The organism is Botrimarina hoheduenensis (assembly GCF_007859815.1).
In the GTDB taxonomy this organism is placed as follows: Bacteria; Planctomycetota; Planctomycetia; order Pirellulales; family Lacipirellulaceae; genus Botrimarina; species Botrimarina hoheduenensis.
On the sequence record NZ_SJPH01000009.1, the window covers coordinates 57,314 to 114,984 of the forward strand.

Sequence of the window (57,671 nt, forward strand, 5' to 3'; positions counted from 1 at the left end):
TGCAGAAATTACTCGCCAAGCACGACCCTGAGCGGGCGAAGCAGTACCCGAACTATGTCGTTCGTGTTACTGCCGACGAAGGGCAGATCGGACGCGGCCATCTGAGCCGCTTCCAGGAACTGGAGACCGAAGAACCGGTCATCCTTACGTCCTCACAGCTGCTGACCACCGGCGTTGACGCCAAGATGGTCAAGATTGTCGCGCTAGCGCGGGTCGTCGGCTCGATGAGCGAGTTCAAGCAGATTATCGGCCGCGGCACGCGGATCGACGAAGACTACGGCAAGCTGTGGTTTTCGATCCTCGATTACACGGGGACGGCGACTAGCCATTTTGCCGACCCCGACTTCGATGGCGAACCCGAGTTGGTCGAGGAGATCACGATCGACGGGGAGGGGGAAGAAGTTCTTGTCGACCCGGTCGATCCGGGGGATGGCGGCGACCCTGATGGGACTGAAGAAGACCCACCTCCCGGCGGCACGACGATCATCGACGACTCGTCCGGTGGTGGAGAACCACGCAAGTTTTATATCGATAGGGATGCGGGAGTAGGGATCGCCCACGAGGTCACCCAGGACCTGACCGCCGATGGCAAGCTGCTCACAGTCACCGAGTTCATTGACTACACCGCCGGCCGCGTCCGGTCGCTCTGCCGCGACCCCGACGATCTGCTCGACCGATGGCTCGACGGGCACCGTCGGCAAGAGATCATTGCCGAGCTACAGAGCCGCGGCATCGACTTTACCGATCTGGAAGAAGCGGCAGGTCATCGCGATGCCGATCCGTTCGACCTGCTCTGCCACATCGCCTTCAATGCACCCTTGCGTACACGGAGAGAACGCGCCGAGCGAGTACGCAAAGAGAAGAGCGACTTCTTCGCTCAGTATGGGGAAGAAGCGAAGGGGGTGCTGCTAGAAATCCTGCTTAAGTACGAAGACCACGGGGCCGGGCAATTCGAAGTCCCGGACGTGCTCAAGGTGCCCCCCATCTCGGATCGGGGCAACGTGCGCGAGATCATTCAGTTGTTCGGCGGAGCGGATCGTTTGCGCGCCGCCGTAATCCAACTTCAAAATCAGTTGTACGTAGCGTAAGGGAGTTGGATATGGCGGACGAAGTCAGAATGAAGTTCTTCGAGGTTGAGAAGTGCGGTTACTACCGTCGCGGTGCTACAACCGCTGAATTTGGCGGGCTTGCCGACATGTTGTTGGACGTCAAGAGTTGGGTTGACGGCAAGAGCCTAAGTGAGACGGCAACCTATGAGCCGTCGGAAGAACAAGATGGGAATTTGTTGCGTACCTTTTGCTATGGAATACATACGCAGCGAAACGGAGATACGCTTCTCATAACTTGGAATGAAACCCCGACAACGGAAGGGGCGGTGGCGTCGGTCCAGCTTTCGGGACAAGTCAACGCCGCAGCCGTATCCACCTCTCCAGTCAGGCAAGGCTACGTTACCGGCTATCCATCGTACTTCTGGTTTCCGCACGACACTGACAAGTACGCGACCATTCAGGTCCGCAACCGCCTGAATGGGAGGTCGAACCTACGGAGCTTTTTTCGAGGCTTCCTCGACAAGTACTCCAAGCATGTCGTGCTTGATCAAATCGAATCAACTGAAGAAGAAGATGTGATCGCGGGCTATGCAGAGGGGGGTGATCCAGAAGCGATTGAAAGCGTCCGGCCGTCCTACCAGTGCGGGCCTGTCCGCCTACCGGGGGAGATAGATTTCCTCCGGCAAAACAGATCTCGCATCCGACGAGTTCAGCAGCACGATGTGCTCAGTTATCAAGTGCGGGAGGATATCGCGCTTTGGCAATCAGTCTGGAGAAGCTTGTCAGGCAACCCCTCAGGAGAGCTTACGGGCCAACACCGTCTACGATTGGATTTAGAGTGCCAACCGTCAGCGGAAGAGTTTGAGGCGATTGTTGAGCACTGGCAAGCCGACCAAGAGCTGAGCGGCAGTCAGGGCCGCTTCCATGACATCGGATTTCGCCTGCAGGGTGACGCCACAACGTACTGGCTAAGCCGAAGCTTGGCGTCCGACATAATTGAGCTAGAGCTTACTTTCTCTAACGCGGCCGTTCTCGATGGAGACGCATTGCTCAGGCAGTTGAGCCGTCGCCGTCAGCGCGTGTTGAGCTTGGCGAGGGAGGGCGAACATGTCACGGCCTAGCTATCGGCAGATTGCCAGAATATTGCTCGCCATATTGGCCATAGCAGCTGTGTGCTGGTCTTTCGTGCTTGGAAGGTCAGTGGCAATCAGCGAGCAGATTGCCGTCTACCAGGTTTTGCAGAACGTCAGTGGCATCATGTTCGCGGTTTTTGGCCTCTGGATAGGTTTGCTATATCCTGGGTTGAGGAAACGCGTGTTTGAGCGATCACGCGCTGATTGTATACGTTCAGATGAGCGAGACGACGACAACCAGGTTGCCGATCACCTGCTGCTGCCGTTTTTTCTATCACTCGCTATTCTACTGCTCACCCTAGTTGCGGTTGTGGCTCACCCTCTGCTTCGACAGAGCACAACTCTTGTGGCGCACAAAGAGCTACTCCGCGGCTCGTCTTTCGCAGTGCTAAGCGGCCTTGCTCTTGCGCAACTGTGGACGATTTTCAGCGCTATGCATATGACGGAGGCATTGAAGGGGGTCGTTAGCCGACAGTCCACAAGGAATAAAGTCGCGAACCGCATTCGTCAAAACACCAAGGAAGGAACATCAGATGGCCAATAAGAAAGCAGCCAAGAAGGCCGCCACACCCCAGACCACCGCGCAGTCGCTCGGTAGCCTCGTCAAGTCGTGCCGCGACATCATGCGCAAAGATAAAGGTCTCAACGGCGACCTCGACCGGTTGCCGATGCTTACCTGGATCATGTTCCTCAAGTTCCTTGACGACATGGAACGCCTGAGGGAAGCAGAGGCCGAACTCGGTGGCGATCGCTTCCGGCCGCTCATCAAGAAGCCGTACCGTTGGCGGGACTGGGCTTCCGCCGATGATGGCTTGACCGGTCCCGAGTTGATCGCGTTCATCAATCAAGAGAAGGCCACGCTTCCCAATGGCAAGGAAGGGGCCGGCTTGTTCGCCCATTTGCGGAGCTTGCAATCGGCCGAGGGGAGTGGCCGCGAAGAAGTTGTCGCCAATGTCTTTCGCGGCGTTAGCAACCGGATGGAATCCGGGTATCTGTTGAGGGATGTGCTCAACAAGATCGATGGCATCCACTTCGACTCAACCGAAGAAATCCACACGCTTAGCCGGCTCTACGAGACGATGCTCCGTGAGATGCGGGACGCGGCGGGGGACTCGGGCGAGTTCTACACGCCGCGGCCGGTCGTGCAGTTCATGGTCGAAGCGCTCGACCCGCAGCTCGGTGAGACGGTGCTCGACCCGGCCTGCGGCACCGGCGGCTTCCTCGTCGAAGCCTTCGAGCACATGGAGAAACAAGTCAAGACGGCCAAGCACCGCAAGACGCTGCACAATGGCAGCCTACTCGGGCAGGAGGCAAAGTCGCTTCCCTATCTCTTGTGCCAAATGAATCTTCTGTTGCATGGCATGGAGTCGCCGCAGCTCGACTACGGCAATTCGCTCGCCTTGAAAGTGACCGAGATCGGCGACCGCGATCGCGTCGATGTGATCCTCACCAACCCGCCGTTCGGTGGCGAAGAGGAGGCGAGCATCAAGAGCGGCTTCCCACAAGACATGCAGACCGCCGAAACGGCGATGCTGTTCTTGCAGCTCATCATGCGGCGGCTACGGCGGCCTGTGGGCGGCAAGCAGCCGGGCCGCGCCGCGGTGGTGGTGCCCAACGGCACGCTGTTCGGCGATGGCGTCTGCGCGCGGATCAAGGAATCCCTGCTCAAGGACTACAACCTGCACACCATTGTGCGGCTCCAGAACGGCGTCTTCGAGCCGTACACCAAAATTCCGACCAATCTCTTGATCTTCGATCGCAGCGGTCCAACCAAGGACATCTGGTACTACGAACTGCCGCTCCCCGAGGGGCGGAAGAACTATTCGAAGACCAAGCCGATGCAGTTCGAGGAGTTCGGCGACTGCCTGAAGTGGTTCCGGCTGAAGCGCCGTAGTGAGAACGACCAGGCGTGGAAAGTGCCAGCGAGTGACGTGCTGAAGTACGACGACAATGACGCTCTGGTCAGCTGCAATCTCGACATCAAAAACCCCAACAGCGCCGAGGCCTTGGAGCACCTGCCCCCCGAGCAGCTGGTGGCCGACATCCTGCAGAAGGAGCGGCGGATCATCGAGATTATGGAAGAGATCGAGGCGGAACTCGCGGGGGCGGCCGGATGAGTGAAAGCAATGGCTGGGCACCACAGGTTCTGATTGGAGAAGTGCTTGAAAAGAATGACGATACCATCGATATCGTAGCGGACGCACTCTACCGCGAGGTGACCGTCAAGCTATGGGGTCGTGGCGTCATCGAGCGGCGCGAGGCCCTGGGGAGCGAGATGGCTGCCGCACGACGCTCCATTGTTCGCTCTGGCCAGTTCATCCTTTCGCGGATCGACGCCAGAAACGGGGCTACTGGAATTGTGCCCGACGGGCTGGATGGCGCTGTCGTCTCGAACGATTTCCCAACCTTCAATGCTGTTCCGGACAAGCTGCTTCCGGCGTACTTGGGATGGCTGTCAAAGACGCGAGGGTTCGTTGATGCCTGTCGGCGGGCAAGCGAAGGGACAACCAACCGGGTTCGCCTGAAGGAAGATGTATTCCTGCGACAGACGATCCCATTGCCACCGCTTGCGGAGCAGCGGCGGATCGTGGCGAAGATCGAAAGCTTGGCGGGGAAGATTGCGGAGGCGCGGGGGCTGCGCGTTAGTTCTTCTGAATTGGCGGATCAACTTTGCAGATCGCTGATTCACGACAGCTCTAGTGAGGCGGAGCTTACACAGCTATCCGAACTCGTCAACTGGCGAAAGCCAGACGTTCAAGTGCAGGCGGCGGAGAAGTATCACTTTGCCGGTGTTTACTGTTTCGGTCGCGGCGTTTTCAAGGGTGACGCGAAAACCGGAATGGAGTTTTCTTACTCTAAACTTTCCCGCCTGAATAAAGACAACTTTATTTATCCAAAACTAATGGCCTGGGAAGGTGCCTTAGGGATTGTCCCAGAAGAGTGCGACGGGCTCTACGTATCGCCAGAATACCCTGTCTTTGAGGTCGATGAGACAAAAGTACTGCCAGAGGTGCTAGACGTTTACTTTCGCTCTCCCTCTGTCTGGCCTCGCCTTGCGGGGTCCAGTACTGGCACAAATCAACGGCGGCGGCGACTTAATCCAAAGGATTTTCTGGCGTTCGAAATGCCTTTGCCTCCAATGGAATCGCAACATCGTCTACGCCATATCCGGAATGCGATATTGGGCACAGCAAGCGAGAAGGCGTCGGTAACTAGTCGCCTTGAGGCACTTCTGCCCTCGATTCTCGACCAAGCTTTTCGAGGGGAGCTGTAAAGAGTCATCGATTCCAGGTACAACCTAGCTGGGTTTGTTCACTCCATTACCTCATAGGTCTCGCCACTGTCGTGCTAGCCCACTCCGTCAATCGTGCCTTCGTTAGAGAGAAGAGTTCGTTCTTCACGGAGTCGCACGTATGGCCTCTTCAAACACGATTAGACCCCGATGGATGGCTTCGCAACTTTCAGCCTGACGAGGAGGAGTTGGCCGTACACCTCTTAAATGGCTTCTGCTATTTCTCTGATCGTTTGGTAGATGAGCTTTTTGCCGCCTCGTTTCTTCGCTTGAGTCGCCACGTTGTCTTACCTGGCACTCCTGCAGTTGCTGCCAAAGCCGCTTGGGCAAAGTTCTTCGATGAACTTGTCGTGACCTATCCAACGGGGGAAACACCTTCAGACGCTGACAGCGGCCACTTGTTCGTGCGCCGAGCGAGGGACCTACTCGGTATTCCTGAAGAGCGAATTATGTCGCCTGAGAGAGCTCTCGAAATAGCGACTACTGCTTCGGTATCTGCGATTGTCTTTGTTGACGATTTCGTCGGCAGCGGCAATCAGTTTCTTACAACAATCCAACGGAAATACGGAACGGCGAGTCAATCTTTCGCAGATTTAGCATCGTCGCTTCCTACATGCTTCTACATACCGCTCTTTTGCACCTCGCTGGCTGTAAACAATGCACTTACCTTCTTGCCCAAAAACATTTCATGCGTCCCGTTGCACGTTCTCGGAGATGAATACAGCGCGCTTAATGCCCCTTCCGTGTTCTGGCCCGCTGCGCTAGCGTCAGATGGCCCAGCTTTTGTAAAGAGGGTGAGCGAGCGTTTATGCCTAGATGACACCAACGGAGCATCCACTACAGACTGGCAGGGATTCGCACGACTAGGGCTTGGCATTGCATTCGAGCACCAAATCCCTGACGCCTGCCTTCCAATCTTCTATACAACGCAATCGGGATGGCGACCGCTATGGAGGAGGGACTGATGGCAAGTGCTTCTGATATTCGCCGCGCTCTTAACGCCGTCTTTGCTTACAAAGCGGAATGGCTGAAAGAGGACATATTCTCATATTTTCTGGAGCCGCGGTACTTTCCGGAGCTGGCCACGCATTACCCATGTGTTTTGATCGGTGGACGCGGCACCGGCAAGACAACAGTGCTACGTGGACTTTCCTACCAAGGTCAATTCGCTCTTCTTGGCAGAGATTCAAGCGCAGTAGCTTCGTGGGAAACTTACGGCGTCTACCATCGCATCGACACAAATCGAGTTACCGCATTCGCAGGCGATGAGGCGTCAAGTCCGCAGTGGCAAAAGCTATTCGCTCACTACTTTAATCTATTACTAACGGACTTACTGCTAGAGTTTACCTCATGGTATGAAAAGACTACTTCCATCACAGTTACCATCGACGCAAAGGACTGCACGCGCATAGCGTCGAGTCTCGGACTCGCTGAAAGCACAGAACTGACTGCGCTTAAGGAGTCAGTACAAGACGCCATGGTGCAGTTCGAAGTGTACGTTAACAATATCGCTGATGCTGGTAGCGTTACACTCTCCTCACAAGGCGCACCGGTCGATCTCTTGATTCGTGCGTTGACATCATCGGGGGCATTGCACGGCAAGACCTTCTCGTTCCTTATCGACGAGTATGAGAATCTGGATGTCAACCAGCAACAGGTAGTGAACACCCTGATAAAGCACGGCAGCGATCGCTATGTGTTTAAGATTGGCATCAGAGAGCTGTGCTGGAAGTGCAAGACGACATTGAACCCTGAAGAGCCGCTGGTTAGCCCCGCAGATTACCGGCTCATCGACATAGCAGCTGAACTGCCACAAAGGGAGTTCAGTGATTTTGCAAAGCAGGTTTGCAATTCCCGATTGCAGAGGCTTTCCGAGTACCTCGACGGAGACCAGCCCGATGTCGTCACGCTTTTCCCTGGAATGTCGATTAAGGAGGAAGCGACAGCGCTAGAGGTATCAAAGTTAGCAGGACCTATTCGCGAAAAACTGCGTAGCCAACTAGACGCTGAGGAAGTGAAGTCTTTGGAAGTCCTAGACGACTTTGAACTGTTTCTAATCGACTACTGGACAGAGGGCAATTCCGAGGATTTGGTTGATGTATTTCGTAGTGCGATGGGAAACCCAGGCTCTTGGGAGACTAAATGTGGCAACTACGCTTATGCAGCTCTATTCACGATCCGGCGAGGGCGACGAGGAATACGCAAGTACTTTTGCGGCTGGGATACGTTTACTCATCTGGCTGGTTCCAATATCAGGTACCTTCTGGAATTAGTTGACAGGAGTCTCATTTCGCATCTGGCCGAAGGGAATAATCTCGATACACCAGTATCGCCGAAACTTCAGACTGAGTCCGCGCAGCATGTCGGACGCAAGAATCTATCCGAGCTAGAAGGGTTAAGCGTATACGGAGGCAGGCTTACTCGCATGCTACTTGGTATGGGCCGTGTCTTTGGAGTAATGGCGGCTGATGCTGGCGGTCATACTCCAGAAGTGAACCAGTTTACCTTTTCGGATGCTCACTTGTCAGCGGACGTGAGCGAGCTGATGCGTGCAGCAGTGATGCACCTCGCCTGCGTGCGTTTCAGTGGTACCAAGCCCACGGGCGATGATGACATCCGCGATTACGATTACTCATTGCATCCAGTGTTCGCTCCGTTTTTCGTGTTTAGCCATCGCCGCAAGCGAAAGATGACCATTACCGGGCGTGAACTTCTTGCGTTGGTGAATGATCCACGATCAGGAGTTGAGGAGCTGCTTTCACGCTCTAAAAGAACCTTAGATGATCCTTTGCCGGATCAAATGCTGCTCTTCGAGAAATTCTATGACGGCGTATCGTGACAAACTCCCATTTACTGCGTGGTATGACGATCCTTTGGACTTTACACCGAAGGTCGGAGCCGTCTACGTTGCGAGGGATCAGGGAATCGAAGATCGCGCCTCTCATTCTGCTCGCCTGCAGGGGCTCGCTAATGTGACTTACGCGAGCGTAGTCGCAGAGGAAAGAACATCCGTGACCCTGCGGGTTGGCGCCTCAGGCGTTCAAGTCTACCCTCTCCGAAGCACAGGCCAGCTTGGCAAGTTCTGGGCGCAGTTCACTGGCTGTGCGGCGTATATCGACATAACTGGGCTGAGGCACCACGTCTGGATGCCGCTGCTTAGAACTGCGTTGTTCGCCGACGTGAAGACACACGTTGTGTACGTCGAGCCACGCGAGTACCAAGCTAGCGTCAACCCAACGGAGGGGCAGATATATGATCTTAGTGAGAAAATCGAAGGTGTCGAACCAATTCCTGGGCTAGCCTCATTCTCGCGCGTCACAGACAGCATGGTGTTTGCCCCGCTTTTGGGATTCGAAGGGACGCGAGTTGCTCATTTGTTGGAGCAAATCCAACCCGCAGTCGATCGAGTGTTTCCTGTGATCGGCGTACCTGGATTTCGAGCGGAGTATCCATTCTCAACTTACTTGGGTAATCGGGTTGCACTTCAGCAATCCGACTCGTGGCGGCAAGTACGTTTCGCAGATGCAAGCTGTCCATTTAGCCTTTTCTGGACCCTTGAAAAGCTAGCTAGCGAGGAATCGGGTTGCCACATAAAGGTCGCTCCAGTTGGAACCAAGCCGCACGCAGTTGGTGCCCTTCTATTCGTAGTTGGCAATACTGCACAGCGTGAGATTGTCTACGATCATCCGATCCGCAAAGCGAAGCGAACCACTGGGGCGTCACGACTTCTCGTTTACGATATAGATGGGTTCCTGTCGCCATGAGTACAGATGCATTCTACACTCCGTCGTGGCTAGCCGAAGCCGTGGTCGCGTTTTCGAGTAAGAATCGCGCCCGGATCGTAGCTGATTTTGCGGCTGGCGATGGCGCCCTTCTACGAGCTGCAGAATTGCGTTGGCGGACGGCAGAGATCGTCGCGGCCGACTTGTGTGACACTGCCGTGCGTCGAATTCGCAAGACGCATGAGAATTGGTCTTGCACCAAGTGCGACTTCTTAGACGCGTCTTCGCGAGCCCGATCGCGTACACTTCCTAGCTTATTAGGCGAGGTGGACCAGATTCTTCTCAATCCGCCGTTTTCTTGCCGCGGCGGCACATCGTTCTTAACGAACACTCGGCATGGCGCGTTTAAGTGCGGTCAAGCATTGGCTTTCGTGATCACAGCTTTGGAGTATCTTAAGCCAGGTGGAGAGCTTACAGCGGTCCTCCCGTCGAACGCCCTCAATAGTCAGAAGGACCGACAGGCGGTCAGGTACCTGCGGCACTTCTACAGCTTAACTTGCGACTACGCTGCATCTAGTAGTCACTTCAAGGGGTGCCGAGTCAAGTATGTGCTGGTGTCATTATCTCCGCGGATGCAGGTGAAGAAGAGTAATAAGGTAGAGCCTGATGTGTCACGAAGCAGTGGCAAGCAGGTACGCGTTCAGGTCGTTCGTGGCACAAGCCAAATGCATGACTTGCCTGAAGCTGGACGAACACTTGTTCACACTACAGACATGCGCGACCATCGAGTCGAGTTAAATGGACACTGTGGCCACCCATGGCGTCCTTCGGTAATTGGTCCTGCAATCTTGTTGCCGCGAGTTGGCGCGCCAACACTTGACAAGGCATGCCTCTACTTGCGTAGGAAGCGGGTTGCGTTGTCTGACTGTGTAATCGGGCTACAGTGCAGATCAACAAGCGACGCCAAGTGTATACTTGCAGCCTTCAATAGACATCGAGAAAAGTTTACCACAATGTTTTCCGGCACATGCGCACCTTACCTTACTGTCGCAAGGCTCAAGAGTGTACTCCAAGAGCTTGGCTGTCTGGTCGACGACTGACGAATCATCGTTGGAGTGATAATATAGATTCTGGAAAATACCGCACCGACTACTTAAGGTTCGGGTAGTTCAGGACTGCTATAGCGCGGCCACATCACAGCTTCGTATTCGGCTCGGTTCGCGCGGTGAACGTCCAGGCACTGCTCGATGAAGCGACGGCGCTCGGGCTTGGGAAGTTCGCGGAAGGTCTGGTAGCCGTCCTTGAGTTTGCTGATCACGTGGCGGACAACGGCCAGGTACGGCTCGGCGACGTGGCAATCACGGTCGATGATCTGTCGGACGATCGGATGAGCGTCGTATTTCTTGGCTTGGATTTGGTCGCAGTCATCCATCGTGCTGTGAGACTGCCACATCGGGCCGACAATGCCAAGCGTTTTCAGCGCTTTGGTCGTGGCGCCCGTCGTCTCTTGAGCTGCGGCTTAGGTCGGGGCCGCCGGCGTCGTTTCGGCTTGGGAGCGATCCGCCGCTTCTTCTTGGTCCGTACCGGCTCCCCCGCCGCCATGCCAAACTTCGCCACCAGCAATCGCGTCATCACGAGCGTCTTGTTCAAACCGGGCGAGGAAGGCTTCGTCATCCGGCTCTCCTTTTCCTACCGCCCAAGCTCAAGCGTACTGAACGCCGGACGTGCCGACGATCTCTCGCGGCTCACGAGCAGCTGGTTCCAATCAGCCCCCCGCTCCACCGGTCGATCATCGCAGAAGCTCACGTCCGTGCGGCCGGAGCTGATGACAATGTCAGCCAGCTGCGCGGTCAGCTCGTCACCCGCCTGATCGTTATCGAAGGCGGCGACGATCCGAGCCCCCTCTTCCATGCGGCGGATCGCCGAGAGCACCAGCTCCGGTTGCTGCGGGTTCATCCGGCCGTTCACCGACGCCACGCGAGTCCCCTCGCCTCCCCGCACAACCAAATAGGACAAGGCGTCGAGGCCACTCTCGGCAAACGCCAGCACCCGATCACCGGAGAGTCCCGCCGACATCCACAGCCCCTTGCGGCCTCCTTTGCTGAACAAGTTCACCCCCGGTCCTTTGACCTCGTAGCCGACCAGCTGGCGGTCGTCGTCCCCTCCTCCCGCTGCGCCCCAGTGGGGAAAGATCACGGTCCCGCGCTGCGTGCAGTGACGCACGCGCCCCCGCAGCCGGTCGCTTTGCAGCACGTCAAACGGGATCCCCCGGGTCTGGCAAAGATAATCGTGGGGTTGGGCGATAGGATCGAAAGCGGCGTACCGCGCGGCGACCCCCAGCAGGTCGAGCGTGCTGGGCCGGATCGCTTCCGCGTATTGGGCCGCGTGCCGCTCGCGGAGCGTAGAAACGTAGCCGCCGTTCAAGAAGGGCCGCAGCAGCTGCCGGACGCGCCCCAACGAGCAGCCCGGCTCGATCACCCGCTGCGCGAAGTCGATGACGGTGCCGCTTGAAGCCGGGTCGTAAACGCTGCAATAGACATAGTGGCCAGCCTGCTGCGCGATGATGATCTTATCTCCCCCACTCTGCATGAGCACGGAGTGCTTGGTCGATTTTCGGGGGATGATCTCATAGCCGTGGGCGCTCGCGATCAGACTCAGATTGAGCTTCTTGAAGGCGTCCAGTTCTGCTTCGCGATCAAGGTCTCCGCGGGCCAACTCCCCTCCTCACCCGAACAGCTTTTTCCACAGCGACTTGTTCCGTTCGCTGTGCAAGGCCCGTTTGTAGCGTTCCAGTTTCCGTTCGGCTTCTTCGTTCTTCTCACGCTCACGGCGAACCTGCTCTTCATGGTTCGCGAGACGTTTCTCGAGAGCCTTGATCGAGCGTTCCCAGTCCCCTCCTCCTGTCGAGGCCTGTTGCGACTGGTCGGTGATCAGCAACAGCGCCTTGCTGTGCTGCTCTTGGGCCCGCGCAAGGTTCTCGCGGAGATTGGCGATTTCGTCTTCGAGCTGCCGTCGTTCGCGGGAACGCTCTGCAATCAGGTTATCTTGCATCGCTTCACTCGCGGCTAAACGCTCGCTGAGCCGAACGACTTCCGCTCGGACGTCCGATTCGGACACCACCTGACGCGGCTTGACAGGTTCGGACGGCTGCTGGATCTGGTCAATCGTCTTCACGAGCGGGTAGACACGCTCTAGCTCGGAGACATCAATGAGCTTCCGATTCGTCCCGTCCCGGGCGCTAGAGAGCTTCCCCGACTTGGTCGCGGCGTTGATGGTCTCGCGGCTCTTGCCCGTCAACAGGGCGGCTTCTCGGACGCTTACTTTGGACATAGTTGACAACTCCTGACAGACACTTCTGAGTAGGAGCGTGCCACAGTTCGCGCCACAAGACCAGCAAAAGTTTCTGAAAGCCCGACCTGACAGACTGACGGCATGACTGTCGGATCTGACAGTCAAGAGCCTGACACAACCTGACAAGACGTTGCGTATCGCAGCAAGCAGCAAGGCTTCCGCGTGTCAGGTCAGAGTGTCAGATACTGTCAACTTGATTGACACTCTGACAATGTGCTACTGTCAGGCAGTCGATTCTTTTTGTTGGGGATTCTTTTCGAGAAGCTTACAGGGGAGGTCGACCCCCTACTCCGTTCGCGAGCAGGGTCTGTTGTATCAACCCCAGACCAAGGAGGGCGTCACCCGAAAGAGGTCGCGATGACACGAAAAAACCGCCGTTGGCGCGGCGGTTTGGAGGCAAAGAGCGTCTTTGCATGGTTCGATAGATGTACCGTAGCGCTCTTTGGATAAAGATGCAAACCTTTTTTGGTTCGGCGCTGCTTTGGCGCGTCCCAAGAAAGGCCTCTTCATCCATCACGCTGATGAGGGAACGCTTAAGAATGAATGCAATCAACTATTACTTATGACACAACCGGCGGCGACCATAGCGCTACAGACGCTTATCGCCACTCAACTGGACCCTGTCTCGACTTATGGGGGCTCGACCAGACGACCGACCGCTACCAACTGTTATTGCTGGTGAAGCGGGTCGGCAAGGAAGCTGGCTTCACGCCACGCATGATCCAGCTGCTGGACTACTACATGGCCTTCACCACGCAGGTTGACTGGGAGGAGGGGAGTCGCCCCATCGTCTTCCAATCGCTCGCGCGGACCGCGATGGACTTGGGAGTAGGGGAGCGACAGATTCAGAAGCTAGAGAAACGGCTGTTTGAACTCGGCGCGATCACCTGGAATGACAGCGGCAACCACAAGCGGTACGGACGCCGCAGTCCCCAGACGGGGAGGCTGCTGTTTGCGTACGGGGTCGATCTGACGCCACTCGCCTACCTCAAGGAGGAGCTGGAGGCAAAGCTGCAGGAGAAACAGCTCTACGCCGAAGCCTGGCGGACGACGAAGCGAGAGATCTCTCAGCAGCGGCGGCAGATTCGCGAGTTGCTCGTCCGTTGGCGGGAGGAGGGGGGCGAGCCGGAGCGGATCGAGACCTGCGAGCAGCAGTACCGCAAGATCGCCATCGAACTGCGGAGCCACCTCGATCTAGATCGCCTCCGTGACCTAGCCAAAGCCCACAGCAAGCTCTGTCGCCAACTACAAGAGGCGATGCAACTCGGCAGCAAAGATCAGCTGTCCCCTTTAACGGCTTCTCCCGCTATCGCCCCCACCACGCGAAAGCGTTCGTGCAGACACGCCCAAAAGTTCGCGCACCTACAACACACCACTCCACCAGAAAAAAATAGCGGAGTCACTCCGTATCTTGAGTATCGTCGATCTAGCGAAAAGCAACGACAGGCGATAGGGAACAGACTGCCGGAGCAGATTGCACGTGAGGCGACGGGGTCCTTCCGAGCCCATCTTCCGGCTAGTATCAAACCACTCGCCTTTGACGACATCATCGAAGCGGCTTACCGACGGCGACTAGAGTTAGGCATAAGCAAGCAGGCATGGGCCGATGCATGCCGTCAACTGGGCCGTATCGGCGCGGCTAGCTGCCTCATTTTGACCGATCACGCGACAAGCAGAACCGCTAAGCCGGTCGGACGGCCGTCGGCCTACTTCCAGGGGGTTGTTCGCAAATCGCACGGCCTCGGACGCTGATGCGCTAAGCCGATGATCGTGTGGTCGCAAAGAGCAGGCATACGGATTAAGATGTCGCACTTGGCGTAAAGTTCCCAGTGCTGCTGCGCAGCGTTAGCCACAGAAAAGAGCATCCAGAACCGTCGTTCGCGCTGCACGATTTATACCTGGAAGGCCTTGCATGGAACATTACGACGAGCTGCCAAGCCTGCTCGCCTGTCTCGTAGAGCAACACGACTGGGCGGCCATCATGCGGCTTGATATGGTGCTCGGCCTGTCCGAGGACGCGTGTGAGGAAGCGTCGTTGAAGTGCCTCCGAAGGCAGCCGCATCTGACGTCGCAGGAGCGACAGCAAGTCGAGAAGCGGCTCATCGCTTTTCGTCGCGGGGGAGGGCACTGGGAACAAGGTGAAGTGCCTCCTGGCAAATGGAATGATGGCGAGCTGCTTTCTTTTCGGTTGTTGTTTTTACATGGGGCGGCGGTACAACTAGATGTGGAATCGGCGCAAGAATGCGCTGACATTTGCAAGCAGTTGCGCGACAAGTCTACCGCAGCATACTTCTTCAATTTGGTGGGCGAGTCTTTTAGAAAGGCGGGATCTACGAAAGCGGCTATGCAGGCATACGGGAACGCCTATCAGATGTTTGAAGAGAGCGAATGTGGGAAATGGCCCTATGTTTATGGTCGCCTATCCGGACGCCTCCATCGGAGCGTTGCCTGGGGATGCTTTCAGCACGGCCATTATCAAGATGCGATCGAGATGGCCGAGCACAGCGTCACGTTGTTTCGTGTTCTCCTATCCTGCGAGCGTTCTGCCTTCAGCGAAGACCTAGCAGCGAGCCTGGCAAGGCTTGAGGACATCTACCAGCACCAATGCAGATGGAAGGAAGCCCTGGCGTCGGCAGACGAAGCGATCGCTGTCCTAGACTTGGACGAGGTTTCATCCGCGGACGCGTTGCAGCTCATTCCGGACCTTCTTTTAAGGCGATCACTCGTATTACGGCGTACGGGCGGCATAGAAGCAGCCCTGCAGGATGCTCGTAACGCCCTACGTCGGTATGAGATTTTGGAGGGAGGGGATCTAGGAGAGGCGAGTGTAGGTGTCGCGTCGGCACTTCAAGGCCTGTCGGAGGTCCTTCTCGAGATGGGCAGCCTTGAGGATGCTGCGGAGGCTGGCAAGAAGTCTTTCGACAAGTTCCTTGAGCTGGCGCAACGCTTTGGCGGTAAATACGCTGCGTTACAATACCGCTCCGGACTCGACCTGGCCGATATGCAAGCAGGGTGCGGCTTTTGGGAAGAAGCGCAAGGACAGTATGCACTCGCCGCCACTAACCTGATGGCCCTCGCTGCAGAAGACGCCATGGCCTACGGGGAGGCTGTGGGCAGAGCCTTGCTCGGGTTGGCAGAGTCAAGCCGCCGACTGCTGTCACCCGAGAGAATTTGTGACGAAATCTCCTGCGCAGATGCCATCCAGAACTACAACCGCTCAATTGCCATTTTTTCTGCACGGACAAGAGCGGGAGCTCCGGTATGGGCCGTCTACGTGTTAAGAGCATATCTTGGGCTTGGCAAAGTTCTTAGCGGCCTACGCATTCATGCGGAAGCGGAGGAGGCGTTCGCCACAGCGAAAGAGATCTGCGGATCGATCAAGACGAGCTATCCGGGGTGTTATGCGATCGAAATGGCTGGTTGCCTGGAAGCAGACTCCGATCATCTGGCGAGCCTGGGAAAGTTGGAAGAAGCACTCGGTACTATCCGAAAAGCAAATGCCTTGCTTGACGAGAGCGAGGTAGCACTGCCGGAGCGCGTGCTTGCCGATAGTTTGAGGTTGAAAACAAGAGAAGCCTCTCTGCTGCTGGAGGTGACCGGAAGCGAGGAAGCCGCTAGCGGCGGATTTTTGGATAAAGCGGCAGCGTGCGCTTCATCGGCACGACTTGCCGGCGAGCGTTGCCTGGTAACTTCACGCGATCCGATCCTCCGTCGTCGCCTGCTCGGCGACCTAGGTAGATCGTTACGTCTGCAGTATGAGATTGCGTTAGCACAGCACACGAACGATCCATCGAGTGGAGCACTCGATGTGGCGTTTGAAGCTTCCGAGGCGCTGCGTGCAAGAACCTTGCTGGAGATGCTCGAAGACGAGACGGTCTTGCCCGGAGGTGTTCCGAATGATGCCTTGGAGGCTTATCGTGAGGCACTACGCCGCCGCCGCGCCGCGGCCTTGTCGCTTACGACCTTTAGTAGCGACCTAGACGGCGATGAAATCTCGGAGGATGCCCGCACGAGAAACCTCGAACTGATTGACATCCTCAACGCCGCACACCAAGCCGAGCAAGTGGCTCTCCACGAGATTCAGCGGATTAATCCGACCTATAGTCCAAGGTCTTCTTTGCGACGTCAGTCACTTTCGGAAACGCGGCATCGCCTTGCGGATGTCAACACGGCCGCTATCCAGTACACCCTTCTTGAGCAGCGTGCCTACGCGATCATCGCCACAATCAACAAGACGTCTGTTGTCGAATTGCCCCTGGGAGCCGTCGATGCGGTATTGCAAGAAGCAGTCTCTTGGCGAAAAGGTCAATCGCTGCATGGCGAAGAGAGCGATGACGATCGCGAACTACTCATGTCGTTGCTCGATGAAATTCTCCTTCGCATATCTTCAATGATGCTGTCGCCGCTGCTGGAAGCGATACCCAAGGCCATCAATAAGTTGATCATTTCTCCTCACCATGCTCTGCACATGCTGCCGTTGCATGCCTGCTGGGTGGAAGAGGGGGTGCGGCTATGCGACCGATACGCCGTCAGTTACGCCCCAAGTTTCTCTATCCTCGCGAAGTGTGGTCAGTCACCGTCGAGTTCCACGACGACCGTCGTACATGCCTGCTGTCCAGGAAGGCAGCAAGACCGACTGCCGCTGGCGGACCTTGAATCACAGGTCTTACGCAATGCGTTTGCGGGATGTCATGTGACTGAAATCGGTGAGGGGCCTGACACGGCGTCGACAGTGTTACAGGCGTCGTCGGTCGCCGATGTGTTCCACTTTACTGGGCATGCAGAGTTTTATCCAACGGAGCAGTTGCGGTCAAAGTTGCGAATCACAAGTCACGATGGGCAGGAATGCCCCCATCTTTGGTTGCAAGATGTTTATCTGCGGTTTCGCATGAACCCAGGCGGCTTAGTGTTCTTAGGTGCTTGTGAAACGGGGCAGTTGAATCCCAGCCCAGACGATGATTACGTCTCGTTCCCGGCCGCATTCATGTACGCGGGTGCGGGGGTGGTACTGGCGACGCTGTGGAGAGCCGACGATATTGCGAGTTGCTTGCTCGCGCAGCGCTTTTATGAGAACTGGCGTGGTGGATTGGGGGCGGTGCCGGCACTAGCCGAAGCTCAGAAGTGGTTGCGCGGAGCGCCAGATCGGAAGGGGGAATGCCTAGCCGATGGGCCTGCGGTCCTCGCCTATTGGGAGCACTCGGGACTCCTCGATTCCGTAGCGGATTCGATCGATCGGCGGCACTTCATACGTCTGGCGAAGGCACACGCGGCGGAACACCCCTCGACCCCTCCGTTCGGGTCGCCGTACTATTGGGCAGCGTTTGCGGTATGGGGCGGGTACGCTGCCAGGGAAGCTGGGTAGCGTCAAGGAACCGCTGATAGCGCCCATGGTTTATGGTAAAATCAGAGCATTGAGCAAGAAATCCGTTGTCTGCGGTAAGCATCTTAGAGAGCAAATTTAAGTGGGTTTGAAATCGCTATTTGCGAAGCGACTACTAGAGCGCGGGTTAGAGGGACTGCCGCCGGCTCTGCGCACGCTCGTCGAGGGGTGGGACGACGCTGTTGATGCGGAGATTGCGGCGCACCGTTTTTCTGACGACTTCGTCAGTGACCTGCAAGACCTGGCCTTTTTCTTCAGCTCTGGCAAAGCGGGAGCAACCGGCGCGCATCGTCTAAGCCCCGGCGAGTGTGACAAGGGGGTGCAGAGTCTCTTGCAGCTGCTGCAGTCTGAGTTTGAAGGCAATGCGCCAACCCTTGAACGGCTCTTGCCGCGCCGGAAGAAGAGTCGCAAGGCCGCACTTCTTTACTTCGCCATCAATGTTGAAGAAGTGAAGGCTGTCTGCTTGGCGATAATCGATGCCTTATCTTCGCAGCATTCTAAGATTTTTGGTGACAAGCAGGATGGAGTTTGGCAAAGTAGGTCTTTAAGTCAGGTGGTAAGAGCGGAGGATCGGATCTCAGAGAAAAGTGACAGTGTTAGCAGCAGCAAGGGGTTGAATTCTCCGCCCGATAGCAACGTTTCCGATCAGTGGGCGAGGGCCAGCATTGCCGATTTGGTACAAGCACTCTCTGCACGAGTTGAAGAGGTAGCTCGCGAAGAAAGCCTGATGGAGAGTTTTTTCGATGCTGTGGCGTTCGCACGACATGCGCAGACGCTTGGCAAGAAGCCGGATGGCTTGCAGCTCAAAGACGTGAACACATGGCTCCGCGAGCAAGCTGGCAAGGAGTTGCTGGACGAGCAAAAACCTGCTGTCGCTGAAGCGATCAATTATTTTCGTGACCATTGGAGCGCTTCACTAGTCTACGTTGAGAAGGGCGTAGAAACTAATTGCGTCCTACGCGCCGCTGCCATGAATTACGGTAAAGGAGGAACAGGGATGACCTTCTACGTACGGGAGACCGGCGCGGGCGGAAAGCATCTCTCGAACCGTAAAGTGCTTCCTAGCATGCAGTTACGGTAGCGTCCCCCCTTTTTTTCACAGAAACATCCGATTGGGTGTTGCCCGGTACACCCAATCGGGTATAACTCAGTCCGGCGACGCACTGTCGCAAGCCCGGCGGGGTTTTCACCGCCAATTCTTCCTTATTTCTGCGAGGACCTACACGATGAGCTGGTTATTTCCAAACCGTACCGAAACTGGCAAGTCGGGCGCAGACATCGCACGCCTTGGTGGCCATGTCAACACGTCCGGCATGACCCACCAGCAGGCGGAAGCCGCTGTCGCGGCACGAAATCGTGAGCGTGAGCGGATGCAAAGAGAAGCCGTCAATAAGAAGAAGAAAAACTAGCCGATCCTCGTCTAGTGAGCGGCCGCCCACACGCGGCGGTCGCTCACTGTTTTCCCTTAATGCTTCCGGCAGAAAACTGCCTCATGGCAATGCATCCCAATACTTAGGACTTATGAATCATGGAGAGCAAGCAAGAAACTTGCCTGCATTGCGGCGGCTCCGGCCAGATTCCTTCGTGGCGTCTGGGAACCCTATTTGGTATCCCGCAAACTACACAAACCTGCCCGCGTTGTCACGGCACCGGCAAGAAATAACCCACGGCTTGGCGAACCTGCCGGTCTTCCTCGGTCCAGATGGAGCATCCGTATGGAATCCCTTCGATGGATACTATTTTGGCCCGCCGCCATTCTATCCGGCCAGCTTGCCACCGCCGTGGTCCTGCTCCTCGGTGGGCTAATGCTGGGGCACTGGTGGTTCAGCGGAATCATGGTCGTGATGGTTAGTGCAATGACGCAGCCGATCGTGGCTTCGGTTGTGGCGGGAACCATCGCGCCTACCAGGAGTCGGTACGTGGCCTGGTCGATCTGGGTTCCCTTCCTAATGCTATGGGTTTCAATGTTCTTTACCCGCGCCCAGTTCTTTAGCCCTTACGATATCTACCTGGTTAAGAGCGGTCTCTTCGCTGAAATCCCCGCCAAGGACGTCTGCGAAGCGGCTTTCGGTGGCGTCAATTTCGGCTGCCTAATAGCTTGCACAGGCATGGAGCGCTTCTGGGCGGACCACGGCAATAAAGGCTAATTCCCTATTTCGGTCGACTAATCCTTTAACGAGGTGTGACATGATCTTTCTGTCGCTATTAAAATACACCGGACGGTTCTTCAGGGGTTTACACAACGTATTCACGCTGCTCCGTAGATTTGCCAATCCGCAAAGCCTAATTCTTGCTCCGCTCATTGTCATCTTGATGATGCTGCCGGCAATTCTCGGACCCAAAACGTCTCGGCAACAGGCTCCGCCTCGCGAGCAAGAGACGATCTACCAACAGATGTATGGAGGCAGCTTTGATACTCCGCCAGCAGAGTAAGAACGAAGAGTGATCGTTTGTTTCAATCGTAAGCGATGTGCCGCGATTGCTTGGTGAACGTCTCTGCAACGTGCTCATCTCCTTGTCGCGATACCAGGAAAAGCATGCCGGCCCTGCGCAGATGTTATTTCTCTATGCATCAATCGAAGGTGCCTTCGGTAACGTCAGAGGATCCAATTACCACGGGAGAGTTTTCCATGAACAGCTACGGCCCTCGGGTGCTGCTGAACATATTCGCCGGAGCGATTCTTACGTCAACCTGGCTCTGGGTCGCCACGCGGCTTGCCGGACCCGTCCACCTACGCGGAGAGACACTATTCTGGGGAGCGATCGTCTGGTCGGCGGCCTTACTCTACCTGCTATCCTACCGCTTCCCAGCACTCCGCAAGCAGCTGCGTCTTCCTTTGCTACTGCCGGTTGGCCTAGGTCTAGCGTCCTGGGGTTATTATCAAACGGCGGTCAGCGTGGGTCGTGATCAGGCATGGTGGTTGTCATGGGCCGCTTTCATCCCATCGGTTCTCTTGGCGGGCCCGCTCGCTATCAGCAGTATCGGGCACTGGATCTATCGCAGCCTTTGGTACCGCGAGATCGTCCGTCACGGCGATGGCGACAATGCACAGTGGCGCACTCGCAGTGAATACCATCAAGATATCATCGAGCTTCCTCGCCGAAGGAACGGCCAACTCGGTTGGCTCGACTGCCTCTACTTGGGCATGACCCAGTTCCGCCACGACGTGACGCCACGGCACATCGGTCTGCGTACAGACGTCCACTTGATTACCTATGGCATGGCGGGCAGCGGCAAGGCGGCTACGTCTGGCTTCATCAACCTGGCTCTCTACGGTGGCCCCGCCTTCGTCATCGACCAGAAACGTGAGTATTTCAAGTCCGTTGGTCGGCGTCGAACGGAACTTGGAGACGTCTACAACTGCGACCCCTTCGGGCAGGGGCCGAGCGCTCGCTTCAACCCGCTCGCGGGGATCGATGTCTACACCGAGGAGGGCCTGCGGTTGATCCAGACAATCCGCAACGCCTTGATCATCCCGGAAGAGAACACCAATGCGGGGCCGCATTTTTCCGACAACGCGGGAACTATTTTTGAAGGGATCACGACCTGGGTGTGTGCATCACTGCCCCCGGCGGACCGCAATCTTGTGACCGTTTACCGCTTGCTCAACTCGCAAGAACCATCGACGGGTGCTTACGACCCGGAGGTGTTTGTACAGGCCGTGGCCGAGATGAGCGAGTGCCCGATCGGCGTTTGTTCGCAGGCGGCAAAGCTGCTAGACGACGCCGGTGACCGGGAGGGAGGTTCATTCAAGACAACCCTCTCAAAGTCGATCAAGTGGATGGCGTCCCCCGCCATGCAGCATCATCTGTCCGGGCATGACTTCGAGATGAAAGAACTGGCGACCGCTGGTAGCAGGAAGCCCAGCATCTTCGTCAGTGTTGGCATGGGGAACGAGCACGAGCATCAGCGCTACCTCCGGATGATGGTAGCCACCGCGCTGTACCACATTGGCGCCGAATTTCGACGGACGGGCAAGAAGCCAAGTCCTTCGGTCTACTTCGGCCTGGATGAATTTCCTCAGTACGCCCGTGGGCTCGAAGCGATCACGACCGCCGGCTTCGCAACCCTTCGCTCGGCCGGCTGCTTGTTGCATATCCTCGCCCAGAAACGGAGTCAGCTCAAGGCTATTCTTGGCGAGCAGACCAGTCTCTTGGAGCAGAACGCGACCGTCCAAGTGCTTGGGGTCAACAACGACTCCGAAGACACCGCAGCTTGGGTTTCCGAGCAGCTCGGTTCCCACATCGTGACTCGACTCGCCCCTGGTGAGCCTTTGCTGTCGGAAAGGAAAGAACGCACGAAAGAACCGCTCATGACCCGTCGTATGGTGCAGGACACGCTGACGCAACTCTCCCGCAACCAAATCGTCTTCCCGGCAAAGGGGGGGCCGCCGATGTGGCTTTCACGGATGGCGTACAAGCCCTTCCTCATCCACGGAAAGCGCTGTTTCGACGACCTTGACCTAGGTGAACTCTTCGACTGACTCGCTACCCGAAAGGCCGACAGATGACCAACCAAGCAGCGGCCGGCTACCCAAAGCCCGGCAATTCTGTTTCGCTCTCTGGCCCTCCGCAGGCCTTCTCCCACATCAAGAAAATTGGATCAGAGTACAACCAAGTATCCTCGGGCGAACGCGAGAAAGCGCCGCTTCGTTATCACGCTCCACCACTCAAGCAACATTTCGTCGCCGCGCACGAAGGCCCTCGCGAGACGACAGGCAAACCTGACCTGCATGCTATCTACACCCCTTCCGGCAAAGTGATTGCCGAGATTCACTCGAAACTTGACCAAGAGAAGCTCGCCCGGAATCGGCAGAAGGATCTGCAGATGAAGCGGTGGCGAGAAGCGGCAGTCACAACCAGCCGCCGGTTCAACGCCGTCACAATTCGGCCTGTTCATCTCCGCGAGTCCAACACGCCAGAGGTGTTCGCCAAAGCCCGGCAGGCGGCGTTGAAGAAACGGCTGCAGCAAAAGCACGCCAACTCCCGCGACGACCGCAGCAGATAGGTGTTGCGCATCGCCACCGAAGCGCGATAGGGTGAATCATGGACCCGTTAAACGAAGCACAGACAGAAGCCCTCCTGCTCCCAGAAAGTCGCATTCTCGCGCTGCCCACTGGAGGCCACGTCGAGGTCACGGCCACTCGGCACCACTGGCTTGTGGCCGAAGAACTCCAGACTGACTACGGCTGGAGCCTGGCGGAAATCTGCCGACTTGCTCTTGATGAAAGCGTCGAGACGGGACGCGACTTCGCGCTCTGCTTCCGCTACCTGATCGCCTACATCCAGGCCGCGTCGCGTCACCAGCTCGACGAGTCGCTCGCTGGCGTCTCTCCTTTGCCGCTGCTTCCCAACCGGTACGCCCCCGGCGATACCGCCCTCCGCTGAAGGGACCTAGAGTCGTCCTCTCCTGCCCCAGAACCCGATCGGAGCCGCGCCATGAACCCGGATGAAGTCATCCTAGACGCCATGAACTCCCGGATCGAAGCTCTCGAAAGAGAAGACGCCGCCGCTGAGCGACTGTGGAAAGAGAGGGTCGCGGTGGCCACGCAAGAAAAGCAGGCCAGGGACGCTGAGTTGAACCGACTCCGGGGCGCGCGGGACCTGCTCAGCGGTAAAAAGAGCCACCCCAAGAAGAGCAAGAAGCGCCCCGCCAAGGCTGGGGAACCACCGACCACCACGCAGCAAGAGGTCCGCCGCATCATGGTGAAACTGGCGGCGAACAACCCGGGCATCAAGCAAGACGAACTGATCGAGCAAACCAAAGCGAAGCTCAAAGAATTGCCTGGACGCGATCTGCGGGGCTATATGAGGCGGGTTGAAGAAGTGCTCCATGATAAGAGTACGCAGCGGCAGTTTACGGTGAACATCGACGGGACGGTATCGCTTCTGATTGGTGACTATCCGCACGGCGTCGCGGCGGGTGCTACTGAGGAGCACGAGGTGAAACCAGCTGTGGATCGATTCGCGTCAACACGAATCACGCGTTGATCACGGAAGCGGATTCAGGCAGGCTGAATGGGCCTCTGAGCACTGCAGAGGAGACAAGCCTATTACCCATTTTTACAGGCACTATTCAAGAGTTGCTTTACCTTAACCAGGAGCCCCCGCTCCGGACCACGCCGACGCCGGCCGCTACCCAGTAGCGATTGCAATAAGTTCGAGAATTACGAGTAGCACTATGCTCATAGCAACACAAGCGAAAAGCATCGAAGGAACCGAGAAGTACTTCGACACGGTCCTCGCGAAGGGCGACTACTACATCGACGGCGCCGAAGTCGGCGGCGCCTTCCAGGGCAATCTCGCTACGCTGCTTGGCGTCGAGGGGATGGCGGCAAGCCGGGAGCCCTTCAGCCGGCTCTTGCGAGGTTTCCACCCAACCATGGCAGAAAAACTGGTCCAACGGCTCGCCCACAACCGCCGTCCGGGAACCGACTTGACTTTCAGCCCGCCGAAGTCGTTCAGCGTCTGGTGGGCGCTCTTCAAGGACGAACGGCTTATCCAAGCGTTGCGCGACACAGTTCGTGAAACAATGGAAAAAGACGTGCAGCCCTTGATGTGCCGGCGGGTGCGGGCGGGCGGTCAAGCGGCATCGAAAGACCGCACCCCGACCGGCTCCCTTGCCTGGGTCGACTTTCTTCACCTCACCGCACGCCCGGTCGAAGGCAAGGTTGATCCGCATCTTCACATCCACGCCTTTGTCATGAATCTCACGGCCGACGGCGGAAAGTTCTACGCCGCGGAGATGGAAGAGATCGTGCGGCAACGTCCAAGCCTGCAGGCCAAGTTCGAAGCGCGGCTCGCCCATCGAATGCAACATGAACTTGGCATTCCGGTTGAGAAGACGCGGTTCTTGCAGGGGGGGCGGATGAAAGCGGGCTGGGAAATCAGGGGGATCGACCGCGGCCTGATCGAGAAGTTCTCGGCCCGCACCCAACAGGTGGAAGCCCACGCCGCGGAGTACGGTGTGATCGACGCCGCGGAGAAAGGCAAGCTCGGGGTCCGCACCCGCGCCAAGAAGGAGAAGGGGCAATCGATCGAACAGCTTCACCGAGAGTGGCGTTCCCGGCTGACCGAAGCGAAGCGGGAGCAGCTCGATGGACTGCGGTCGGGGGCGATAGGAGCAGAGGTTGAGGCACCGGTATCGAAAAGGGCAGCCGAGTCCATCCGCTATGCCCTTGATCACCACCTCTACCGCCAATCTACCGTGGAAAAACAAGCGGTTATCGGCGCCGCTTTAGAACATGGTTTAACGCTGCTGCCCGAAGAAGTAGAAGCGGCGCTCGACTCACAGGAAGTGATCCAGCGGCCGCAAGATGTCCGCGGCGCGGCGCGTGATTTTGTCACGACCCACGACGTGCTTGACGCTGAGCGACGCATGATTGCGTTCGCTCGTGATGGACGGGGCACGCGGATGCCGATCGGCCGTGGAGTGCACACCTTCAAACGTGACTGGATGAATGCCGAGCAAAAGCAGGCGGTGCGTAGCGTACTAGAAAGCCGCCATACGATCATGGCGGTCATGGGTGCCGCTGGTACGGGCAAGTCGACTTTGATGAGCGAAGCCGCCGAAGCAATTGAAACTCTTGGAAAAAAACTGTTTGTCTTCGCCCCCAGCACCGGGGCGCGAGAAGTCCTGGAAGAAAAAGGGTTCCCGGACGCACAGACGACCGAGCACTTGCTGCGGAATGAGAAGCTCCACGAGAAACTGAAGGATCACGTCTTGTGGATTGATGAAGCCGGACAACTCGATGTTCGGACCATGAACGGGATCTTTGACATCGCCAAAGCGCAGAACTGCCGCGTGGTGCTCTCCGGCGATACTCGCCAGCATGCGTCTCCGCGGCGGGGTGAAGCGATGCGGCTGTTAGAAAAAGAAGCCGGCCTCCAAATCAGTCGGGTCGAGACGATCCAACGCCAGCAGGGCGACTACAAGCGGGCAGTCGAATTGATCGGTCGTGGCGATGAAATTGTTGACAAGCAGCGGGGGCTCTCGGGGCTCGTCGCCGGTTTTGACCTCCTCGATCGCCTCGGCAAGATCAAAGAAATTCGATCAGAAGAACGTCACGCGGTCCTGGCCCAACAGTACCTCGCTGCCCCTCCAGAGAAGACGCCCCTCGTGGTGGCGCCCACGCACGCCGAGGGACGGTCTGTCACCGATCACATTCGCCACGGGCTGCGCGAGCGGGGGGCGATAGGAACAGAAGAACGTGAATTCTTGCAGCTAAGTTCTCTGAATCTCTCCGAGGCGCAGAAGTCCGCCGCCGTCACGTATACGCAGCCAGGGATGATGATCCAGTTCCACCAGAACGTCGCAGGAGGTTTCAAGCGGGGGGGGCGGTACCGCGTGGAGCAGCAACCGGACGGAGCAGCCTGCCTCAAGCCACTTGGCGGCGGGCTCTCGAAGCCGATCCCGCTAACCAACCCGGAGCGTTTCGAGGTCTACCGCGAAAACAAGATCGGTTTTGCGGTCGGCGACAAGGTGCGATTTAGTCTGGGTGGGACGGCGACTGACAAGAAACGCCGGATCAGTAATGGGCGCCTCGACGAAATAGCCGGATTCGACCGGCAAGGCAACCTCCGCCTAAAAAGTGGCATGACCGTCGCCAAAGATTATGGCCACCTCGACCTGGGCTATGTCACGACGAGCCACGCCGCTCAGGGGAAAGACCGCGAGACAGCAATCGCAGCGATGGGGTCACAATCCTTGGCGGCGGTGAACGCTCGGCAATTCTACGTCACGGTATCGCGGGGCCAAAAGGACGTCGCGATCTACGTAGACGACAAGCAAGCGATCCGCCAAGCGATCCAAAACCGGGGCGAGCAACGTTCGGCGACCGAGCTCGTCAAGATGCCCGCACCGGAGGCGCGGCAGCCACTCCAGCAACGTGACCGGCAGCGACGGGCGATCGTCGAGCGGGCGCGTCAATGGTGGGACGCGCGGATAGAGCGACGCGACCGACCAACGGCGCAGCCAAGTCGTCCTCGAATCCCAATCCACACGCAACTCGAACCAGGAAGGGGGTAGCGTATGAGCAGCTTGCCATTTCCATCCAACGAAAACGCGCGGCTTGCGGCTGCGGCTGATAACAAGGCGGCGAAACCGCCATGGAGTCGCGTCAAGTCGACCGAGCCGCTCCCCATGATGTTTCAAGTCCGGTTTTGCGACGGCCGCAGCATTAGCTATTCCTACTGCGACCTCCGCGAAATCCGCGTCCGCGATGCGGGACACGTCCAGCTTTGCTTGCTGGGAATGGAAAAGACGCACGTCTCGGTGACGGGCCGCAACCTGTCCGAGTTGGCCGAGCTGATCAGCTCCGGCAAGATCAAGTCTTTTAGTGAACTTGGTCCCCGGACGTTCGACCGCCCCGAGTCGAGCCCCTCGATCGACAAAGTGACCGTTGAGACCTTGACCGGCCCATAGCCAGATCCTCACCACGCGACCGCAGGACCATCCCGATGCAATCCAATACTTCCCACGAGCCTTCTTCGCTCCTATCGGCCCATCAGGTCGCCGCCTTGCTGCAGGTCTCGACGCGTACCGTCTGGCGGCTGCTGAGTTCGGGCGAACTCATCGAACCGTTGCGCGTCCGCGGCAACACGCGCTGGCGACGCGCCGAGTTAGACGCTTGGATCGAAGCGGGTTGTCCGCCCGTTGAGCCAGGCGAAGAATGACCTCAAAAGGAGATGCAACCCATGGCGACGATCTTCAAACGCAAACGCGACGCCGGCAAGCGGAACGCCTATTGGTGGATTCAGTACTTCGACGACGCGGGCAGACGGCGGACCGCCAAGGGCTACACCGATAAGCGGAAGACCGAGGCGAAGGCGGCGAAGCTGGAAGAACACGCCCGGTTGTGCCGCGACGGTTTGATCGACCCCGCGCAGCAGCTTGCTCGGGACAGCCGTAGGACGCCGATCGAGGCGCACCTAACCGCTTTTGAGAGGAGCCTTCAAAAAACCTCCCCCAAGCACGTCAAGCTCGTGATGTCGCGAGTGCGGCGGATTGTCGGCGACGCCGGGATGGAGTCGATCGACGATATCGAGGTCGATGCGGTCGATGAAGCGTTGCAAGAGCGTCTCGTGAGCGAGGAGATCGGCTTCCGTACCTACAACCACTACGTCCAAGCAATCGACAGCTTTTGCAACTGGATGGTCCCCAAGCGGTTGCCGCACAACCCGCTGCAAGGGATGAAACGGCTGAATGCCCAGGAAGACGTCCGCCACGAGCGGCGGGCCTTGCTTCCGGACGAATTCGCCAGACTGATCGAGTCTGCCCGCACCAGTGGGGTCTCGATCCAGTGCTTCGATGGCGAACAGCGGGCCCGTCTCTACATCCTATCTTACATGACGGGCCTGCGACGCAAAGAGATAGCCAGCCTCACCCCAGCAAGCTTCGACCTCGACGGCGGTACGCCGACGCTCACCCTGCAAGCGGCGTGCTCCAAGCACCGCCGCAAGGACATCCTGCCGCTCCACGCGGACCTCGCCAGTATGCTGCCGAAATGGTTCAGCGGACTGAGCCCCGACGCCAAGCTATTCCCCCGCCTAGAGCGACGCCGCACTTGGCTGATGGTGAAGAAGGACCTGGAGCGGGCGGGGATTGCCTACCGCGACTCGAAGGGAAGGGTCGCCGACTTTCACGCGGCCGGCCGGCACACGCATATCACTGAGCTGCTCCGCAACGGAGCGAGCCTCCCCGAGGCCATGGAGTTGGCCCGGCACAGCGACGTGCGGATGACGATGAAGTACACGCACATCGGCTTGGAAGACCAAGCCAAGGCGATCGCCAAGCTGCCCGCCGGCGAAAGTTGGCTGCACTATGGCTGCACTTCGGAGCACGCCGATGGTCACAAGGGGTCGTCTGGTGGCACAACGCAGCCTGGCGAAGATACGCCGGGGGACGACGCAAACCCTTGTAGAGAAGGGGATAAGGCACAAAAAAACGCCGGTTGGCCTTGTTTGGCACAACCGGCGAAAAGTGGAGGCGGCGGGAATCGAACCCGCGTCCCGCGATCGCTCCACGCAAGCTTCTACGTGTGTAGTCAGGCGTTTTGGTTTTGCTCATTGGGCGCCCCTCCTGACACGGCTACCAACGAACTATCCGAGTACTTCAGTTAGCAGCGGGCGTGCCCGGAGGGTTGACCCGCAAGCGATCCGGAGGGGGTGATACGTTGCGTTGGAAGCTTCCGGCGAGCGACCAGGCCACGTTGGCTATGGCCTAGCGTTAACTAGGCAGCCAAAGCGTAGTTACCTTCGGCAATTGAAGGTGTGCGATCGGCTTTTTACGTGGGCCACCGATCAACCACGACACGCCACTTACGCTTCGACAACCCGGTCGAACCCAGTTCGCCCCCGGTCTTCTCTTATCCTACTCCACCGCTTACTCGGAGAGAAGCGACCGAACCAACTGGTAGTGCCTTAAGGCCGGATTGCTGCCGAAACGTCGTGGACGATCGCCCCGGTCGCTGGCAAGAAAACGCTGGGAAGAAAACGCTGGCACAAAACGCTGGCAGGCTTCGCGCGGGCTGAGAGGGGTGGGGCGCGCTCGCGAAGCGGCGGCGCTGGCGAAATGGGGCGTGATGCCCGTAAAATCGACCACTTTGACATCGGTAACCGGCGGGCTGCTCGGCCGTCGGTTCTAAGCAACTTGGCAGGGCATTATGGACAACCTCGTGTTAGCTCTCATGATCCTTGGCGGGCTGGTCGGGTTAGTGGTCGGCGGAGAGCTGCTGGTCCGCGGGGCGTCGAACCTTGCCGCTGCGGCACGTGTGCCCCAATTGATCATCGGGCTCACCGTGGTCGCGTTGGGCACCAGTGCGCCGGAGTTGGCGGTTTCGGTCCAGTCGTGCTATGTCGGCAAAACCGACCTCGCGGTTGGTAATGTGGTGGGCAGCAATCTGACAAACATCCTGCTGATCTTGGGTACGGCGGCAGTGGTTGCGCCGCTGATGGTTAGCCATCAGCTCTTTCGGTTGGATATTCCGGTAATGATAGCCGCGGCCGCGGCGCTGTATGCCCTTGGGTCGGACGGCAGCATCTCGCGTTCGGAGGGAATCACCCTTGCGATTCTGATGGTCCTCTATCTGTCGTGGACGGTGGTTGAGGGCAAGCGCGACGCAAAGCGCTTGGAGGAAGAGCTGGAGGTTCTTACCCCGCAGACGACACCGAGCGGTCTGCGTGCCTACGCCTTGAATCTGTTCTTGATTGTGGTGGGGTTGGTCTTGCTGATTGGCGGGGCCAATTATTTGGTGGAAGGTTGCGTTCAACTGGCTACCCGCTGGGGGGTCAGCGAACTGGTGATTGGCCTAACGATTGTCGCCATCGGCACCTCGCTGCCCGAGCTGGTTGTCTCGATCCTCGCCAGTTTGCGCGGCAAGCGTGATCTGGCGGTTGGAAATGTCGTCGGCAGCAACGTTCTGAATATTCTGGCCGTCCTCGGTCTGTCAGCGACGGTCGCCCCGGAAGGAGTGAATGTCGCTGACCAATCGCTGCGGTTCGATATACCGCTCATGGTCGCGGTTTCGGTGGCCTGTTACCCCATATTTTTGACCGGTAAGTCCGTGAGCAGGGTCGAGGGGATCGCCATGCTGCTGCTTTACGCTGCCTACCTTGCCTGGCTCGTTTATTCGTTTGGCGTGCTGAACGAGCCGCCAGGATATGGCTCCCTGGCGGGTTTCCTGACACCGCTGGTGCTGGCTATGGTATGGCCTGCCGTCAAGCGTCGTCGGCTCGTCGGCTCGTCGGTTAAGGCCTCTCAGGGCGGCTGAAAGCTTCTCAACAACGGGTGCTTAACTGCCGATGCCGTCGTCCCCACCGCGGAGTGACGCTCAGCTACGGTTATCTTGTCTGACCTCAACCGCCACTTTGAGTCCTTCTGATGGTTGCATTCCGCCTCTCGGTGATGATGTTCCTCCAGTTTTTCACCTGGGGGGCGTGGTTCGTCACGCTGGCACTGTGCCTTGGCGCTAAAGGGTTAGATGACGCGATCGGAGGGGCGTATCAGAGCGCCCCAATCGCAGCGATCATCGCTCCGCTATTCCTGGGCTTGATTGCCGACCGGTTGTTCCCCTCACAGATTGTCCAGGGAGCACTGATGCTGCTGGGGGCGGGGCTGATGTGGCTGGCGACAGCGGCGGTCGAGGCCGGCGAGGGGACGCGTGCCGTGTGGCTGTTTACCGCTTACATGCTGTGCTACATGCCAACGCTGGGCCTGGGCAACTCGATCGCCTTTGCCAACATCGATGACCAGAACAAGTTCCCTGCGATCCGTGTGTGGGGAACCATCGGCTGGATCGTGGCGGGGCTGTACGTTGGCGCACGCGGGCTGTCGGACAGCACAGAAATCTTGCGGCTGGCGACCTACGCCTCGCTCGCGTTTGGCCTGTACAGCTTTACGCTGCCCCACACGCCGCCACCCGCCAAGGGCAAACCCATGAACCTGGGCAGCCTGTTCATGGTGGACGCCTTTGGGCTGCTGAAGAACCCCTCGTTTGCCGTCTTTATCGCGTGCTCGACGCTCGTCTGTATCCCGCTGGCCTACTACTACAGCTTTACCTCAAAGCTGCTCGATCAGACCGGTTTTGAGCAGGTGGCTTCGACGATGACGCTCGGCCAGATGAGCGAGATTATCTTCATGCTGCTGATCCCGTTCTTCTTCCGCCGTTTGGGCGTGAAGTGGATGATCTTGATCGGCATGCTGGCCTGGGTTCTGCGCTACCTGCTGTTTGCGTTCGGAGCCCCGGATCAAGCGACATGGATGCTCTTGGCGGGCGTGATCCTGCACGGCATCTGCTACGACTTCTTTTTTGTGACCGGGTTCATGTACACCGACCAAAAATCCCCGGAGTCGGTACGCAGTCAGGCACAAAGCATGCTGGTTTTCTTCACGCAGGGCATTGGCATGTACTTCGGCTTTTGGATCGCGGGAGACCTCTTTGGGAAAACCATGACCAAGCAAGCCGAGCTATCCGAAGCGATCGCCGCCGCGCGGCCGGCTTCGGAAGTCGGCTTCTTCGAGTCTTTCGGGAAGATGTTCTCTCAGAACATGCCGGCGGGCATCGATCCGGCCCTGTTGTCCGAGACGATGGCCCAATGGAAAGAGTTCTGGCTGGTTCCCGCGGGCATGGCGGCTGCTATTGCGGTCGTGTTCTTCCTGGCGTTCTGGGACCGGGTTGATCGCGAGGCGGCTCTGGGCGAGAAGGCAGCCGAATAGCCTCTGCCGCCCTACCTTTAAGGCGGGGGGTTAGGGTCTAAGCCTTGCGAAGGAGGAATTCGCGTGGAGCATTCTTGCTCTGGGCTGGAGTCGTCGGGGCCGCGGGGTCGATCAAGCTGATACAGGCCGGCGTTTGCGCACAGCTTGCGTAAACGCTAGGTTTGCCCTGTCATCTCCCTTTGCTCCGATGCCTCAATTCACCCTGCCGAGGACTGTGCGCGCCACTTTGGCGTTGCTCACGGCAGCGGTGGTGCTGGCATCGCTATCGGGGTGCAGCCGGTCGCGCGCCCGCCGCAGCGCAGACCGCGAGGCCTATTGCCTCATCGATCAGAAGTCGGTCGTTGCGGGAAAAGGGCAAGGGAGCTACCGCATCGGGATTGATCCGTGCTCGCGGATGCACGACGAGAACGATCCCGACTGCCCCCCGATGCCGCCCGATGATCCGCTCTCGCACCGTTACATGGAGTGTGTCGATAACAAGCGGGGGGCTAAGTGCTGGCGCGAAGCGCCGCGCACCCCCTATGTCGAGGCACGCCAGTGGCGCTCGTGCCTGCCGCTCGATGAGCGCGGCAAGCTGGTGCTGGACACCGAAGGGGCGGTCCGCCTTGGGCTGCTGCACGATCCGGGATACCAGCGTGAGCTAGAGGAACTCTACCTCTCGGCGCTCGACGTGGCGTTTGAACGATTCCGCTTCGACACGCAGTTGTTTGGCGGGGTGTCCGCCTTTTACGAAGTCGATGGCGCGCTCGATACCTCGAACGTGATCATTGAGCCGAGCGACTTTGGCAATCGCTGGCGACTCCAGCGGCTGACGGCTACGGGGGGGGAGCTCACGGTGGGGCTCGCCAACTCGCTGGTTTGGCAGCTCGCCGGGACGGATAGCTATCGGGGGTCTACGTTGCTCGATTTTTCGCTGGTGCAACCGCTGTTGCGGGGCGGCGGCAGGGTGCGCGTGATGGAACGGCTAACCGTTGCCGAGCGGACGCTGCTGGCCAACGTCCGTGCCATGGAGCGATTCCAACGCGAATACTATCTGCAGATCGTCACCGGGAGATTCGCGAGCGGAGGGCCCCAGCGGCGGGGCGGATTGCTCGGCGGAGCGGGTCTCACCAACTTTACGGGGGTGGCGTTTGGCGTTGGCGGTGGTGGTGGCGGTTTTGGTGGCTTTGGCAATGGTGGCGGAGCCGGTGCGGCTGGGGCAGGGGGCTACCTCGGGCTGTTGCAAACCCAGCAGGTGCTCCGCAATCAGCGGGCAAACGTCGCGGGGTTGCGGGAAAGCACCCAGCAGCTCGAAGCGACCTACGATGCGGGCCGCATCGACCGCTTTCAGGTCGATCTTGCACGGCAAGCGCTGTTCAACGCACAGAGTGTGCTGCTAAGCGCTGAAGCGAACTACCAAACGTCGCTCGACAACTTCCTGACGGGACTCGGGCTGCCGCCCGATCTGCCCCTTGTGGTTCGCGACCGTTTGCTTGATCAGTTTAATCTGCTCGAACCGCGGCTGACCGACCTGCAGAACGCGACCTCGGATGCTCTGCAGCGGATCCGCGTTGTTTCCTCGGACTCCGACGCCCTCGCCCAAGGCATTGGCCCGGCGCTAGTCGCGGCACCGCCCAAAGCACGCGACGAGGATGAGATCCTGCCCGAGCCCCTGGTTGCTAACCCTCTGCCCGCGCTCTTGGTGGCTGAAGCACGCGAATTGATGAGCACGGCGATCGATTTGGCGGCAGCAGTCGAAGCGGACCTTCAGCGCTTGCACGCGGTTGCGCCGGCGCGAAAGACCCATCTGCTCGAGCTCGCCACACGCGAAGAAGTTTCCGCTACCAATATCGATCTTCGTTTGGTTAATCCGGAACGGCTTGACGAGCGGATCGCAGCACTTGATGAAGACTTTGCGAGCTGGGCCCAGTCGTTTGAGAAACTCGCCGTCGCGGTAGCGGACCTCAGCCTCGAGACCAACGAAGACGCGGTCGCACCGCTCCTCGCGCGGCTCTCGGCCCAGCTGTTAGAGTTGTCGCTCCTGCAAGCACGGGCCCGGCTTGATACGATCGATATCGAGCCGACCGAGATCACCTCGCTAGAGGCCATGCAGATCGCACGGGTGCGGCGGCGGGACTGGGCCAACGCCCGCGCTTCGTTGGTCGATTCTTGGCGACTGGTCCACTTCAACGCCAACGATCTGCAGAGCGCCGTCGATATTGTCGTCGACGGCGAAATCGGTAGCACGACGGCGGATCCCTTTCCGATTGGTGCCGACAACGGCCGCCTCAGTGTTGGTTTAGAGTTTGACTCGCCAACCTCGCGCCTCGCCGAACGCAACGTCTACCGCCAGTCGCTCATCGAATACCAACAGGCGCGGCGGAACTACTACCGGTTTGTGGACGGTATCCACCAGAGCCTCCGCGGTACGCTCCGCCAAGTGAGGCTAAACGAAGTGAATCTCGAGCTGCGAAGGGAGGCCGTCTTTGTCGCGATCGCTCAGGTGGATCTCACACGGCTCCGGCTTTCGGAGCCTCCCAAGCCGGGCGAAGAGGATCAGTTCAACAACACAACCGCCCGCGACCTCGTGCAAGCTCTCGGCGACCTGCTGAATGCACAGAACGACCTGTTAAGCGTGTGGGTCAATAACCGGGTGCAGCGGCTTAACCTTGAACTCGATCTGGGCCTGATGCTGGTCGACTCGGAGGGGCTGCGGGTTGATATCGATCAGCCGTTGCGATCATTTGTTCCGGACGGACCCTGCCCCGGAGGAGCCGACGTGCGCGAGGTACTACCGCTGGGGCAATCGGCGCGTACCGACAATTCTGCGATCCAAGCTCCGCAGGCAGCCGAGGCCCCGCGATCGGACGGCGCGCTTCTCCCGAAGCAGGAGAGCAGCGCTCCGCTGCCTGTGCCCCCCGCGCAAGGCTCCAACATTCTGGAGAAAGCGGGCGCTTAGCCCCCAGCTAGGCTGGGCGAACCGCTCCGCAGTGCGGATAATAGTTGGTGGACTCTCTGTCGTGGTCGACTCGTGCGATCCGGGAGCGGGTCATTTGATTCCGACGGTTTCACCCATCAACGGTCTCCCCCAATGCCTGCTTTACGACGCGATCGCCGAGCAGCTAGTGCGGTTTGGATGCTGCTGCTGATGGCGGGTGCCGCCGGTGGTGGTTGGTGGGCCTGGCAGTTGCTGTCGCCGGCTCCGATCGATACCAAGAAGCACGACGCGCTGCTGCACACAGTTGAGCGGGATGACTTCGAGTTGCTTGTCACGGAGCGTGGCACGATCGAATCGGCCGGCAGCGCTGAAGTGCGTTCGCAGGTGCAAGCAACCGATCCCGCGGGGGTCGCCATCTTGAGGATCGTTCCCGAGGGGACCGAGGTCCAAGAAGGGGATTTTCTTGTCGAGCTGGACAGCTCATCGCTGCTGTCGGAGAGGACCCTCCAAAAGGTAAAGGTCAACACCGCGCAAGCGGTTGCGGTCGAAGCACGTAATAAGCACGAGACCGCCTTGATCGCGCTCGAAGAGTACGTTAATGGCAAGTATGTGCAAGAGCGGCAGACCATTCTCAGCGAGGTCTTTGTCAAGGAAGAGGACTTAAGCCGGGCCGTTGACTATCTGGCCTACAGCAAGCGGCTAGCAGGCAAGGGCTATGTCAACGAGCTGCAGCTTGAAGCCGATCGCTTCTCGGTAGAAAAATCGCGTAACGAACTCGACGCCGCCAAGACCAAGCTCCGCGTGCTGGATGAGTACACCAAGGCCAAAGAGGTCAAGACGCTCGAATCCGAGATCATCATCACCAAAGCCAAGTGGGACTCAGAGCAAAGCTCTTATGACCTAGAGGCGGCACGCTTGGAGTCGATCGAAGACCAGATCAAGAAGTGCCTCATCACTTCTCCCAAGTCGGGAGTGGTTAACTATGCCCACGACAACAACGGATGGAATAACGACGGCTTTGTTGTCGAGGAGGGAGCCAAGGTTCGCGAACGCCAGATGATCATTCGGCTTCCCGATCCGACCAAGATGGAGGTTGCCGTCGAGATCAACGAGACGCTGGTTCAGTATGTAAAGCAGGGCATGCCCGCGTCGGTTTCGCTTGTCGGTTCCGAAGGGCTCGTCTTGAGCGGAACCGTGCGGAAGGTGAACCAATATGCTCAGCCCGACAATTGGCGCCGCGCGAACGTCAAGGAGTACAAGGCGCTTGTTGCTATCGATGAAGCTTCCGACGCTGCTAAAACGGGCATGACGGCTTCGGTCACGATTAGCTCGATCTACGAACCGAAGGTGCTTCAGGCTCCGGTGGAAGCGATCTACGCCCACGGCGATACCAACTACTGTTTTGTGGACCGTGGCGATGGCCTCGAAGCGCAACGCGTCGAGTGCGGACCGACAAACGATCGGTTCATTGTTGTGCGCTCGGGGCTCGAGCAAAACGATCGCGTGGCGATCAATCCGCGGCGGCTGGTGGACCGAGTGGATCTGCCCGAGCTGACCCCCGAACAGTCGCAGCAAGCGGTCAATACGGGTGGAGGATCGAACGAGCTGCGTAAGCGCACCGCTTCCCGCAAGGCCGAGCCCGCTGCCGCAGTGAAGAGCACTGCGACCGAAACCACCACCGACGCCGACACAACGGCACCGGTGGGAGGCTAGATTGCATGCCCGCCTCAGCATCTAACGAGATGCCTGCCGCTGACCTGCCACCCCGCACAGAAAAACTGGCGGCGAGCATCCGCCAGTTGTGCAAAGAGTACCGCTTGAGCAGCGGCTCTGTTGTCGCGCTGCGAGACGTCTCCTTCGATGTGCCTGAGGGAGACTTTGTCTCGATTATGGGGCCCTCGGGGTCGGGTAAGAGCACGCTACTCAATCTCCTGGGCTGCTTGGATCGGCCCACGAGCGGGGGATACTTCTTGGGCACCGACGATGTGGCGCGGATGTCAGACGATCAACTCGCCGATGTGCGTGCCAATCGTCTGGGGTTCGTCTTTCAATCGTTCAACCTGTTGCCCGCCCTCTCGGTGTTAGAGAATATCGAGCTTCCGCTGCACTACAGCGGACAGCTTAGTCGTACCTCGCGGCAGCGGTGCGAACGACTCGCACAGCGTGTCGGTCTGGGGGATCGGATGGATCACCGCCCGATGCAGCTCTCGGGCGGACAGCAGCAACGGGTGGCGATCGCTCGCAGCCTGGTCAACGACCCGCGTTTCTTGCTCGCCGACGAGCCGACCGGGAACCTGGATACTTCAACCACCGCCGAGATCCTCGATCTGCTGACCGAACTCAATAACGAAGGGCGGACCATCTTGCTCGTGACCCACGAGCCGGAGGTCGCGGACCTGACTCGTCGGACCGTCGTGCTGCGTGACGGGGGGCTCATCTACGATGGCCCCCCCACCGGTGCCCGAGCCGCGCTGCAAGCCACAGCGGTTCGCGCGACGGCATCGGAGGTACACCGATGACCGCTGCCCTGGCACGCTATAGCCGCACAGTGCGGCTGAGCATCAAGAGTTTGCTCTTGCACCCCATGCGGTCGGCACTCACCGTGCTCGGCATCTTGATTGGGGTCACGAGTGTGGTTTGGCTGCTCGCGATTGGCGAGGGGATTAGCCAGGCCTCGCAGCAGCAGATCGCAGCGCTCGGGGCCAACAACATTATCGTGCGTACGATCAAGCCCACGAGCGATGATTTTGACGGCAGCGGATACGGGGTGACTCGCGCCGACTATGTAACGCTTAACTCAACGCTTCCAACCATCGATGCGGCCGTTCCGATTCGAGAAGTAAAGGCCGAGCTACGCCGCGGCCGACGCTCGTACGAAGGAAGACTCGTTGGTTCAACACCAGAATACGAGCGGGTCGCGCGCCTCAAAATCGCTGAGGGTCGGTTCTTGACCGATATCGATGGCGAACGCCAACGCAATCACTGCGTGCTCTCGGCTCAAGTCGCGGAGAAGCTTTGGCCGATTGGCTCTCCGCTTGGGGACTTCGTGCAGGTCGATCACGAGTTCTACAAAGTGGTTGGAATTGTCGAACCCCGTGCGGCATCGGCCGGCATCGGAGGCTCGATGGCCGCAGAAGATTATTCGAAGGATGTGTACATCCCGATCCGGACGATGTGGCAGCGACTGGGGGACCAAATCATCCAGGTGCAACCGGGACAGTTTCGACGCGATCTTATCGAGATGACCCAGGTCACCCTCCGAGTCGGGCAGCCAGATGAAGTGATTCGTACGGCCGACGTGGTCCGCAACACGCTGGATCGGACCCACACGCTCGAGGACTATGCCGTAACCGTTCCCATGGAGCTGCTGGAGCAAGCGAACACGACACGGCTGATGTTCATGGTGCTGCTGGGCATCATCGCGGCGATCTCGCTCGTGGTGGGTGGCATCGGGATCATGAATATCATGCTGGCCACCGTGACCGAGCGGACACGCGAGATTGGCATCCGCCGTGCGCTGGGGGCCAAACGCCGTGACATCGTCGGGCAGTTTCTGACCGAGAGCGTCGTGCTGTCGATTGTTGGCGGGGCGCTCGGAGTAGCGGGCGGGTTGCTCTGTCGGCCGGGAGCCTTGTGGATACGCGATCTTTTGGAGCGTTCCATCCCCGAGCAGATGGCCGCCCTGCCCGATATCGTACGCAACATCGAGCCCCAGCTCGTCCCGTGGTCGATTCCGCTAGCGCTCGGGATCTCGGCCGTTGTGGGCGTGGTCTTTGGTGTCTATCCGGCGGTCCGCGCAGCGCGACTTGATCCGATTGAGGCGCTCCGCCACAACTAATGGCTCAAAGGGAGACGACGGGCGTGGTGAAGGAGTGGTGAAGAGCTGGCCGCGATGGACTATTGACGATCAGCGAGCTGCGAAACACAACACTAGCTGATCCTCGCGTCCTGCCGGATCGGCTGATGCGGGTGTAATAACCGACCTACTACTGTCCCCTTTGCGAACCCTGTTTTATGTCTTCACGCCCGCTAGGCGTCTTCGCCAGTATCGATGCCGGTTTAGGTGTGCATCTTGACGTCGTTCACGAGCTGGGCGTTCCGACGATCCACCTGCACACGCCTCAGGCCACGACACGCACTGAAGATAACGCGGCCCGCTTTCGGGACCGACTCAGCGAGCTGGGCATTCAGATTTCGGTGGTGTTCGCGGGTTTCGAGGGAGAGAGCTACGCCGATATCCCGACAACGGCTCGCACCGTGGGCCTCGCCCCCGCCGCAACGCGTTCCCAACGCCTCGAAGAGCTGAAAGAAATCGCCGACTTTGCTCGACAGCTGTCGGACGATGCCGTGGCTTACGGCGGGGGCATGATCCCGGTCGGTTTGCACATTGGCTTCGTGCCGCATGACGAGAACGATGCTGAGTACCAAGCGATTGTCGCCGCAGCCCGTTCCATCTGCGATCATTGTGCCCCTCACGGGCAGGCGGTTCATCTCGAAACCGGTCAAGAGCCGGCAGAGGTGCTGCTGGCGTTTCTTGAAGCGGTTGGCCGCTCCAATCTGTTTATCAATTTCGATCCGGCCAACATGATTCTGTACGGCTGTGGCGAGCCCTTGGAGGCGCTGCGGAAGGTGGGACCCTACGTGAAGAGCGTCCACTGCAAAGACGCAACGGGGAGCGATCAGCCGGGGGTGACCTGGGGGGTCGAGACGCCGCTTGGCGCGGGGGAAGTCGACTTCCGAAGGTTCATCGCGGTGCTCGATGAGATCGGATATCGTGGTCCGCTGACGATCGAGCGCGAGATTCCTCAAGAGCCGAGTCGCCAAAAAATGGAGATCGGCACCGCGCTGGACCTGCTCCGCACGATTCAGCGGGAACGGCTCGACTCTTAGTTCCTTCTTCCGATACGTCTTGAGCGAACATTCCTGCGACCATTGGCCTCAAACCGTCTGTCTCCGTCGTGATCAAAGTTGGCATCGTTGGTCTGGGTTTCATGGGCATGGTCCATTACCTCTCCTACGCGAAAGTGCGTGGCGTAAAGGTGGTGGCGCTCTGCGAGCGAGACGAAAAGAAGCGCGCGGGGGACTGGCGTGGCATCCAAGGAAACTTCGGCCCTCCCGGCGAGCGTACGGACCTGGCGGGCGTCACGGCCTATGCCGAGGTCGATGACCTGCTGGCAGATCCTCAGGTCGAGGTGGTCGATATCACGCTGCCACCCGCGCTGCACGCTGATGTCGCGTGTCGCGCGCTGCAAGCAGGCAAGCACGTCTTTTGTGAGAAGCCGCTGGCGATGCGTTTGGCCGATTGCGACCGCATCCGGCGTGCCGCCCACAAGGCCGACCGGCGGTTGTTAGTCGGACACGTTTTGCCGTACTTCCCCGAGTACGCATGGGCTCTGAAAGAAGCGTCCAGCGGCAAGCACGGCCGGCTTCTTGGAGGCTCCTTCAAGCGTGTCATCTCGGATCCCGCCTGGCTGGCGAATTACTGGTCGGCCGAAATCATCGGCGGACCGTTGCTCGACCTGCACGTCCACGACGCCCACTTTATTCGCATGCTCTTCGGCAGGCCCGTTTCGCTCTTCACGAGCGGTCGCACTCGCAACGGACTGCCCGAATTCTGGAACACCCAGTTTATCTACGAGGCCGGGGGCCCCACGGTCCACGCTGTCAGTGGCACGATCAACCAACCGGGCCGGCCTTTCCAGCACGGCTTTGAGCTGCAATTCGAGCGTGCCACGCTGGTCTTCGACTTTGCGGTGCTCGGCAAAGAGGCGGCCTACTTATGCCCCCCGACCGTGATCCCCACTTCCGGGGCGGCCAAGCAGGTGAAGCTCTCCGGCGGCGATCCGATGCACGCCTTTCAAGCCGAGCTGCGGGACGCCATGCGGGCGATATCGACCGACAGCGAGGCATCGGCGCTTGAGCCCCAGCTGGCCCGCGATGCCATCGAGCTCTGTCATTTGCAGGCAAAGAGCCTCGCTGCGGGGAAGCCGGTAAAACTAAGCAGTTAAGCGGTAAACGCCGCTGGCTGCGCTAAAGCGAGAAATACCTACTCGATTCATCGCGGTCCTGAGCTGCTCGACGGTACAACCCCCGTCGCGGGCGGATAGAATCGCAGCTTGACGTCGATCGAACCGACCCGTGCCGACCCGTCGGGCACCGCCGAGGCTCGACGCTGTTTTCAGTCAACCCTACCGCACACGTCCCCCCTTATTGCCTCGTCATGCCGACCGAAGTGGACTCAGTTTCGATGGCTCAACTCGATCCCCGTAGCCAGATCGAGCGTATCCCCTGTCATGTGTTCCGCGATGCCAAGGACGCCAGCGTTTACGTTGCGCAGCAGATCGCCCACACGATCCGCGAGCGCGCCGAGGCCGGCAGGCCCTGCGTTCTTGGTTTGGCTACCGGCAGCACCCCCACGACGATCTACGACGAACTCGTCCGGATGCATCGAGAAGAGGGGCTTAGCTTTGCGGGAGTGGTGACGTTCAACCTGGACGAGTACTTCCCCATGCAGCCTGAAGAGCTGCAAAGCTATGTCCGCTTCATGAACGAACACCTGTTTGACCACATCGATATCGACAGGGCGAACGTCAACATCCCCGATGGCACGCTGGCCCCCGAAGACGTCCTTGCACACTGCTTGGAGTACGAAGAGAAAATTGCCGGACTGGGGGGGATCGATATCCAGGTGCTGGGGATCGGTCGTACGGGCCACATTGGCTTCAACGAGCCGGGGTCGAGCCGCGAATCGCGGACCCGCATGATCACGCTCGATAAGGTCACGCGTAACGACGCCGCGAGTGACTTCTTCGGTGAGGAGTACGTCCCCCGTCGGGCGATCACCATGGGGGTCGGCACGATCCTCGAATCGCGGCAGGTGTACCTGTTGGCGTTTGGCGAGGGCAAGTCACGCGTGGTTGCGCGGACGGTCGAGGGCGATGTAAGCAACAGCGTCCCCGCGACCTTCTTGCAGCTTCACAAGAACGCTAAGGCGATCTTCGACGAAGCCGCCGCGGCGCAGCTCACGCGCTACGAAGCGCCGTGGCTGCTGGGCCCCATGGGGGGCGAGCTGGAATGGGACGAACCGCTCACGCGCAAGGCGGTAATCTGGCTCGCCACAAAGATCGGCAAGCCGATCCTTAAGCTCACCGAGGAAGATTACAACGAAGAAGGCTTACAAGAGCTGCTCGCCAGCCGCGGTCGCGCTTACGATTTAAACCTACAAGTGTTCCGCAATCTTCAGGCAACCATCACCGGTTGGCCCGGCGGCAAGCCGGCCCATGCCCGCCAGCCCGGCGACCGTCCTCAGCGGCATGAGGAGATTTTCCCCAAGCGTGTGATCTGCTTCTCGCCCCATCCGGATGACGATGTGATCAGCATGGGCGGCACGCTGATCCGCTTGTGCGATCAAGGGCATGAGGTCCACATCGCCTATCAGACCTCGGGCAACATCGCCGTGTTTGACGACGATGCCGTTCGCTTCAGCGAATTCGTTTCCGAATTCAACCGTGCTTTTGGTCTGGATCCCAAGAAGACCGACGAGCTCGAAGATCACGTCGAGCAGTTCGTCAAGAACAAGCAGCCCGGACAGGTTGATAGCGACCACGTACAGGCCATCAAGGCGATGATTCGCCGGGGCGAAGCGCGTGCGGGAGCACGGATCGCTGGGGTGCCCAACGAGCGCTGCGTGTTCATGGACATGCCCTTCTATCAGACCGGACGGGTCCGTAAGAAGCCACTCAGCGAGGAAGACATCCAGATCACGGTTGATCTACTCCAGAGCATCAAGCCGCATCAGATTTACTGTGCGGGCGACCTCTCGGATCCGCATGGCACTCACCGTACCTGCCTGCGCGCGGTACTAACCGCCTTTGATCGGCTGAAGGACGAAGACTGGTGCCAGCAAGCCGTGGTCTGGCTGTACCGTGGCGCATGGCAGGAATGGGAGCCCCATCAGATCGAGATGGCGGTCCCGCTCAGCCCGCAAGAACTGCTTCGTAAGCGGGCAGCCATCTTCAAGCACGAGTCACAGAAAGATCGGGCGCTGTTCCCGGGCAGCGACCCCCGTGAGTTCTGGCAGCGTGCCGAGGACCGCAACCGAGGCACCGCCGTACTCTATGACAAGCTGGGTCTCTCCGAGTTCGAGGGAATCGAAGGCTTTGTCCGCTGGAAGGGTGACCTTGAAGGGCTGGTCTAGCCCCGTTTCTCACTTTTCAGATAGGCGTCGCGATGGTGGAGCAAAGGTGTTTGATCTCAACCCCAGCAGTTCGGTGAGCGGCAAGGCGTCGGCGATCTTGTTGATCGCGGCGGCTGCGGCGGTTGCTCGGGCCGATCAAGGTGATGTGCTGGCCATCGCCCGCTCGTATCCCGATGGGGGTGGCTACAACCGTACCTGGGCCGGTTCGGGCACGCCCGCAGCGGTCATGCATCGCGGTCAGCAGGTGCTGGCGACCGGCACAGACGGCACCTACTGCTGCGGGTTTACCTTTTGCGTCGCGATGCAGGCACTGCAGCAACGCGGTCTATTGAACGACAAGAGCTTTGCTGAAGTAAAGCACTTTCAGAAGCTCTGGTATGGTGCGACCGAGCTAAAGGAAGACACACTCTGCGTCCTGGCAGTAGAAACGCTCGGTGTGGGCCAAGCGGTTGCCCTCGAGGATTCCCAGCCCGGCGACTTTCTGCAGCTTTGGCGTACCAACGGTTCGGGGCACAGCGTGATCTTTCTCGAATGGATCGAGCAATCAGGCACACGTGTCGGATTCCGCTATCGCAGTTCGCAAGGCTCAACCGCGGGGATTGCTGACGCAGTCGAGTACTTTTCAGGGGTGAGCGGGGCTGAGGGCCGTGTCGACCGGAGTCGGACCTTTGCCTGCCGACTCAATTCGACCCCGTAGCGAGGGAGCTTTAGCCCGGCAGCCGCTGCTGGTGACCGACTCCAGAAGAGGGTCGTGGCCAAAGACTCGTAGGGTTTACGCCCGGTTTGCCAGTCTGTCCGAATCGCCCGACTTTCCTAACGAACGCAGCCGATTCATACTTCTACCCTGATTTGTACCGCCAGCCCGGGCAACAGCCACTCAGGGCGATTCGACCCAAGGTTGCCACTGGCGGGGCCTGCGCACCGGGTCTAATCTTCTCGACTGGCCCGCGTGGGCGAGCCGACGGAACACCTGCTGAGACACACTTGATGGCTATCCCCCAGAACACCCCCCTGCGGATTGGTTTTGTCGACGACGCGCTAGATAACTTTCATGCCAATACTTATCTGGCTGCGCTGCGCGGGCCGCTCGCCGATCGAGGCTATGTGGTTGCCGGTGCCACAGCCCTCGCCGGCGAAGCCGCCAAGCAGTGGTGCCACGCTAAGCAGGTTGAATGGTTCGAGTCCGTGGATGCCCTGGCGGCAGAAGTCGATGTGTTTGCGATCCTCGCCCCGAGCACTCCCGAAACGCATTGGAGACTCTGCGAACGTGTGCTCCCACACGGCAAACCGACCTTTGTTGATAAAACCTTCGCTCCGGATATCGCCACAGCAGAAAAGATCTTCGCGCTAGCCGATCAACACGGGGTTGCCGTGCAAACAACGTCGGCGCTACGAACGACGAATGTTCAAGCCGAGGTCGCAAAGCTCACGGAACCCCTCGTAAATCTGTCGCAATGGGCAGGGGGCGCGTCATTTGCTGAGTACGGCATCCACCCGGTTGAGTTGGCGGTGAGTTGCCTGGGCCCTGAAGCCCAACGCGTTTATGTCACCGGTGCGGACAGGCATCCGACGATCGTGATCGACTTCTCGGGGGGACGTGTCGCAACGATCGATTTCAACGCCGGCGAGTGGACCCCGTTCGATACGGTCCTAACGACCGCCAAGGGCTCCAAGCCCGTAACCGTTGTCGATACCACCCTGTTCGTTGATGCCGCTCGGGCGATTCTCGACTTTTTCGATGCGGCCCTCCGCGGCGACGGTCCGCTGATCGACCGAGCCGAAACTTTCGCCGTCATGCGAATCCTGGAAGGGGTCGCCTCGCCCGCCGCGCGAGTCAAGCCCCTCGAAATCTGAATCGGTTAACCAGTCAAGACCGCGTCCGCACCCCTCCAGCGGAGCCGTTGAAAAGCCCCCACTTTAGAAGCAGGACCAAACGAAGATGCGACTAGGAATCCTCGGAGCCGGGGCGATCGGCGAGAAGCACGCCAACGCGGCGACCAGCGTGGGCGTGGAAGTTACCCGGATTGTCGATCGCGATGGCGACCGGGCACTCGCTTTGGCGTCGAACTATGATGCCGCATCCTCGAATGACCCCAAGTCGCTGTGGGACGACGCAAATGTCGATGCGGTAGTGATCGGCGTGCCGAATTGCTTCCACAAGCCGCTGGCGATCGACGCGATGCGTGCCGGCAAGGACGTTCTGCTTGAGAAGCCGATGGCGCTGACCGCGGTGGAGTGCGATGAGCTTATGTCCGTTGCCGAAGATACCGGTCGGCTCCTGCAAGTGGGGTACGTGCATCGTTTTACGGCGGTTGGTTCAGGTGCCAAGCGGGTCGTGGATGCCGGCGAGTTGGGCAATGTCTATCACGCCAAGGCTCACCTGTTTATACGACGGGGCATCCCAGGCTTGGGCGGGTGGTTCACCACGAAGGCAATGTCAGGGGGCGGCTGCCTGATCGACCTGGGGGTTCACCTGTTGGACCTATCGCTCTTTTTGCTGGGGCAGCCAACGGCGGTTGCGGTCAGCGGCAAGACCTATTCGAAATTCGGCGTCAAGATGCGCGACTACGTCTACGAGTCAATGTGGGCGGGCCCTCCGAACTACGACGGCGTTTTTGACGTCGATGATTCGGCGCACGCGATGATCACTTTCGACACCGGGGCGACTCTCGATCTGCAGGTCACCTGGGCAGGCAACCTGCCGAGTGGCGCTTTGCCGGACTCGCTCATGGGGCTTTTCGGTGACCGCGGCGGACTCACATTCGAGCTTTTTGGTGACCACCTGCGGCTGGCACACGAGATCGGCGGCCGCAACGCCGACTCTAAGCTCGCTCTACCCGAAGCCGACCAAATGGCGCTGCAGATGGTCGACTTTTCCAACGCCGTAGCGGCTCGCCAGCACGGTGTTGGTGCCACTCCAGCCGAAGGGCGCAAGGTGCAAGCTCTGGTTGATGCCATCTATGCGTCTAGCGAGCATAATGCGCCGGTAACGCTTTAGCCCGCGCCGCGTTTCGTCCGACTCTTCGCTTTCCGAAACGATTCCGGGGATGGTCATCGCCGCACTGAAAACCACTACGCTGCTAACTACGGCACCGCTAGTTGCGGTAGCCGAGTTCGCCGACCAAGCCGTGGTGGTGGTCTATTTGCTTGGTAGCCTAGTACTTGGGCTGTACGCCAGCCGGTGGCTGCGCGGCCCCCAGTCGCCCTCCGCCGGTGAGGCCGAGGCCGGCGACCAGGCATCCGATCGCGAGGACGATTATTTCCTTGCGGGGAGGCGCGTTCCGGGCTGGGTAAACGGCGTTTCCTTTGCCGCGACCGCCCTCAATGCCGATGTTGGCCCCACCTACTGCGGGCTCGCGGTCGTCATCGGTCTGCCGGTCGCGTTTTTCTATCTGCCCCGCTTTGCGCTGGCATGGATGATCGCGGCGGTGCTGTTTGCGGTGCGCTGGCGTCAGTTGGGGGTGCGGACAGGACCGGAATTCTACGCCGTCCGCTTTTCCGGCAGCCGTACACGGATCATGCGCATCTATATGGCGCTGTTCATGGTGCTGGTGAACATGGTTCCGTGGATCGGTGCCGGCATGCTTGGCGTTCACAAGATCTTTGGTCCGGCGTTCGACATCGACCCGCTCGCTGCGAGCTGGGGCGTCGATCCCAAGCTCGTGACGCTCGGGATGGTGATGCCCGTGCTGATGCTCTACGTCTGGACCAGCGGTTTTGCCGGTGTTGTGGTGACCGATGTGATGCAATCACTGGTGATCGTGGGAGCCAGCCTGATGCTGCTGGGCGCTGTCTTTCTCGAGCACGGCGGTCCGACCGGTCTTGCCGATGCGCTGCGCACCTCCCTGCCGCCCGAGCAGGCCGCTGAAGCCCTTTCGACATGGCCGATCTGGGACCACGCGGTGCTCGGCCCGATTGTGGTGCTTACCTGGCTGATCGTTCCGACCGTCGGACGCGGCGGGATTGTCGATCTAGAAGGTCAGCGCCTGTTTTCGTGCAAGAGCGATCGCGATGCCGCTCATATGAACGTGTGGGGCTTGATCGGTCTGTGCTTCATGCTTTTGCTGCTCACCCTGCCGGCGCTGGGGCTCTTGGTAAATCATCCTGAGCTGTACACGGCACCACCCGCCGAGCGCGAAAAGGCCTATGAGCTGCTGCTCAGCGAGTATCTGCCAACCGGCTTATTTGGGATCGCGCTGGCCGCATTGCTGGCCAGCGTGATGTCCACCATCTCGAGCCATCTGAGCTATGGTTCGCAGACGCTCTTGCACGATGTGTTGCGTCCGCTGCTGCCCGGACGTCGCTGGCTTGCTCCTGGCACCGCATCGGCGGTGTGGGCAGGCCGGTTGTTGATGCTTGTTATCCTCGGATTGGGTGTCATCGTGACCTTCAATGCGACATCGTTGATCGGCATCGCGATCGTGCTGGCCGGCATGTACGGTGCCACGGCAACGGTCTATTGGGGCCAATGGTGGTGGTGGCGCGTGAACTTTTGGAGCTGGCTCACCGCGATGGTCGGCGGGCCGATCACCTACGCTCTGCTGGGAGGCGTCACGCTGGGTGGCACGCCGCTCGTGCCCGGACTGCTCCCGCGCTGGGCCTGGTGGGCAGAGCAAGTCCAGAAAGGTCCGGCCGCGGCAGACGGTATGGCGATGCTCCAAGCCGCGATCGGCATGGCGCTCACGTTGGTCGCCTGGGTTGCTGTGACGCTCTGCACTCAACCCGAGCCGCTGGACGTGCTGATGCGGTTCTACAAACGGGCCCGCCCGATGGGGTTATGGGGGCCGGTTCGCAAAGCTTGCCTGGCTCAGCATGATCCCGCGTGGACCCCCCCGCCGACCGGCTTGCTGGTTAGCGGATTGGGCGTTGCGGTCATCGGCGCGGTCGCCGTGGGTGCCGGCACGCTGGCGTTATCCGTCGCCACCGTTGGCCGGTGGGGCGAAGCGACCCTCTTTGCCATTGCAGCTCTTATGCTTGGGGCGTTGCTCTCACGGTTGCTCGACAAGCACTTGGTAAGCATGGATGCCAGCCGGTAAGCCGGTCGATAGCTTGCGATACACCAGTGCTAGACGAACCGTGCTGGGGCAAGCGGTCGCTCGTGGTGTCGCTAACAAGATGAGAAGGTGGAGTGCGAGGGCGAACGAGTCTGACCACATCGCGCCATCCCTTCATCGCGGACGGTCTCCAGAAGACGCTTTTTTGATTCTGAGGGGTGCAGCTACTGCGGCGGTGGCGGAAGAACGAGCGGCTGATAGGTATTACCAATCAGCTGGGTGTAGTGTCGCACCAAGCCCAGCACGGTCTGAAATTCGGGCCGATTGGCGAGGCCCGCGTAGCCGGGGTTGGCAGCAACGGCGTTGTATCGCTGCGTGACGAGCGACATGGTCTCTGGCGAGGGGTGACCGCTCTCTTGGAAGATCTCAACCGGCAAGGACAGATACTGCTGCCACCCAGGGTCGAGCAGTCGAAAGAGCCGCGGAGAAAATTCGGCCAGTTGATCACGAATCGAAGCGGCTTCGTCCAGCGTGTGGCGCGATCCTAAGGTGGCTGTTGAACTGTCCGTAGCAGTTGTCGGCTCAGGGGCCGTAACGGTGTTGGAAGGTTCAACATACGCGACAACGAGGTTAACGAGCGCCTGAGCTTCTGATGGAACTTGCGGGGCACCAGCGAGCCCGGCTGCATTCAAGGGTCGGTAGTACGCCGCCGTGGCTGCTTGATCAAGCTTCAGGACCGATCCGTCCAGCGAGACGCCCGCGAACAAGCCGCGGCTGCGTGAGTAGGAGTAGACCTCCGCGGTGAGTCCGGTATCGGTTGCCGCGGCTGCTTGACGGCCAACCGGGCCCGCGGCGGCGGCGATATCGGCACCGATGGTGAGCTTGCCTTGTAGCAATGAGTCGATGCTCCGCTGAGTGCGGTACACCAGGATCACGTCGGTCGCCTGCACGCCCGCCTGCCAGCCGACGTTTCCGCCTGTCAGGGTCAGAAAGATCGGGGCGTGCCACACTCCCTGTGCATCCTTGGCAATCACGACTCCGCGACCGTGGCGGGCACCGACGATGAATCCTCCTTTAATTACCCGTGGAACAATCGCGATCCCTTCGGCTCCCGCGAGCATGGCGGTGGGAATCGCCGCTCCAGGGGTGCTGAGCATCTCTTGGAAGACGGTTGTCGCGTCCTCGATCACCCGCGATTCGTTCGAGACGATTCCCGTAGACGCGACAGAGGCGAGTTGCGGCGGCGGGGCGACAGCAGCCGGTGAAGGCGTCGGTGGGGGGACGGACGGCAACGGAGCGGGGGTCTGGCCGATGGCAGTCTCCAGAGGCCCCGCCAGCAGACCGAGGAAAAGGGCAACTAAAAGGCTCTTCAGGAGTGAGAATCGGCTCATTGTGGAGGTCGTTCAAAGGGGGGTCGTAGGCGTCGGAACACACCGCAAGCGTAATAAACCGTTGCGACACGGGGCTTCGAGGGTTCGTTTTCCCTTGGTCTGAGGATTAGGGCAACCGCATCTTGCCCGCAGAGCGGGTGATGGGGGAGGTCGTCCCCTGCGAAACGCCTTTAGTCGCCCTGTCTGTGGACCCCTTCGACGAAGTCCGGTTGGCAACAAACCGCCGTTTTTTTCGGGACTCGGATTTCGGTATGCCGTTGACCACGTGGGGCGAGGTATTCTAGAGCGTGCGCCCTGAGTTTCTGGTTTCCCTGTTAGTTGGATGCTATGTCAGCAGTCGACCGTTCGGCAGTTATCCGGTCAGGCACGCGCCTCGGCAAATATCGTATTGAGGGCAAGCTAGGGCAGGGTGCCTTCGCGACGGTCTACCGAGCTATGGACACGCTCGAAGGGATGCGTGTTGCGCTGAAGATTCCCAACGGCAGCGTGGTGGAGTCGGAGAGCAAAGACGATTTCTTGCGCGAGGTCCGCCTCGCGGCTCGCCTGCGTCATCCAAGGATCTTGCCGCTGAAAAGTGCGGACTACATCGATGACCGCTTAGTGCTTACCTATCCCCTGGGCGATAAGACCCTCGACGATCGATTGCACACCCGACTGACCTTCGCCACCGCGCTGGAGTACTTCGGGCAGATGCTCGAGGCGATCGCCGCAGCCCATGAGCAGAAGGTCATTCATTGTGACATCAAGCCCGACAATCTGATCTTGATCGACGACGAGATCTATTTGGCGGATTTCGGGATCGCAAAGATCGCCTTGCGTACGATCAAGGCTTCAGGATCGGGGACTGTCGGCTACTGCGCTCCCGAGCAGGCGATGGGCAAGCCCTCGTTTCGGTCCGACGTTTTTTCCGCAGGGTTGGTCGGGTATCGTCTGTTCGCGGGCAAGTTGCCCGAGTGGCCTTTTGACTGGCCTCCAGCAGGTTTCGATCGTCTAAAGCAGCGGGCCCACCCGGATCTTGTAGAGGTGTTGCGACGTTCCATCGCGCTCAACCCTCGGCAGCGCTACGCCACGGCGGCACCGATGCTTGCCGCTTTCCTACGAGCGAAACCCCACGCCGCACGCGACTCGGGAGCACGATCCCTCACGCGGACGAAAAGCACGACTCAACGGCATTGGAAGACCGTGCAGTGGCGCCAGTTTCAACGTCTGTTTGGCAAGCAGCTGGCGACACGCTGCCAGTGCAGCGAGTGCTCGGGCCCCGTTGCCGAATCGATGAAGTACTGCCCCTGGTGCGCTGCCGAACGTAGCAAGCACGTCGGAGAATCTCGGACAGATGAGTGTTGCCCACGGTGCGAACGAGGCCTCAAGCCCGATTGGCCCTATTGTCCTTGGTGTTACGGGCCCGGTTTTGAGGTTCACACCGATCGTTCGTATAGCGACGTGGCCTACACAGCCAAGTGCGCGAATAAGAACTGCCAAGACCGCCGGTTGATGGCGTTCATGCGATACTGCCCCTGGTGCCATCGCAAGGTGAAACGCAAGTGGAAGATCGAGGGATCCGACGAAACCTGCACGGGTTGTGGCTGGGGAGTTGTCGGAGAATTTTGGTCCTGTTGCCCCTGGTGTGGCAAGGCAATTAACCAGTAAGCGATGTACTAAGGCGTGATCGCTATCGAATCCTCAGCGCTGTACCGCGACCAAGATATGACGAAGCCCGACGAGCTCGATCGTCCGGGGCAGGTTGTCGTTTACTCGTCGCGTTCTCCCGGCAAACCGAGCGCAAACGAGGACGCCGCGGCGGTGATAGCGCGGAACTCTGACGAAGGAGTGTTGATTGTCGCCGATGGGATGGGCGGTGCCGCTGCAGGCCAACGCGCCTCGAGCCTTACGCTAGACGCGCTACAGCAAGCCGTCTGCAACGCCGGCGACGACGTCGCTTTACGCACAGCGATCCTCAACGGCATCGAATCGGCCAATCAAGCGGTCCTGGAGATGCGGATCGGAGCCGCTACCACGCTTGCGGTGGTCGAGGTCCAGGGAAATACAATCCGCCCTTATCACGTTGGTGACTCGGCGATTTTGGTGGTAGGGCAACGTGGACGGATCAAACTCCTCACCGTTTCTCACTCGCCCGTAGGCATGGCAGTCGAAGCCGGTGTGCTGGACGACACCGCGGCCATGCACCATGAAGATCGTCACCTTGTGACGAATGCGGTTGGCACCGTGGAGATGAGGATCGAGATCGGGCCTCCGCTACAGCTCTCGACTTACGACACGGTGCTGCTGGCCACGGATGGGCTCTTTGACAATCTCTCGATCAATGAGGTCGTTGAAGTTGTTCGTAAAGGCCCTTTAGGACGTGCCTTGGAGAGGCTCGCGGATCTGACCCATGAGCGCATGGCGGGTGTCGAGCCGTTGCAACCAAGCAAACCAGACGATCTTACGATGGTCGCATTCCGGTTGGTTCCGAGTTGATTGACGGGGCAGCCCCGATTTGCCAGCTTGTCGCCATTCTTTCGTAGGGCGACCAAAGCAAGTCCCGTCTCATGGAGCCGAGGCTCACTGCCGGAAGCCTAACACCACGCAGCAACCGTAGAAGTCTTGCTCATCCCGGGGTTGTCGTTAGGTCAGGGTCGTCGAGCACATCGACATTGCTTGCCAGGTCATCGCGGATACGCTCGTGCAGGCTGCCTACCTCCATCTGCGTGACGGCTTTTTCCGCTTTGCGCAGCTTGCTACGCCGCGCGTAAGCGAGGTGGCAAACCGGGTCGCCGGGGCCAACCGAAGGGATTGTCGTCATGCCCAGAATCACCGCGTCACGCGGTGCAACAACGCTCGATTGCTCATCCCCTACCAAAGAGGTGTTGGTGGCGATTCGATCTCCCTTGGAAACGATATCTCCCGGTGCGACGTGAAACTCGAGGAAGCCGCCGTAGGCGGCGCGGATCCACTGGGTGGCATCGGTTTCGAGTCGGTACGCGGGCTCGAGCGGCTCCCCGGCAACCATTCCCAGGCTCCGGAGCGAGTTCTCAATGCCATGCAGGGTGTACTCGACCATGGTCGGCTCGACCTTCCAGACCTCTCCTGCTTCTAGGATCAGCGTTGCACAGCCAGCCTTGCAGGCGGCAGCCCGGAGCGAACCGGGGGGGCCTTTGCTGTCGATGGTTAGTTCTGCTCCGAACGCTCTCGCGAACGCCGCGAGGCGTGGGTCCGATAGATCGGCCCGTACGTTCGGAAAGTTGGTCCGACGCAGTGCCGCGGTGTGCAGGTCGATACCGTATTCGCATCGTTTGACAATCGCTTCGTAAAAAGCACGGGCGTAACGCGCTGTCAGGCTGCCGTGCTTTGATCCCGGGAAGCTGCGGTTGAGGTCACGACGATCCGGCAGATACCGGGCATGGCGCTCAAACCCCAATAGATTAACAACCGGGACCAAGACAAGGGTTCCGGCAAACAACTCGAAGGGTTTGTCGCGGATGATCCGCCGGATGGCCCCCACGCCGTTGATCTCATCGCCGTGCACCGCTGCGGTGATCGAGACCGTGGGGCCGTCGATGGGACCGCGCCAGACGTGCAGCGGGATCTTCACGTCGTAGCCAGAAAAGCTCTGCGAGACGATCACTTCCGCGGAAGCGCAAGAACCGCGCGGCACGGTGTGGCCAAACCAGTCATCTTCTCGGAGGGTCTTCATGCCTCAGCTCTCCAGCCGCTCGACCGTGGCCGGATCGAGTCGGTCTGCCTTGATCTTTTTCTTGCGTCGTTGCCGCTTGGGTGCCAAGTCGCGCATCGATTCAAGCTTCCCGTAGCACAAGAGCACGTCGCCAGATTCGAGCTCACGTGAGTCACGCGGGTTTGAGATCACGCTTGTCCCCCGATGGAGGTTCAAAACGACGATATCTTTAGAACGGAGACCCGAATTGGCGATCGTTTGTCCGACATACTCCGATCCCTCGGGGATCATCACATCGGCAACACCGTAACCCTTTGACACGGTCAGGCGTTGGCGGAGGTCGATCTCGGGGAAATTCACTTGATTGGCCATGTAGTCGATGATCGCCCCCGCGATGTCTAGCTGGGTCGCTCCCTCAATACCTTCCAGCCCGGGAGAGGAGTTGACCTCCATGATCTGCGGCCCGTTGGTCCCTTCCAGCAGGTCTACGCCAGCCACACGCAGTCCCATGATCTGCGCCGCCCGCACGGCAGTTTCTTGGTACACGGGGTCCAGCACGACCGCCTCGGTATGACCACCCCGGTGGACGTTGCTGCGGTACTCGTCGCCCTGCGCGACACGGCGCATTGCCGCGACCACGGTGTCGCCAACCACAAAGGCGCGGATGTCGCGTCCCTTGCTCTCTTTGACAAAGTGCTGGATCAAGACGTTTTGCTTGGCGGTTTGTAACGTCTCGATGATCGCTTCGGCCACTTTGGTGGTCTCGGCGAGGATGACCCCGACCCCCTGTGTGCCTTCGAGAATCTTGATGATGATCGGCGCACCGCCGATCCGCTGGATGGCGGGCATCACGTCCGCACGGTCTCGGACGAACGTGGTGTAGGGGATGCCAATCTGGTGCCGGCTGAGGATCTGCAACGAACGCAGCTTGTCGCGTGAGTTGGCGATGCCGTTGGCGGTGTTGGGCGTGTAGATATCCATCTGCTCAAACTGCCGTACGACGGCCGTGCCGAAGTACGTTATCGACGCCCCGATCCGGGGCAGGATCGCATCGTAGTCCGAGAGCTGCTTGGAGCGGAAAAAGAGGTTGGGCTCTCCCTCCTCGAGCTCGATCGCAAAGCGCAAGGTATTAAGCACCCTTACGGTATGCCCGCGTTCTTCGGCGGCTTGCTTTAAACGGCGTGTGCTGTAGCACTTAGGTGCGGCCGAAAGAATGCCCAGCTTCATTAGAATCCTGCCTTGTTAACAAGCCTTGTCGATGCGTTGCGGCTTCCGTGAGTGCGTCATCTTAGCACGTCACGAATCGAGCGCCATGCCACCGGCACTGGCGATAAAGAGCACCCGAGGCAGCCCGCCAGCCAGATGTTCCATGCGCAGATAGAAAGCGGCTTCGTCTCCCTCAACGGGTGCCTCGAAGCCAAGCAGCGCGATCGCTGCGGCCGCGGAGGTCTCGCGGATTGTCCGCATCGCGTCGTTGCTGACGACGACCACGGGTTCGACACGGATACGCGACGCCGCCGCCAGTTCGTTGATGTGATCAAGCACGTCGCTGATCGCTTCGGCGTTGGGGACAACGCGAAGCACACGGATCTGATTCCGGCGCCACTCCGGGTTGCGTTGCAGCAGATGCGCCAACAGCATCATTAGCTCACCGTTTTGCATGCCACGCCACCAAACGTCGATCGTTCCGACAGGGGCGTCCCACAGCGCGTCGTGAGTCTGTTGCTCTGACATCCCCGGCTCTGGCGGCGCGTTGTCTGCCGTGAGTCGGGCGCAGATAACGCTCCGCCGGAGTCTCGAGAGCAGTCGAAGACTCGCTCCGAAAGCGAGTGAAGCCGATTCCGACTTGGGCCAGCCGAAGAGCACCGTGTTGGGCTTGAAACCACCGATACCGTGGCACTGCACGAGCGACTCCACGCCATCGGACAGATGGTTCTCCACCACTACCGCCGCGAAAGCCCGGAGTTCTTCTTTGGCGATGAACGTCTTAAGCGCGTTCTCGTAGCGTTGCCGGCGCTCGGCATGGTCTTCCACATCGCCGCGTACGACCTGAGCAAGCGTCAGCACACCGTGACCGGCGGTCAGCCACTGGCCATAGATCGCCAACAACGGTCGGCTCCAGGCGCTGCTGGCGAGGGCGAGCACCACGGGGCGCCAGTTCTTGGGGTGGTAAGCTTCCTCCTCAAGACGGAGGAGGGCTTGCCGTGCCCGTTCAAAGGCAACGCCTCCGCGCAGGTCGCCCCACCGCCCTTCGATCTCCATGAAACGGATATAAGCGTAGATTGCCCCGATCACGGCGATGGCGACCAACGCCCAGAGCCAGTTGATCAGCAACATCACCGCCAAACACCCGACCGCGCCCAGCAGCGAAAGCGACCAGTGGCAGTAGCGAAACGTGGGGCGATAGCTTGGGTTGCGTGTGATCGATTCGTAAAAGGTCGCGAGGTTTAGCAGCCCGTACGTGATCATGAAGAACATGGTGATAATCGGCGCGATGGCGTTCAGATCGCCCAGCAAGACGCAAGCCTCAGCAATGACGAACGAGAAGACCGTTGCACGACGCGGCTCGCGCGACGGCCCGCTGACCGCCGCGAAAAATTTGAGCCAAGGAAACACTTCGTCGCGAGCGAACGCCTGCAAGATTCGCGGTGCGCCCATCATCGATCCCAGCGCACTCGAGAGCGTGGCCGCAAACACGCCCGCCGTGATCAGCAGGGGCCAAACCGCGACATCGCGGATCACCATGTTGTTGTCGATCAATTCTTCATGGGGGCGCACACCGGCGAGCAAGACCGCCAGTGTGAGGTAGATGAGCGAGGTGACGACAACTGCCGCGAGGGTTCCGCGCGGAATCGAACGAGCCGGATCGCGGAGATCGCCCGACATATTGGCACCCGCCATGATGCCGGTGACAGCGGGAAAGAACAGCGCGAAAACCGTGAAGAAGCCCTGGCCTTCCCGATAGTGCGGCGAAAGATTGTCTGCCAGCAACGTGGTCGAGAAGTCAGTCGCCGCCCCCAGATAGAATGACAGCATCGAGAGTCCGAGCACCGCCAGAATGCCGTACTGCACCTTGATGGTCCATCCGGCCCCGATGTAAACGCAGACAAACACGGCCATGTTGACAAAGCTGGCGATCGTCACCGAGTGCGGCGCGAGCGTCGGATACGTCGCGACAACGGCCTCGGTAAAGCCGATGACGTACATCGCCACGGAGATGGCTTGCGCTAAGAAAAACAGCACGCCGATCGCCCCGCCAAACTCTACCCCCAAGCTGCGGCTGATGAGGTAGTAAGCGCCACCACCACGAACACGTGTGTTCGTAGCGATCGCCGATAGTGAGAGGCTTGTTAGCGTGGTGATGGCTTTCGATGCCAGTACCACCGCCAGTGCGGCCCACAAACCGGCTTGGCCGACCACTTGGCCGAACCGCAGGAACATGATCACGCCGAGAATCGTCAGCGTGCACGGCGTGAAGACACCCCCAAAAGTGCCGAAGCTGGGCCCCTTGGGCTCGCTAGCGTCGGTGGCGGCTGGCATTGCTAGCCTTAGGGGCGGGCAGAGAATGGGTCACAAAAGAATGCCTATCGTACAGGAGCGTTCGACGCCACAACACCGGACCAAGCAATCGGTCATTCTCGGTATTTCGAGGGCTTGCTCTTGTCGCTAGTCTCTCAACTTCCGCGACAAGGATGTCGGGAACGTTTTGCTAGCAACGGCTGTTGTCGCAGGCTAGAGCTGCCATGGAAGGCGCACCAAATGAAGTTTCTGGCTCTTGCCCTCACGTTTGCCTTCAGCCCGCTTGCGCTAGCTGAGTCTCCGGCTGCCGATACGGTAGCAGAAACCAGCGACGTTTCGGCTCCCGCTCCAAGGTCTGAAGCAGGAGCCGACGAAGCGATCGCGTCGTTGAAGGATCAAGTTAAGTCGCTCCAAGAAGAAATCGGCAAGGCCGAAGGCCTGGCCGAGGAACCGCGCAGAGCCGCTCTGGCCCTGTGTGACAAGGCGAGCGATTGCTTGGCGGACGAGATCAAGCTCGCCAACCTGGCCGCGAAGCTTCGAGCGGAGATGGAAGGAAGCCAACCGGTTCCGACCGAGGTCCCCAAGGATATCCCTGCCGCTGCCGAGGTTTCCCTGGTCGGGCTCGACCTAGAGACCATCCGCGTGCGGATCTCTCAGGCTGCTGAGCAGCACAATGTGTTAGTTGCCAAGGCGGACGAACTGAACCGAGAGATAACGAGACGCAACGAACGCCGCCAACGGCTACCGGCGCTGCAATCCGAATGCCGAGAGACGCTTAGCAAGACGGAATTGTTGTTGGCCGAGAGTGCCGATCCTTCGGCACCTGCACTGGTGCAGCGGG

Annotated in this window: 44 protein-coding genes, 1 other RNA gene and 1 pseudogene (2 of these 46 running past the window's edge); 36 read left to right on the forward strand and 10 right to left on the reverse strand. The window is 59.4% G+C overall.

Annotated elements, in window-relative coordinates:
- From hsdR to Pla111_RS17710, 7 genes are all read left to right on the forward strand, one after another.
- Positions 1–1,088: the 3' end of an EcoAI/FtnUII family type I restriction enzme subunit R gene (hsdR, locus tag Pla111_RS15095; protein WP_146575283.1), read on the forward strand. It extends 1,309 nt beyond the left edge of the window; only the last 1,088 of its 2,397 coding nucleotides appear in the window; the start codon falls outside the window, past its left edge; it ends in the stop codon at positions 1,086–1,088.
- A gap of 11 nt (positions 1,089–1,099) precedes the next feature.
- Complete coding sequence (locus Pla111_RS15100; protein WP_146575284.1) at positions 1,100–2,170, forward strand: hypothetical protein; 1,071 nt, start codon at positions 1,100–1,102, stop codon at positions 2,168–2,170.
- Positions 2,171–2,715: 545 nt separating this feature from the next.
- On the forward strand, positions 2,716–4,299 hold the full coding sequence (locus tag Pla111_RS15105) for a class I SAM-dependent DNA methyltransferase (protein WP_146575285.1): 1,584 nt from the start codon (positions 2,716–2,718) through the stop codon (positions 4,297–4,299).
- The gene (locus Pla111_RS15110; RefSeq protein ID WP_146575286.1) at positions 4,296–5,456 is read left to right on the forward strand and encodes a restriction endonuclease subunit S; all 1,161 of its coding nucleotides are present in this window, start codon (positions 4,296–4,298) and stop codon (positions 5,454–5,456) included. The genes Pla111_RS15105 and Pla111_RS15110 overlap by 4 nt, the downstream gene beginning before the upstream one ends.
- 71 nt (positions 5,457–5,527) lie before the next feature.
- Positions 5,528–6,439, forward strand: a complete 912-nt coding sequence (locus Pla111_RS17780) for a phosphoribosyltransferase-like protein (RefSeq protein WP_449240195.1) — start codon at positions 5,528–5,530, stop codon at positions 6,437–6,439.
- The gene (locus tag Pla111_RS15115; protein WP_231931085.1) at positions 6,412–8,313 is read left to right on the forward strand and encodes an ORC-CDC6 family AAA ATPase; all 1,902 of its coding nucleotides are present in this window, start codon (positions 6,412–6,414) and stop codon (positions 8,311–8,313) included. The genes Pla111_RS17780 and Pla111_RS15115 overlap by 28 nt, the downstream gene beginning before the upstream one ends.
- A gap of 921 nt (positions 8,314–9,234) precedes the next feature.
- Entirely contained in the window at positions 9,235–10,296 is a 1,062-nt protein-coding gene (locus Pla111_RS17710; RefSeq protein WP_146575288.1) for a methyltransferase, read from the forward strand.
- Between the two features lie 53 nt (positions 10,297–10,349).
- Here the strand turns inward: Pla111_RS17710 and Pla111_RS15125 are convergent, their stop codons facing one another.
- From Pla111_RS15125 to Pla111_RS15140, 4 genes are read right to left on the reverse strand one after another with little or no spacing between them, the layout of a single operon-like run.
- On the reverse strand, positions 10,350–10,628 hold the full coding sequence (locus Pla111_RS15125) for a hypothetical protein (RefSeq protein ID WP_146575289.1): 279 nt from the start codon (positions 10,626–10,628) through the stop codon (positions 10,350–10,352).
- Positions 10,629–10,672: 44 nt separating this feature from the next.
- The gene (locus tag Pla111_RS15130; RefSeq protein ID WP_146575290.1) at positions 10,673–10,870 is read right to left on the reverse strand and encodes a hypothetical protein; all 198 of its coding nucleotides are present in this window, start codon (positions 10,868–10,870) and stop codon (positions 10,673–10,675) included.
- A gap of 15 nt (positions 10,871–10,885) precedes the next feature.
- Positions 10,886–11,911 (reverse strand): toprim domain-containing protein, encoded by a 1,026-nt coding sequence (locus Pla111_RS15135; protein ID WP_146575291.1) that lies wholly within the window; start codon positions 11,909–11,911, stop codon positions 10,886–10,888.
- 9 nt (positions 11,912–11,920) lie between these two features.
- Positions 11,921–12,526, reverse strand: a complete 606-nt coding sequence (locus tag Pla111_RS15140; RefSeq protein WP_146575292.1) for a hypothetical protein — start codon at positions 12,524–12,526, stop codon at positions 11,921–11,923.
- A 564-nt stretch (positions 12,527–13,090) separates the two neighbouring features.
- Here Pla111_RS15140 and repC point away from each other — a divergent pair.
- From repC to Pla111_RS15200, 12 genes are all read left to right on the forward strand, one after another.
- The gene (gene repC, locus Pla111_RS15145; RefSeq protein ID WP_146575293.1) at positions 13,091–14,299 is read left to right on the forward strand and encodes a plasmid replication protein RepC; all 1,209 of its coding nucleotides are present in this window, start codon (positions 13,091–13,093) and stop codon (positions 14,297–14,299) included.
- Positions 14,300–14,459: 160 nt separating this feature from the next.
- Positions 14,460–17,909: a CHAT domain-containing protein gene (locus tag Pla111_RS15150; RefSeq protein ID WP_146575294.1), complete on the forward strand. Its 3,450-nt coding sequence runs from the start codon at positions 14,460–14,462 to the stop codon at positions 17,907–17,909.
- Between the two features lie 100 nt (positions 17,910–18,009).
- Positions 18,010–19,008, forward strand: a complete 999-nt coding sequence (locus tag Pla111_RS15155; RefSeq protein ID WP_231931086.1) for a hypothetical protein — start codon at positions 18,010–18,012, stop codon at positions 19,006–19,008.
- 145 nt (positions 19,009–19,153) lie between these two features.
- Complete coding sequence (locus Pla111_RS15160; protein ID WP_146575296.1) at positions 19,154–19,336, forward strand: hypothetical protein; 183 nt, start codon at positions 19,154–19,156, stop codon at positions 19,334–19,336.
- Between the two features lie 306 nt (positions 19,337–19,642).
- On the forward strand, positions 19,643–20,074 hold the full coding sequence (locus Pla111_RS15165) for a hypothetical protein (protein ID WP_146575297.1): 432 nt from the start codon (positions 19,643–19,645) through the stop codon (positions 20,072–20,074).
- A gap of 483 nt (positions 20,075–20,557) precedes the next feature.
- Positions 20,558–22,411, forward strand: a complete 1,854-nt coding sequence (locus Pla111_RS15170; RefSeq protein WP_197525069.1) for a type IV secretory system conjugative DNA transfer family protein — start codon at positions 20,558–20,560, stop codon at positions 22,409–22,411.
- Positions 22,412–22,434: 23 nt separating this feature from the next.
- Positions 22,435–22,935 (forward strand): hypothetical protein, encoded by a 501-nt coding sequence (locus Pla111_RS15175; RefSeq protein WP_146575299.1) that lies wholly within the window; start codon positions 22,435–22,437, stop codon positions 22,933–22,935.
- 38 nt (positions 22,936–22,973) lie between these two features.
- Complete coding sequence (locus Pla111_RS15180; protein ID WP_146575300.1) at positions 22,974–23,315, forward strand: hypothetical protein; 342 nt, start codon at positions 22,974–22,976, stop codon at positions 23,313–23,315.
- Positions 23,316–23,366: 51 nt separating this feature from the next.
- Positions 23,367–23,918, forward strand: coding sequence for a hypothetical protein (locus Pla111_RS15185; RefSeq protein WP_146575301.1), 552 nt, complete (start codon positions 23,367–23,369; stop codon positions 23,916–23,918).
- 190 nt (positions 23,919–24,108) lie between these two features.
- The gene (gene mobF, locus Pla111_RS15190) at positions 24,109–26,955 is read left to right on the forward strand and encodes a MobF family relaxase (protein WP_146575302.1); all 2,847 of its coding nucleotides are present in this window, start codon (positions 24,109–24,111) and stop codon (positions 26,953–26,955) included.
- A 114-nt stretch (positions 26,956–27,069) separates the two neighbouring features.
- Positions 27,070–27,351 carry a hypothetical protein gene (locus tag Pla111_RS15195; RefSeq protein ID WP_146575303.1) on the forward strand — a complete coding sequence of 94 codons (282 nt, stop codon included), beginning with the start codon at positions 27,070–27,072 and terminating at the stop codon, positions 27,349–27,351.
- Between the two features lie 35 nt (positions 27,352–27,386).
- Positions 27,387–27,602 carry a helix-turn-helix transcriptional regulator gene (locus Pla111_RS15200; protein WP_146575304.1) on the forward strand — a complete coding sequence of 72 codons (216 nt, stop codon included), beginning with the start codon at positions 27,387–27,389 and terminating at the stop codon, positions 27,600–27,602.
- 255 nt (positions 27,603–27,857) lie between these two features.
- Here the strand turns inward: Pla111_RS15200 and Pla111_RS17530 are convergent, their stop codons facing one another.
- Entirely contained in the window at positions 27,858–28,154 is a 297-nt protein-coding gene (locus Pla111_RS17530; protein WP_231931087.1) for a hypothetical protein, read from the reverse strand.
- Here Pla111_RS17530 and Pla111_RS17715 point away from each other — a divergent pair.
- Positions 28,119–28,676, forward strand: a pseudogene (locus tag Pla111_RS17715) (tyrosine-type recombinase/integrase); the annotation flags it as partial. The gene Pla111_RS17530 and the pseudogene Pla111_RS17715 sit on opposite strands and share 36 nt — an antisense overlap.
- Positions 28,677–28,906: 230 nt before the next feature.
- Here Pla111_RS17715 and ssrA read toward each other — a convergent pair.
- Positions 28,907–29,284, reverse strand: a transfer-messenger RNA (tmRNA) gene (ssrA, locus tag Pla111_RS15210).
- Between the two features lie 306 nt (positions 29,285–29,590).
- Here ssrA and Pla111_RS15215 point away from each other — a divergent pair.
- The 13 genes from Pla111_RS15215 to Pla111_RS15275 all read left to right on the forward strand — a co-directional run bounded on the left by Pla111_RS15215 (position 29,591) and on the right by Pla111_RS15275 (position 48,292).
- Positions 29,591–30,697 (forward strand): calcium/sodium antiporter, encoded by a 1,107-nt coding sequence (locus Pla111_RS15215; protein WP_146575305.1) that lies wholly within the window; start codon positions 29,591–29,593, stop codon positions 30,695–30,697.
- Positions 30,698–30,807: 110 nt separating this feature from the next.
- Positions 30,808–32,142 carry an MFS transporter gene (locus tag Pla111_RS15220; protein ID WP_146575306.1) on the forward strand — a complete coding sequence of 445 codons (1,335 nt, stop codon included), beginning with the start codon at positions 30,808–30,810 and terminating at the stop codon, positions 32,140–32,142.
- A gap of 187 nt (positions 32,143–32,329) precedes the next feature.
- Positions 32,330–35,080, forward strand: a complete 2,751-nt coding sequence (locus Pla111_RS15225) for a TolC family protein (protein WP_146575307.1) — start codon at positions 32,330–32,332, stop codon at positions 35,078–35,080.
- Positions 35,081–35,212: 132 nt separating this feature from the next.
- Positions 35,213–36,772 (forward strand): efflux RND transporter periplasmic adaptor subunit, encoded by a 1,560-nt coding sequence (locus tag Pla111_RS15230; RefSeq protein ID WP_146575308.1) that lies wholly within the window; start codon positions 35,213–35,215, stop codon positions 36,770–36,772.
- 5 nt (positions 36,773–36,777) lie between these two features.
- The gene (locus tag Pla111_RS15235) at positions 36,778–37,578 is read left to right on the forward strand and encodes an ABC transporter ATP-binding protein (RefSeq protein WP_146575309.1); all 801 of its coding nucleotides are present in this window, start codon (positions 36,778–36,780) and stop codon (positions 37,576–37,578) included.
- Positions 37,575–38,897: an ABC transporter permease gene (locus Pla111_RS15240; RefSeq protein ID WP_146575310.1), complete on the forward strand. Its 1,323-nt coding sequence runs from the start codon at positions 37,575–37,577 to the stop codon at positions 38,895–38,897. The genes Pla111_RS15235 and Pla111_RS15240 overlap by 4 nt, the downstream gene beginning before the upstream one ends.
- A gap of 176 nt (positions 38,898–39,073) precedes the next feature.
- On the forward strand, positions 39,074–39,949 hold the full coding sequence (locus Pla111_RS15245) for a sugar phosphate isomerase/epimerase family protein (RefSeq protein ID WP_146575311.1): 876 nt from the start codon (positions 39,074–39,076) through the stop codon (positions 39,947–39,949).
- 68 nt (positions 39,950–40,017) lie between these two features.
- Positions 40,018–41,067: a Gfo/Idh/MocA family protein gene (locus tag Pla111_RS15250; RefSeq protein ID WP_146575312.1), complete on the forward strand. Its 1,050-nt coding sequence runs from the start codon at positions 40,018–40,020 to the stop codon at positions 41,065–41,067.
- A 212-nt stretch (positions 41,068–41,279) separates the two neighbouring features.
- Positions 41,280–43,256: a glucosamine-6-phosphate deaminase gene (gene nagB / locus Pla111_RS15255; protein WP_231931088.1), complete on the forward strand. Its 1,977-nt coding sequence runs from the start codon at positions 41,280–41,282 to the stop codon at positions 43,254–43,256.
- Between the two features lie 46 nt (positions 43,257–43,302).
- Positions 43,303–43,953 (forward strand): hypothetical protein, encoded by a 651-nt coding sequence (locus Pla111_RS15260; RefSeq protein ID WP_146575313.1) that lies wholly within the window; start codon positions 43,303–43,305, stop codon positions 43,951–43,953.
- Between the two features lie 290 nt (positions 43,954–44,243).
- Positions 44,244–45,110: a Gfo/Idh/MocA family protein gene (locus Pla111_RS15265; protein WP_146575314.1), complete on the forward strand. Its 867-nt coding sequence runs from the start codon at positions 44,244–44,246 to the stop codon at positions 45,108–45,110.
- Positions 45,111–45,195: 85 nt separating this feature from the next.
- The gene (locus Pla111_RS15270) at positions 45,196–46,254 is read left to right on the forward strand and encodes a Gfo/Idh/MocA family protein (RefSeq protein WP_146575315.1); all 1,059 of its coding nucleotides are present in this window, start codon (positions 45,196–45,198) and stop codon (positions 46,252–46,254) included.
- Positions 46,255–46,303: 49 nt separating this feature from the next.
- Positions 46,304–48,292 (forward strand): sodium:solute symporter family transporter, encoded by a 1,989-nt coding sequence (locus Pla111_RS15275; protein WP_146575316.1) that lies wholly within the window; start codon positions 46,304–46,306, stop codon positions 48,290–48,292.
- Positions 48,293–48,474: 182 nt separating this feature from the next.
- Here Pla111_RS15275 and Pla111_RS15280 read toward each other — a convergent pair whose 3' ends face one another.
- Positions 48,475–49,641 carry a lipid-binding SYLF domain-containing protein gene (locus Pla111_RS15280; protein WP_197525070.1) on the reverse strand — a complete coding sequence of 389 codons (1,167 nt, stop codon included), beginning with the start codon at positions 49,639–49,641 and terminating at the stop codon, positions 48,475–48,477.
- 327 nt (positions 49,642–49,968) lie between these two features.
- Here Pla111_RS15280 and Pla111_RS15285 point away from each other — a divergent pair, with 327 nt between their 5' ends.
- Positions 49,969–51,288 carry a serine/threonine-protein kinase gene (locus Pla111_RS15285; protein ID WP_146575317.1) on the forward strand — a complete coding sequence of 440 codons (1,320 nt, stop codon included), beginning with the start codon at positions 49,969–49,971 and terminating at the stop codon, positions 51,286–51,288.
- Positions 51,289–51,303: 15 nt separating this feature from the next.
- Positions 51,304–52,116, forward strand: coding sequence for a PP2C family protein-serine/threonine phosphatase (locus Pla111_RS15290; protein WP_146575318.1), 813 nt, complete (start codon positions 51,304–51,306; stop codon positions 52,114–52,116).
- Positions 52,117–52,246: 130 nt separating this feature from the next.
- Here the strand turns inward: Pla111_RS15290 and Pla111_RS15295 are convergent, their stop codons facing one another.
- The 3 genes from Pla111_RS15295 to Pla111_RS15305 all read right to left on the reverse strand — a co-directional run bounded on the left by Pla111_RS15295 (position 52,247) and on the right by Pla111_RS15305 (position 56,851).
- Complete coding sequence (locus tag Pla111_RS15295; protein WP_146575319.1) at positions 52,247–53,332, reverse strand: succinylglutamate desuccinylase/aspartoacylase family protein; 1,086 nt, start codon at positions 53,330–53,332, stop codon at positions 52,247–52,249.
- Between the two features lie 3 nt (positions 53,333–53,335).
- On the reverse strand, positions 53,336–54,538 hold the full coding sequence (locus Pla111_RS15300; protein ID WP_146575320.1) for a RimK family alpha-L-glutamate ligase: 1,203 nt from the start codon (positions 54,536–54,538) through the stop codon (positions 53,336–53,338).
- Positions 54,539–54,607: 69 nt separating this feature from the next.
- Positions 54,608–56,851, reverse strand: a complete 2,244-nt coding sequence (locus Pla111_RS15305) for an amino acid permease (protein WP_146575321.1) — start codon at positions 56,849–56,851, stop codon at positions 54,608–54,610.
- A gap of 219 nt (positions 56,852–57,070) precedes the next feature.
- On the opposite strand from Pla111_RS15305, the gene Pla111_RS15310 reads away from it, so the two are divergent.
- Positions 57,071–57,671, forward strand: the 5' end (the start) of a protein-coding gene (locus Pla111_RS15310) for a mechanosensitive ion channel domain-containing protein (protein WP_146575322.1). The gene runs 2,801 nt beyond the window's last position; the window shows 601 of its 3,402 coding nt (coding positions 1–601); it begins with the start codon at positions 57,071–57,073; its stop codon lies beyond the right edge, outside the window.

Bases quoted from the DNA above. Each gene is read 5' to 3' on its own strand.
- Pla111_RS15280 (WP_197525070.1), bottom strand. From the start codon at position 49,641: ATGAGCCGATTCTCACTCCTGAAGAGCCTTTTAGTTGCCCTTTTCCTC.
- Pla111_RS15230 (WP_146575308.1), top strand. From the start codon at position 35,213: ATGCCTGCTTTACGACGCGATCGCCGAGCAGCTAGTGCGGTTTGGATG.
- Pla111_RS15105 (WP_146575285.1), top strand. From the start codon at position 2,716: ATGGCCAATAAGAAAGCAGCCAAGAAGGCCGCCACACCCCAGACCACC.
- Pla111_RS15305 (WP_146575321.1), bottom strand. From the start codon at position 56,851: ATGCCAGCCGCCACCGACGCTAGCGAGCCCAAGGGGCCCAGCTTCGGC.
- Pla111_RS15270 (WP_146575315.1), top strand. From the start codon at position 45,196: ATGCGACTAGGAATCCTCGGAGCCGGGGCGATCGGCGAGAAGCACGCC.
- Pla111_RS15115 (WP_231931085.1), top strand. From the start codon at position 6,412: ATGGCGACCGCTATGGAGGAGGGACTGATGGCAAGTGCTTCTGATATT.
- Pla111_RS15195 (WP_146575303.1), top strand. From the start codon at position 27,070: ATGATGTTTCAAGTCCGGTTTTGCGACGGCCGCAGCATTAGCTATTCC.
- Pla111_RS15140 (WP_146575292.1), bottom strand. From the start codon at position 12,526: ATGTCCAAAGTAAGCGTCCGAGAAGCCGCCCTGTTGACGGGCAAGAGC.
- Pla111_RS15170 (WP_197525069.1), top strand. From the start codon at position 20,558: ATGAACAGCTACGGCCCTCGGGTGCTGCTGAACATATTCGCCGGAGCG.
- Pla111_RS15165 (WP_146575297.1), top strand. From the start codon at position 19,643: ATGGAATCCCTTCGATGGATACTATTTTGGCCCGCCGCCATTCTATCC.
- Pla111_RS15180 (WP_146575300.1), top strand. From the start codon at position 22,974: ATGGACCCGTTAAACGAAGCACAGACAGAAGCCCTCCTGCTCCCAGAA.
- Pla111_RS15215 (WP_146575305.1), top strand. From the start codon at position 29,591: ATGGACAACCTCGTGTTAGCTCTCATGATCCTTGGCGGGCTGGTCGGG.
- Pla111_RS15285 (WP_146575317.1), top strand. From the start codon at position 49,969: ATGTCAGCAGTCGACCGTTCGGCAGTTATCCGGTCAGGCACGCGCCTC.
- Pla111_RS17710 (WP_146575288.1), top strand. From the start codon at position 9,235: ATGAGTACAGATGCATTCTACACTCCGTCGTGGCTAGCCGAAGCCGTG.
- nagB (WP_231931088.1), top strand. From the start codon at position 41,280: ATGCCGACCGAAGTGGACTCAGTTTCGATGGCTCAACTCGATCCCCGT.
- repC (WP_146575293.1), top strand. From the start codon at position 13,091: ATGCAATCAACTATTACTTATGACACAACCGGCGGCGACCATAGCGCT.
- Pla111_RS15160 (WP_146575296.1), top strand. From the start codon at position 19,154: ATGAGCTGGTTATTTCCAAACCGTACCGAAACTGGCAAGTCGGGCGCA.
- Pla111_RS15185 (WP_146575301.1), top strand. From the start codon at position 23,367: ATGAACCCGGATGAAGTCATCCTAGACGCCATGAACTCCCGGATCGAA.
- Pla111_RS15110 (WP_146575286.1), top strand. From the start codon at position 4,296: ATGAGTGAAAGCAATGGCTGGGCACCACAGGTTCTGATTGGAGAAGTG.
- Pla111_RS15300 (WP_146575320.1), bottom strand. From the start codon at position 54,538: ATGAAGCTGGGCATTCTTTCGGCCGCACCTAAGTGCTACAGCACACGC.
- Pla111_RS15265 (WP_146575314.1), top strand. From the start codon at position 44,244: ATGGCTATCCCCCAGAACACCCCCCTGCGGATTGGTTTTGTCGACGAC.
- Pla111_RS15125 (WP_146575289.1), bottom strand. From the start codon at position 10,628: ATGGATGACTGCGACCAAATCCAAGCCAAGAAATACGACGCTCATCCG.
- Pla111_RS15240 (WP_146575310.1), top strand. From the start codon at position 37,575: ATGACCGCTGCCCTGGCACGCTATAGCCGCACAGTGCGGCTGAGCATC.
- Pla111_RS15200 (WP_146575304.1), top strand. From the start codon at position 27,387: ATGCAATCCAATACTTCCCACGAGCCTTCTTCGCTCCTATCGGCCCAT.
- Pla111_RS15175 (WP_146575299.1), top strand. From the start codon at position 22,435: ATGACCAACCAAGCAGCGGCCGGCTACCCAAAGCCCGGCAATTCTGTT.
- Pla111_RS15225 (WP_146575307.1), top strand. From the start codon at position 32,330: ATGCCTCAATTCACCCTGCCGAGGACTGTGCGCGCCACTTTGGCGTTG.
- Pla111_RS15235 (WP_146575309.1), top strand. From the start codon at position 36,778: ATGCCCGCCTCAGCATCTAACGAGATGCCTGCCGCTGACCTGCCACCC.
- Pla111_RS15150 (WP_146575294.1), top strand. From the start codon at position 14,460: ATGGAACATTACGACGAGCTGCCAAGCCTGCTCGCCTGTCTCGTAGAG.
- Pla111_RS15130 (WP_146575290.1), bottom strand. From the start codon at position 10,870: ATGACGAAGCCTTCCTCGCCCGGTTTGAACAAGACGCTCGTGATGACG.
- mobF (WP_146575302.1), top strand. From the start codon at position 24,109: ATGCTCATAGCAACACAAGCGAAAAGCATCGAAGGAACCGAGAAGTAC.
- Pla111_RS15275 (WP_146575316.1), top strand. From the start codon at position 46,304: ATGGTCATCGCCGCACTGAAAACCACTACGCTGCTAACTACGGCACCG.
- Pla111_RS15295 (WP_146575319.1), bottom strand. From the start codon at position 53,332: ATGAAGACCCTCCGAGAAGATGACTGGTTTGGCCACACCGTGCCGCGC.
- Pla111_RS15245 (WP_146575311.1), top strand. From the start codon at position 39,074: ATGTCTTCACGCCCGCTAGGCGTCTTCGCCAGTATCGATGCCGGTTTA.
- Pla111_RS15220 (WP_146575306.1), top strand. From the start codon at position 30,808: ATGGTTGCATTCCGCCTCTCGGTGATGATGTTCCTCCAGTTTTTCACC.
- Pla111_RS15100 (WP_146575284.1), top strand. From the start codon at position 1,100: ATGGCGGACGAAGTCAGAATGAAGTTCTTCGAGGTTGAGAAGTGCGGT.